General features: G+C 73.6%; 55 protein-coding genes (1 of these 55 only partly in view). 19 read left to right on the top strand and 36 right to left on the bottom strand.

Annotation, left to right across the window (positions count from 1 at the left end):
- The 3 genes from WBQ80_RS13525 to WBQ80_RS13515 all read left to right on the top strand — a co-directional run.
- Positions 1 to 118: the 3' portion of a hypothetical protein gene (locus WBQ80_RS13525; protein WP_336572858.1), read on the top strand. Its footprint begins 761 nt before the window's first position; the window shows 118 of its 879 coding nt (coding positions 762-879); its start codon lies off the left edge, out of view; it ends in the stop codon at positions 116 to 118.
- Between the two features lie 151 nt (positions 119 to 269).
- Complete coding sequence (locus tag WBQ80_RS13520) at positions 270 to 635, top strand: DUF488 domain-containing protein (protein WP_337282580.1); 366 nt, start codon at positions 270 to 272, stop codon at positions 633 to 635.
- Positions 632 to 1177, top strand: a complete 546-nt coding sequence (locus WBQ80_RS13515; RefSeq protein WP_336572860.1) for a hypothetical protein — start codon at positions 632 to 634, stop codon at positions 1175 to 1177. Before WBQ80_RS13520 ends, WBQ80_RS13515 begins: the two co-directional genes overlap by 4 nt.
- A 25-nt stretch (positions 1178 to 1202) precedes the next feature.
- On the opposite strand, the gene WBQ80_RS13510 is transcribed toward WBQ80_RS13515, so the two are convergent.
- Positions 1203 to 2057, bottom strand: coding sequence for a CPBP family glutamic-type intramembrane protease (locus WBQ80_RS13510; protein ID WP_336572861.1), 855 nt, complete (start codon positions 2055 to 2057; stop codon positions 1203 to 1205).
- Between the two features lie 101 nt (positions 2058 to 2158).
- On the opposite strand from WBQ80_RS13510, the gene WBQ80_RS13505 reads away from it, so the two are divergent.
- Together WBQ80_RS13505 and WBQ80_RS13500 are read left to right on the top strand one after the other, a co-directional pair.
- Positions 2159 to 3271 carry a M4 family metallopeptidase gene (locus tag WBQ80_RS13505; protein ID WP_336572862.1) on the top strand — a complete coding sequence of 371 codons (1113 nt, stop codon included), beginning with the start codon at positions 2159 to 2161 and terminating at the stop codon, positions 3269 to 3271.
- Positions 3272 to 3310: 39 nt separating this feature from the next.
- Complete coding sequence (locus WBQ80_RS13500; protein ID WP_336572863.1) at positions 3311 to 3607, top strand: protealysin inhibitor emfourin; 297 nt, start codon at positions 3311 to 3313, stop codon at positions 3605 to 3607.
- Between the two features lie 41 nt (positions 3608 to 3648).
- On the opposite strand, the gene WBQ80_RS13495 is transcribed toward WBQ80_RS13500, so the two are convergent.
- The 10 genes from WBQ80_RS13495 to WBQ80_RS13450 form a co-directional block, all read right to left on the bottom strand.
- Entirely contained in the window at positions 3649 to 4488 is an 840-nt protein-coding gene (locus WBQ80_RS13495) for an anti-sigma factor (RefSeq protein WP_336572864.1), read from the bottom strand.
- A complete protein-coding gene (locus tag WBQ80_RS13490; RefSeq protein ID WP_336572865.1) occupies positions 4469 to 5131 on the bottom strand; it encodes an RNA polymerase sigma factor in 663 nt (220 codons plus the stop codon). Before WBQ80_RS13490 ends, WBQ80_RS13495 begins: the two co-directional genes overlap by 20 nt.
- A 45-nt stretch (positions 5132 to 5176) precedes the next feature.
- Entirely contained in the window at positions 5177 to 5857 is a 681-nt protein-coding gene (locus WBQ80_RS13485; RefSeq protein ID WP_336572866.1) for a class F sortase, read from the bottom strand.
- A 5-nt stretch (positions 5858 to 5862) separates the two neighbouring features.
- The gene (locus WBQ80_RS13480) at positions 5863 to 6693 is read right to left on the bottom strand and encodes a DUF4397 domain-containing protein (protein WP_336572867.1); all 831 of its coding nucleotides are present in this window, start codon (positions 6691 to 6693) and stop codon (positions 5863 to 5865) included.
- 168 nt (positions 6694 to 6861) lie between these two features.
- Positions 6862 to 7233 carry an FKBP-type peptidyl-prolyl cis-trans isomerase gene (locus tag WBQ80_RS13475; protein ID WP_336572868.1) on the bottom strand — a complete coding sequence of 124 codons (372 nt, stop codon included), beginning with the start codon at positions 7231 to 7233 and terminating at the stop codon, positions 6862 to 6864.
- Positions 7234 to 7399: 166 nt separating this feature from the next.
- Positions 7400 to 7804 carry a DUF779 domain-containing protein gene (locus tag WBQ80_RS13470; protein ID WP_336572869.1) on the bottom strand — a complete coding sequence of 135 codons (405 nt, stop codon included), beginning with the start codon at positions 7802 to 7804 and terminating at the stop codon, positions 7400 to 7402.
- Between the two features lie 17 nt (positions 7805 to 7821).
- Positions 7822 to 9345: an acetaldehyde dehydrogenase ExaC gene (gene exaC, locus WBQ80_RS13465; protein WP_337282579.1), complete on the bottom strand. Its 1524-nt coding sequence runs from the start codon at positions 9343 to 9345 to the stop codon at positions 7822 to 7824.
- A 155-nt stretch (positions 9346 to 9500) separates the two neighbouring features.
- Positions 9501 to 10796: a GAF domain-containing protein gene (locus WBQ80_RS13460; RefSeq protein ID WP_336573314.1), complete on the bottom strand. Its 1296-nt coding sequence runs from the start codon at positions 10794 to 10796 to the stop codon at positions 9501 to 9503.
- Positions 10797 to 10882: 86 nt separating this feature from the next.
- A complete protein-coding gene (locus WBQ80_RS13455; protein WP_336573313.1) occupies positions 10883 to 12040 on the bottom strand; it encodes a PrsW family intramembrane metalloprotease in 1158 nt (385 codons plus the stop codon).
- Positions 12041 to 12049: 9 nt separating this feature from the next.
- The gene (locus WBQ80_RS13450; RefSeq protein WP_336573312.1) at positions 12050 to 13456 is read right to left on the bottom strand and encodes an FAD-binding oxidoreductase; all 1407 of its coding nucleotides are present in this window, start codon (positions 13454 to 13456) and stop codon (positions 12050 to 12052) included.
- Positions 13457 to 13533: 77 nt separating this feature from the next.
- On the opposite strand from WBQ80_RS13450, the gene WBQ80_RS13445 reads away from it, so the two are divergent.
- Positions 13534 to 15081, top strand: coding sequence for a DNA-3-methyladenine glycosylase 2 family protein (locus tag WBQ80_RS13445; RefSeq protein ID WP_336573317.1), 1548 nt, complete (start codon positions 13534 to 13536; stop codon positions 15079 to 15081).
- Between the two features lie 86 nt (positions 15082 to 15167).
- Positions 15168 to 16043 (top strand): fumarylacetoacetate hydrolase family protein, encoded by an 876-nt coding sequence (locus WBQ80_RS13440; RefSeq protein ID WP_336573311.1) that lies wholly within the window; start codon positions 15168 to 15170, stop codon positions 16041 to 16043.
- Between the two features lie 69 nt (positions 16044 to 16112).
- Here the strand turns inward: WBQ80_RS13440 and WBQ80_RS13435 are convergent, their stop codons facing one another.
- Both WBQ80_RS13435 and WBQ80_RS13430 read right to left on the bottom strand, forming a co-directional pair.
- Positions 16113 to 17573 carry an aspartate ammonia-lyase gene (locus tag WBQ80_RS13435; protein WP_336573316.1) on the bottom strand — a complete coding sequence of 487 codons (1461 nt, stop codon included), beginning with the start codon at positions 17571 to 17573 and terminating at the stop codon, positions 16113 to 16115.
- A 321-nt stretch (positions 17574 to 17894) separates the two neighbouring features.
- The gene (locus tag WBQ80_RS13430) at positions 17895 to 19490 is read right to left on the bottom strand and encodes an amino acid permease (RefSeq protein ID WP_336573310.1); all 1596 of its coding nucleotides are present in this window, start codon (positions 19488 to 19490) and stop codon (positions 17895 to 17897) included.
- 224 nt (positions 19491 to 19714) lie between these two features.
- Between WBQ80_RS13430 and WBQ80_RS13425 the strand changes: the two genes are divergently transcribed.
- From WBQ80_RS13425 to WBQ80_RS13405, 5 genes are read left to right on the top strand one after another with little or no spacing between them, the layout of a single operon-like run.
- Entirely contained in the window at positions 19715 to 21082 is a 1368-nt protein-coding gene (locus WBQ80_RS13425; RefSeq protein WP_336573309.1) for a glutamine synthetase family protein, read from the top strand.
- Positions 21063 to 21860, top strand: a complete 798-nt coding sequence (locus WBQ80_RS13420) for a gamma-glutamyl-gamma-aminobutyrate hydrolase family protein (RefSeq protein ID WP_336573308.1) — start codon at positions 21063 to 21065, stop codon at positions 21858 to 21860. Before WBQ80_RS13425 ends, WBQ80_RS13420 begins: the two co-directional genes overlap by 20 nt.
- Entirely contained in the window at positions 21857 to 23227 is a 1371-nt protein-coding gene (locus WBQ80_RS13415) for an aldehyde dehydrogenase family protein (protein ID WP_336573307.1), read from the top strand. The genes WBQ80_RS13420 and WBQ80_RS13415 overlap by 4 nt, the downstream gene beginning before the upstream one ends.
- A gap of 38 nt (positions 23228 to 23265) precedes the next feature.
- Positions 23266 to 24057 carry a 3-oxoacyl-ACP reductase gene (locus WBQ80_RS13410; protein WP_336573306.1) on the top strand — a complete coding sequence of 264 codons (792 nt, stop codon included), beginning with the start codon at positions 23266 to 23268 and terminating at the stop codon, positions 24055 to 24057.
- Between the two features lie 9 nt (positions 24058 to 24066).
- Entirely contained in the window at positions 24067 to 24864 is a 798-nt protein-coding gene (locus WBQ80_RS13405; RefSeq protein WP_336573305.1) for a FadR/GntR family transcriptional regulator, read from the top strand.
- Between the two features lie 2 nt (positions 24865 to 24866).
- Here the strand turns inward: WBQ80_RS13405 and WBQ80_RS13400 are convergent, their stop codons facing one another.
- The 8 genes from WBQ80_RS13400 to WBQ80_RS13365 all read right to left on the bottom strand — a co-directional run bounded on the left by WBQ80_RS13400 (position 24867) and on the right by WBQ80_RS13365 (position 33973).
- On the bottom strand, positions 24867 to 26240 hold the full coding sequence (locus tag WBQ80_RS13400; RefSeq protein ID WP_336573304.1) for an adenylate/guanylate cyclase domain-containing protein: 1374 nt from the start codon (positions 26238 to 26240) through the stop codon (positions 24867 to 24869).
- 108 nt (positions 26241 to 26348) lie between these two features.
- A complete protein-coding gene (locus tag WBQ80_RS13395) occupies positions 26349 to 26741 on the bottom strand; it encodes a hypothetical protein (RefSeq protein WP_336573303.1) in 393 nt (130 codons plus the stop codon).
- Between the two features lie 260 nt (positions 26742 to 27001).
- Complete coding sequence (locus tag WBQ80_RS13390; RefSeq protein WP_336573302.1) at positions 27002 to 28474, bottom strand: NCS2 family permease; 1473 nt, start codon at positions 28472 to 28474, stop codon at positions 27002 to 27004.
- Between the two features lie 107 nt (positions 28475 to 28581).
- On the bottom strand, positions 28582 to 28923 hold the full coding sequence (locus WBQ80_RS13385; RefSeq protein ID WP_336573301.1) for a peptidase: 342 nt from the start codon (positions 28921 to 28923) through the stop codon (positions 28582 to 28584).
- Positions 28920 to 30095: an inorganic phosphate transporter gene (locus WBQ80_RS13380; protein ID WP_336573300.1), complete on the bottom strand. Its 1176-nt coding sequence runs from the start codon at positions 30093 to 30095 to the stop codon at positions 28920 to 28922. Before WBQ80_RS13380 ends, WBQ80_RS13385 begins: the two co-directional genes overlap by 4 nt.
- 91 nt (positions 30096 to 30186) lie before the next feature.
- Entirely contained in the window at positions 30187 to 30684 is a 498-nt protein-coding gene (locus WBQ80_RS13375) for an 8-oxo-dGTP diphosphatase (protein WP_336573299.1), read from the bottom strand.
- A 4-nt stretch (positions 30685 to 30688) separates the two neighbouring features.
- The gene (locus WBQ80_RS13370) at positions 30689 to 31720 is read right to left on the bottom strand and encodes a 6-phosphofructokinase (RefSeq protein ID WP_336573298.1); all 1032 of its coding nucleotides are present in this window, start codon (positions 31718 to 31720) and stop codon (positions 30689 to 30691) included.
- A 129-nt stretch (positions 31721 to 31849) separates the two neighbouring features.
- A complete protein-coding gene (locus WBQ80_RS13365; RefSeq protein ID WP_336570705.1) occupies positions 31850 to 33973 on the bottom strand; it encodes a DEAD/DEAH box helicase in 2124 nt (707 codons plus the stop codon).
- A gap of 387 nt (positions 33974 to 34360) precedes the next feature.
- On the opposite strand from WBQ80_RS13365, the gene WBQ80_RS13360 reads away from it, so the two are divergent.
- A complete protein-coding gene (locus tag WBQ80_RS13360) occupies positions 34361 to 34588 on the top strand; it encodes a hypothetical protein (protein ID WP_336570704.1) in 228 nt (75 codons plus the stop codon).
- A gap of 18 nt (positions 34589 to 34606) precedes the next feature.
- On the opposite strand, the gene WBQ80_RS13355 is transcribed toward WBQ80_RS13360, so the two are convergent.
- The gene (locus WBQ80_RS13355; RefSeq protein ID WP_336570703.1) at positions 34607 to 36529 is read right to left on the bottom strand and encodes a DUF2207 family protein; all 1923 of its coding nucleotides are present in this window, start codon (positions 36527 to 36529) and stop codon (positions 34607 to 34609) included.
- Positions 36530 to 36637: 108 nt separating this feature from the next.
- Here WBQ80_RS13355 and WBQ80_RS13350 point away from each other — a divergent pair, with 108 nt between their 5' ends.
- Together WBQ80_RS13350 and WBQ80_RS13345 are read left to right on the top strand one after the other, a co-directional pair.
- Positions 36638 to 36916, top strand: a complete 279-nt coding sequence (locus tag WBQ80_RS13350) for a metal-sensitive transcriptional regulator (protein ID WP_336570702.1) — start codon at positions 36638 to 36640, stop codon at positions 36914 to 36916.
- Between the two features lie 3 nt (positions 36917 to 36919).
- The gene (locus WBQ80_RS13345) at positions 36920 to 37480 is read left to right on the top strand and encodes an O-acetyl-ADP-ribose deacetylase (RefSeq protein WP_336570701.1); all 561 of its coding nucleotides are present in this window, start codon (positions 36920 to 36922) and stop codon (positions 37478 to 37480) included.
- 21 nt (positions 37481 to 37501) lie between these two features.
- On the opposite strand, the gene WBQ80_RS13340 is transcribed toward WBQ80_RS13345, so the two are convergent.
- The 6 genes from WBQ80_RS13340 to WBQ80_RS13315 all read right to left on the bottom strand — a co-directional run bounded on the left by WBQ80_RS13340 (position 37502) and on the right by WBQ80_RS13315 (position 44603).
- On the bottom strand, positions 37502 to 38359 hold the full coding sequence (locus WBQ80_RS13340; RefSeq protein WP_336570700.1) for a glycerophosphodiester phosphodiesterase: 858 nt from the start codon (positions 38357 to 38359) through the stop codon (positions 37502 to 37504).
- Between the two features lie 210 nt (positions 38360 to 38569).
- On the bottom strand, positions 38570 to 40081 hold the full coding sequence (locus tag WBQ80_RS13335) for an SDR family oxidoreductase (RefSeq protein WP_336570699.1): 1512 nt from the start codon (positions 40079 to 40081) through the stop codon (positions 38570 to 38572).
- An 83-nt stretch (positions 40082 to 40164) separates the two neighbouring features.
- On the bottom strand, positions 40165 to 41025 hold the full coding sequence (locus WBQ80_RS13330; protein ID WP_337282578.1) for an aldehyde dehydrogenase family protein: 861 nt from the start codon (positions 41023 to 41025) through the stop codon (positions 40165 to 40167).
- Positions 41022 to 42593 (bottom strand): aldehyde dehydrogenase family protein, encoded by a 1572-nt coding sequence (locus WBQ80_RS13325; protein ID WP_336570695.1) that lies wholly within the window; start codon positions 42591 to 42593, stop codon positions 41022 to 41024. Before WBQ80_RS13325 ends, WBQ80_RS13330 begins: the two co-directional genes overlap by 4 nt.
- A 17-nt stretch (positions 42594 to 42610) precedes the next feature.
- Positions 42611 to 43618 (bottom strand): deoxyribose-phosphate aldolase, encoded by a 1008-nt coding sequence (gene deoC, locus WBQ80_RS13320; RefSeq protein ID WP_336570694.1) that lies wholly within the window; start codon positions 43616 to 43618, stop codon positions 42611 to 42613.
- A 40-nt stretch (positions 43619 to 43658) separates the two neighbouring features.
- Complete coding sequence (locus WBQ80_RS13315; protein WP_336570693.1) at positions 43659 to 44603, bottom strand: sugar-binding transcriptional regulator; 945 nt, start codon at positions 44601 to 44603, stop codon at positions 43659 to 43661.
- A gap of 116 nt (positions 44604 to 44719) precedes the next feature.
- On the opposite strand from WBQ80_RS13315, the gene WBQ80_RS13310 reads away from it, so the two are divergent.
- Positions 44720 to 45652, top strand: coding sequence for an ROK family protein (locus WBQ80_RS13310; protein ID WP_336570692.1), 933 nt, complete (start codon positions 44720 to 44722; stop codon positions 45650 to 45652).
- 62 nt (positions 45653 to 45714) lie between these two features.
- Here the strand turns inward: WBQ80_RS13310 and WBQ80_RS13305 are convergent, their stop codons facing one another.
- On the bottom strand, positions 45715 to 46926 hold the full coding sequence (locus WBQ80_RS13305) for an MFS transporter (RefSeq protein WP_336570691.1): 1212 nt from the start codon (positions 46924 to 46926) through the stop codon (positions 45715 to 45717).
- Between the two features lie 22 nt (positions 46927 to 46948).
- On the opposite strand from WBQ80_RS13305, the gene WBQ80_RS13300 reads away from it, so the two are divergent.
- Positions 46949 to 47632, top strand: a complete 684-nt coding sequence (locus WBQ80_RS13300; RefSeq protein ID WP_336570690.1) for a hypothetical protein — start codon at positions 46949 to 46951, stop codon at positions 47630 to 47632.
- Positions 47633 to 47666: 34 nt separating this feature from the next.
- Here the strand turns inward: WBQ80_RS13300 and WBQ80_RS13295 are convergent, their stop codons facing one another.
- The 4 genes from WBQ80_RS13295 to truB are packed head-to-tail and all read right to left on the bottom strand — an operon-like array spanning position 47667 to position 50381.
- The gene (locus tag WBQ80_RS13295) at positions 47667 to 48596 is read right to left on the bottom strand and encodes a bifunctional riboflavin kinase/FAD synthetase (RefSeq protein WP_336570689.1); all 930 of its coding nucleotides are present in this window, start codon (positions 48594 to 48596) and stop codon (positions 47667 to 47669) included.
- Entirely contained in the window at positions 48593 to 49087 is a 495-nt protein-coding gene (locus tag WBQ80_RS13290) for a hypothetical protein (protein WP_336570688.1), read from the bottom strand. The genes WBQ80_RS13295 and WBQ80_RS13290 overlap by 4 nt, the downstream gene beginning before the upstream one ends.
- 26 nt (positions 49088 to 49113) lie before the next feature.
- Positions 49114 to 49482, bottom strand: coding sequence for a hypothetical protein (locus WBQ80_RS13285; RefSeq protein ID WP_336570687.1), 369 nt, complete (start codon positions 49480 to 49482; stop codon positions 49114 to 49116).
- Positions 49479 to 50381 (bottom strand): tRNA pseudouridine(55) synthase TruB, encoded by a 903-nt coding sequence (gene truB, locus WBQ80_RS13280; RefSeq protein WP_336570712.1) that lies wholly within the window; start codon positions 50379 to 50381, stop codon positions 49479 to 49481. Before truB ends, WBQ80_RS13285 begins: the two co-directional genes overlap by 4 nt.
- A 49-nt stretch (positions 50382 to 50430) precedes the next feature.
- On the opposite strand from truB, the gene WBQ80_RS13275 reads away from it, so the two are divergent.
- On the top strand, positions 50431 to 51474 hold the full coding sequence (locus WBQ80_RS13275; RefSeq protein WP_336570686.1) for a ketopantoate reductase family protein: 1044 nt from the start codon (positions 50431 to 50433) through the stop codon (positions 51472 to 51474).
- On the opposite strand, the gene WBQ80_RS13270 is transcribed toward WBQ80_RS13275, so the two are convergent.
- Positions 51422 to 52030 (bottom strand): hypothetical protein, encoded by a 609-nt coding sequence (locus WBQ80_RS13270; protein WP_336570685.1) that lies wholly within the window; start codon positions 52028 to 52030, stop codon positions 51422 to 51424. The two genes, WBQ80_RS13275 and WBQ80_RS13270, sit on opposite strands and share 53 nt — an antisense overlap.
- A 48-nt stretch (positions 52031 to 52078) precedes the next feature.
- Here WBQ80_RS13270 and WBQ80_RS13265 point away from each other — a divergent pair, with 48 nt between their 5' ends.
- Entirely contained in the window at positions 52079 to 52993 is a 915-nt protein-coding gene (locus WBQ80_RS13265) for an A/G-specific adenine glycosylase (RefSeq protein WP_336570684.1), read from the top strand.
- Between the two features lie 29 nt (positions 52994 to 53022).
- Here WBQ80_RS13265 and WBQ80_RS13260 read toward each other — a convergent pair whose 3' ends face one another.
- Both WBQ80_RS13260 and WBQ80_RS13255 read right to left on the bottom strand, forming a co-directional pair.
- Positions 53023 to 54426, bottom strand: a complete 1404-nt coding sequence (locus WBQ80_RS13260; protein WP_336570683.1) for an adenylate/guanylate cyclase domain-containing protein — start codon at positions 54424 to 54426, stop codon at positions 53023 to 53025.
- Positions 54423 to 56141, bottom strand: coding sequence for an FAD-dependent oxidoreductase (locus WBQ80_RS13255; protein WP_336570682.1), 1719 nt, complete (start codon positions 56139 to 56141; stop codon positions 54423 to 54425). The genes WBQ80_RS13260 and WBQ80_RS13255 overlap by 4 nt, the downstream gene beginning before the upstream one ends.
- Between the last annotated feature and the right edge of the window lie 151 nt (positions 56142 to 56292).

Genomic DNA, 56292 nt, shown 5'->3' with positions numbered 1-56292 from the left:
CGGATCGGGTCGCGATCCGGACGGCGACGGCGTGGCGGGGGACGCGACCCGGACGGACCTGCTGGAGGTGCGGTGGCGCACGGACGGCACCTTCCTCGTCGTGCGCAATCCGGATTGACCGCATCGCTCCTTGCCGACCCGCAGCTCCGGGCGTAGCGTGCGCGGTATCGGCGAGGAAGCGAGCACGACCATGACACGGCCGGATCCCGTACCGGATCGAGGCGGCGAGCTCCGGAGCCGGCTCGAGGAGTGCGCTTCGTGAGGGCGTCGTGGCGTTCGCGATGAAGCGCGTGTACGACGCGCCCGAGCCGGCCGACGGCGTCCGCGTGCTGGTCGACCGGCTGTGGCCGCGCGGCGTCTCGAAGGAGCGCGCCGAGCTCGACGAGTGGGCGAAGGACGTCGCGCCATCGCCGGGACTGCGCACCGAATGGCACCGCCATCGCGACCGGTTCGACGAGTTCGCGGCGCGCTACCGCGAGGAGCTCGACGCGAACCCGGCGACGGAGGCACTGCTCGAGACCGGCCGCGCGCACGAGCGCGTCACCCTCGTGTACGGCGCGCGCGACGAGCAGGTGAACCACGTCGCGGTGCTGCTCGAGTGGCTCGCTGCGCACGGGGCGTCGGTCGCGCGGTGAGCGCAGGAGCGGCCGACGACCGGGACGGCGTGGCGCGAGGCCACGGCCGGAATCCCGGAGCCGGCTCAGCCCGACGAGCGGTCGACGGCGACGGCGGTCCGCCTCGGGCCCTCACCGCCGCGGTCCTCGCGCTCCTCGCGGTCGTGCTCGCGGGATGGGCGGTCGTCGTGATCGGCGAGACCACCGCCCGCGCCCTCGCATCGGCCGAACCGGTCCGGGTCGCGGTGGTCGACGAGCGCGTCGAGGAGCGCCTCGTCGCCGACCGCCGCGGCAGCACGCGCGCGCCGTTCCGCGTCGTGACGGTCGAACTCCCGGAGGGCGGCCGAGCGGAACTGCGCAGCGAAGGACTCGCGGTCGGTTCCACCGTCACCGTCTACCGCAGCGACGGAGGCGCGTTGTCCGAGTTCCCGCCGGCACGGCCCGGGCTGCTCGAGTGGGGCCTCTCGGCGGCCGTCGCCGCCGCCGCCGTCGTGGTCGGGATCGGCGCGGTGCGGTCCGCGTCGCGTCGCCGCGCCCCGCCCCGACCGGGCGCCCCGGCGTGACGTCGCTGGCGACATCCGGCCGCGGTCAGCCGGCGACCCCGCCCGGCACGAACGGGAAGATCGCGGGCCACCCGTTGTGCGCGTACACGATCACCATGAACACGACCGCGTCGAAGATGAGGTGCACGACGAGCACGTAGGTGAGGGACTTGGTGAGCTTGAACGTGTAGCCCTGGATGAGCGCGAACGGGATGGTGAGCAGCGGTCCCCACGCCTGGTAGCCGAGCTCCCACAGGAACGACACGAACACGATCGCCTGCAGGATGTTCGCCTGCCACGTCGTGAAGTGCCGGCGAAGCAGCGCGAACACGGTGCAGATGAAGAACAGCTCGTCCCACGTGCCGACCGCGTTCACTCCGACGAAGAGGCGGGCGATGGCGTCCGGCTCGACGACCGTCGGCCAGTTCGCGTAGACGCCCGAGGTGATGAAGTAGAACGGCAGGATGAGCCATCCGGCGAACGTCACGCCGATGAGGTAGAGCCACTGGGTGCGGGTCCACCTGCGGCCGGTGCGCCAGGGGAACCGGATGACGCGATCGCCGTAGACGTACCGCGAGACGACGTACGGCACCGCGACGGCGCCGCCCAGGACGACGGCGAAGCGCACCATGTTCCAGTACGAGATGTCGGCCTCGAGCGGCATCGTCGAGATGATCACCTGGCCGATGGCGATGAGCAGCAGGTCGGCCGCGAGCCGCTCGGTCCGGCCCGAGCGGTCGACGAGCCACGCGATCACGAGCCCGGCCGCGAGGAGCGCGTAGCCCGGCAGCTTCAGCTGGAAGCCGAACAGGCTGATCGCCGCGGCGCACACCAGGAACGCGGGCACCAACCCGATCGGGTGCGTGCGCACGTCGGCGATGGCGGGGGCGGTCGCGGTCACGTGACCAGCCTGCCATGCCGCGGCACGGGCGCCCGGGACTCGCAGGCGACTCGCGGCCCGGCGGGCGCGATGCTGTCGGCGGCGCATGCGAGCATCGAGCCATGACCCGGATGCCGCCGACCCCCGTCCCGCGCGATGCCGGCTCCCGCGCGGGCATCGTGCCGCCGTGGCTCCTGCTGCGCGTCGCCGAGGCGACCGATCGCTTCGACATCGCCGCCGAGGCCGCACGACGCTCGCTGCGCCACGACGCGCCCCTGCGCGAGCTGCGTGCCGAGGGCGGGCATCCGCCGTTCGCGATGCCGCCCGCGCACGACCAGCGGCCGTCGCTCCGTCCCGGCGCCGAGCCGCAGCCCGACCGGCGCATCTCCGACGCGGGTGGCGCCCAGACCCTGCCCGGCCGGCTCGTGCGCCGCGAGGGCGACCCCGGCACGGGCGACGTGGCGGTCGACCAGGCCTACGACGGCCTCGGCGAGACGTACCGGCTGTTCCAGCGCGTGTTCGGTCGTGACGCGATCGACGGCGCGGGGTCGCCGCTCGAGGCGACCGTGCACTTCGGCGATCGCTACGACAACGCCTTCTGGGACGGCGAGCGGATGGTGTTCGGCGACGGCGACGGCGAGGTGTTCCGCGGGTTCACCCAGTCGCTCAGCGTGATCGGGCACGAGCTGGCCCACGGCGTCACCGAGGCGACCGCGCGCCTGCGCTACCGCGACCAGTCCGGCGCCCTCAACGAGCACGTGTCCGACGTGTTCGGCGCGCTCGTCGAGCAGTACGCCATGGGCCAGGATGCGGGCGCTGCGAGCTGGCTGATCGGCGAGGGCGTCTTCACCGACCTCGTCGAGGGGCGGGCGCTGCGCTCGATGATCGAACCGGGCACCGCCTACGACGACGACGTGCTCGGCCGCGACCCGCAGCCGTCGCACCTCCGCGACTACATCGAGACCACCGACGACAACGGCGGGGTGCACCTGAACTCCGGCATCCCGAACCGCGCGTTCGCCCTCGCCGCGGTCGAGCTCGGCGGCTTCGCGTGGGAGCACGCGGGGCGCGTCTGGTACGACACGCTCACCGGCGGGTCGCTCCGTCCCGACGACGGCTTCGCGGTGTTCGCGGGCGCCACGAACGCGGCGGCGCGCGCCCGGTTCGGCGTCGGCTCGCGCGAGGCGCGGGCCGTGGCGGGCGGATGGCGCGCCGTGGGGCTCGATCCCGAGTAGGCCGCGACGTCCCGCGAGCCGCGGAGTACCATCGGCCACATGGAGGTCGAGGTCATCCGCAGCGGGGGCATCGCCGGGCTGCGCCTCACGTGGACCGTGCACGTCGAGGACCAGCCGGACCCCGAGGAATGGGAGCTGCTGCTCGAGCGCCTCCCTTGGGGCGAGACCCCGCCCGCGCCGCCCGAACCCGACCGGTACCAGTACCGGATCCGGTGCGAGCCGCATGAGGCCACGCTCGCCGAGCGCCAGGTGACGGGGCCGTGGCGCGACCTCGTCGAGCGCGTGCGCGATCGCGCGGAGCCGCAGCGGGGCAGGCCCCCCACGCGCGACGCCTGACGGCCGTGGCGTCGGGGCGCCGCCGTCAGGTGCGCGCCGGATCAGGTCGAGCGGAGCTCGCCGCGAACGATCGAGTCCCCGGAGTGCGCCGGATCGCCGTCGACCGGTTCGGCCGACACGTCGACGAGCGTGAACTCGTCGAGGTCGATGCCCTCGGGCACCGTGAATCGTCCGTTCGCGCCTTCGAGCAGGCCGAGGCTCACGAGCCCGGAGGCGTCGGACCGGATGAGCCAGACCTCGCGCACCTCACCCGCGGGAACCGTCGCATCGAGGTCGACGACGACCGTCCGCGTGCCGTCGACCTCCTCGACCGTGGCCGAGCCGACCGCGTCGTCCCAGCCGGGGAACGAGTCGAGTTCGGCGCTCGCGAGCACGACCGCCGGGTCGGGCTCGGCCGGACCGGAGCCGGCGGCGCCGAGCAGCCAGCCGAGGCCCACGCCGGCGAGGATGCCGCCCGCGGCCGCGGCGACCGTGATCGGCAGCCACGCGCTGCGGCGCCGCGTGCCGTCCGGACCGTCCGAGGCGAGCGACGGCCGGCGGGACCGGCGGCGTCGCGGGACGTGGTCGGAGCGTTCCGCCGGCGCGGCGGACGTGGAGCGCGCGGGCGCCTCCGCCACGGCGACGCGGGTGCGGCCCGCGGTCGGGTCGGCGGCGAGCTCGGGCGCGAGCCCCAGCTCGGAGTGGATCGCCGCCCAGACCGATGACGGCGGCGCTTCGAACGCGTCGTCGGGCGTCCCCCGCCCGAAGGCGACGGTCCGGACGAGCGTGTCGTATTCCGCGAGGCAGTCCGGGCAGCCGTCGAGGTGGGCTCGGACGGCTGCGTCGGGCTCGCGCCCGTCGAGGGCGAGCACGGCGAGCTCCTCAGGCTCGATGTGGTCCATCATCCACCTCCCATCGCTTGCGCAGCCGGGCGAGGCTGCGTCGGACATGGCTCTTCACGGTTCCGATCGGCAGGCCGAGGGTCTCGGCGATCTGCGAGTGGCTGAGCTCGTCGTAGAACGCGAGCTGCATCACGCGGCGCGGCACGGGCTCGAGGCGCTCGAGTTCCTCGGCCACCATGACGCGTTCGGCGAGGTCGTCGTCGACCGCGCGGGGGGCGGTCGACGCCTCGGCGACGAGGGACTCCTCCAGGCGTCGGGAGCGGGCCCTCGCCTCGTGGGCGTCGGCGATGCGGTGCTTGGCGATGCCGACGATCCACGCGCTCAGCGTGGACCGGGAGGCGTCGAAGGTGCGGCGTCCGCGCCACGCCGAGATGTAGACCTGCTGCGTGACGTCCTCGGCGTCGGTCCGGTCGCCCAGCGAGCGGAGCGCCAGCCGGAACACCAGCGGCGACCAGCGTGCGTACGCCTCACGGAGGGCGCGCTCGTCGCCGGCCGCGAACTCGTCGGCGAGCGCCCGGTCGTCGAGCGTGTCGAAGGCGGTCGCGCTCACGATGCGGCGTTCACCCCTTCTGCGGATCGGGAGGAGCCGGGCGTCGGCGGCGGCGCGCGGCGGCGCCGCGATGGTGGGGTGCGGCGTCGACATCAGCATATCCATCCTCCCTTCCACCTCGGCGGGTTGCGTCCGACCTCAGCGGGGCGTGGCGGTCACCACGAGGTTGCTGCGATAGGTACGGGTCTCGTAGTCGAACTCCCCGCCGCACGTCACGAGCGTCAGCCGCGGCGCGCCCGAGCGGTCGAACGCCGCGTCCCAGTCGACGACGCCCTTCTCGATGACCTCCAGCGAATCGACCCCGAACGAGTGGCGCGTGCCCGCGGCATCCGTCACGATCACGAGCGTGCCCGGCTGCGCGTCGCGCAGCTTCGCGAACGGCAGCACCCGGTACTCGAGCGAGTCCACGTGCGCGGCGATCACGGTCGACCCGGCCTCGCTCGCCGGTGCCGGGCCCCACTGGTACCAGGCGGCGATCGCCGGGTCGTCGAACAGGCCCATGTTGCCCTGCGCGTCGAGCCCGACCGGCTCGATCGCCATGTCGATCCCGAGGGCGGGGACCTCGATCCGCGTGGGCGCCGGCGGCGTCGCGCGACGCTGGTCCTCGAGCGAGGCGGACTGCCGCGGCACCTCGGGGACGCTCGCGGGCGGCGCGGCCGCCGCGGGCGACGACGCGGCCGTGTCCTCGCTCGGCGCCGCCGTGCCCGGCGCGGCGCCGCCCTCCGACGGCGCCGCGACGCACCCGGCCAGCAGGCCGACCACGGCGGAGGCCGCGACCAGGGACCCGAACACCCCGGTCGCGACCTCCTTCCCCGTCATGCGGATCAGCGCTCCGCCTTCACGAGGGCCTTGCGGGCCACGCCCGCGGCGAGCGCGACCGCCGCGAGGAGCGCGAGGCCGGCGGCGGCCCAGATGCCGAACTGCTGCTCGGGCGAGTTGGTCGCCACGAGGCCGGCGGACCCGGCCGGGACGCCGTCGGGGCTCGAGTGCATGCCCGTGATGGTCTGCACGGCGAGGTCGAGGTTCTCGTCCTCGAGGCTGCCCCAGGCGTAGACGATCGTCAGCGTGCCCTCGGCGACGTCGACGGGCGCCGGCCCGATGACCGGGTCGGTCGTGCCGGCGGCGGCGACGGAGGCCTCCACGGTGCCGGCCGGCAGGTCGAGCGTCTGCTCGCGCGGGTTCTCGAGGCCCGAGATGACGGCCGAGCCGCCGGCGAGGACGTCGACGGCCGGTGCCGCGGCGACGTGGCGGACCGTGAGACGGCCCTCGCCCGCGGCGATGTCGGAGACGTCGTTCGTGAACAGGTTGGCGGCCGGCGCGCCCTCGGCGTCGAGGTGGGCCACGGCGGTGTAGTTGCCGCCGGCCTCGAGCGGCAGGTCGATCGGGCCGAGCACCGGCTCGGACGCATCGGTCGAGTCGGGCGCGGCGAGGACCACCGAGTAGGTGCCGGCCGGGAGCTCCAGCGGCCCGGCGAGGTCGCCCGGCTGGAAGTCGTCGAGCGTGAGCTCGTCGTTGACGTACACGTCCACCGGCGTGTCGGGGATGCCGTGGAGCACCGACAGCATCGCGTTGTCCTCGGCAGCGGTGGCCGGTGCGACGGCGCCGAACGCGACGAGCGCTCCGGCACCGATGCCGGCGATGAGGATCTTCTTCATGATTCCCTCCAGATCAGCCCCGCGGGGCGGAGCGGCAAGTTTGCCTTCACCACCTACTTCCGGCCCGCACCCGGGATCGGATGCACCTGCATGGAGATTTCCCGCGTCGACATGACGAAGGCCGGCGGACCCGAGGGTCCGCCGGCCTGTGGGGTCGTCCGGAACGGCTCAGCTCACGCCGAGCAGGTCGATCACGAAGATCAGGGTCTTGCCCGAGAGCTGGTGGCCGCCGCCCGCGGGGCCGTACGCCTTCTGCGGGGGCACGATGAGCTTGCGACGACCGCCGACCTTCATGCCGGGGATGCCCTCCTGCCATCCGGCGATGAGCGCCTGCAGCGGGAAGTTGATGGACTGCCCACGGCTCCACGAGGAGTCGAACTCCTCGCCCGAGTCGTACTCGACGCCGAGGTAGTGCACGTCGACCGTCGAGCCGGGCGCGGCCTCGGGGCCGTCGCCCACGACGATGTCCTCGATCACCAGGTCGTCGGGGGCCGGGCCCTGCGGGGCGTCGACCTCGGGCTTGCTGTTCGTATCAGTCATCCCCCCATCCAAACGGATGCCGCGGGCCGGTTCAATCCGGGACGCGCGTCCACACGGGTCTTGTGCTGACGGCGAACATCTTGCAGTCTGAAGCCCTCAAGGACTCGTCGCCCCGTCGAGATGTCGGCATTGCCACATCCACGGGGTGACGAGTTCTTCCGTTCCGCTACCCCTCCATGAGGCGCGAGCGGATCAGGAAGCGGACGCCCTCGGGCGCCTCGAGCGAGAAGCCGCTCCCCCGTCCGGGAACGACGTCGACCGTCAGGTGCGTGTGCCGCCAGTACGCGAACTGCTCCACCGACATCCAGAACGGCACGATCCGACCCGAGCCGAGGTCGAGCTCGCCGAGCAGCACGTCGGCCGCGCTGGTGGCGAACTCGCCTGCGGGGTAGCACATGGGCGCGCTGCCGTCGCAGCATCCGCCCGACTGGTGGAACATCAGCGGGCCGTGCTCCGCCCACAGCGTCGCGAGCAGGACGCTCGCCGCGGGCGTGAGCTCCACCCGCGGCGAGACGTCGCCCTCGATCGTGATGGACGCGACCACGCGGCCGGCCAGCTCGTCGATCGACATGGCGTGCACCGTCCGGATCAGAAGAACCCGAGCGGGTTCTCGCTGTAGCTGACGAGGAGGTTCTTCGTCTGCTGGTAGTGGTCGAGCGCCTGCTTGTTGTTCTCGCGGCCGATGCCCGAGGACTTGTAACCGCCGAAGGCCGCCCCCGCCGGGTAGGCGTGGTAGTTGTTCACCCACACCCGGCCGGCCTGGATGTCGCGGCCTGCACGGTACGCCTCGTTGCCGTTGCGGCTCCAGACGCCCGCGCCGAGGCCGTAGAGCGTGTCGTTGGCGATGCGGATGGCGTCGTCGTAGTCCTCGAAGCTCGTGACGGCGACGACCGGGCCGAAGATCTCCTCCTGGAAGAGGCGCATCCGGTTCTCGCCCTCGAAGATCGTCGGCGCGACGTAGTAGCCCTCGCTGAGGTCGCCGCCGAGGTCGACGCGCTCGCCGCCGAGCAGGAGCTTCGCGCCCTCCTTCTTGCCGATGTCGATGTAGCTCAGGATCTTCTCGAGCTGGTCGTTCGACGCCTGCGCGCCGACCTGCGTCTCGGTGTCGAGCGGGTTGCCCTGACGCGCCAGCCTGGTGCGCTCGATCGCGTCGTCGAGGAACGTGTCGTAGATCGACTTCTGGATGAGGGACCGGCTCGGGCAGGTGCACACCTCGCCCTGGTTGAACGCGAACAGGCTGAAGCCCTCGAGCGCCTTGTCGTAGAACGGGTCGCGGCGGTCGGCGACGGACTCGAACACGATGTTGGGGCTCTTGCCGCCGAGCTCCACGGTCGACGGGATGATGTTCGCCGACGCGTACTGCAGGATGAGGCGCCCCGTCGTGGTCTCGCCCGTGAACGCGATCTTGCGGATCCGGTTCGAGGAGGCGAGCGGCTTGCCGGCCTCGACGCCGAAGCCGTTCACCACGTTGAGCACGCCGGGGGGCAGCAGGTCGGCGATGAGTTCGACGAGCACGAGGATCGACACGGGCGTCTGCTCGGCGGGCTTCAGCACGACGGCGTTGCCCGCGGCGAGCGCCGGCGCGAGCTTCCACGTGGCCATGAGCAGCGGGAAGTTCCACGGGATGATCTGCCCGACCACGCCGAGCGGCTCGTCGAAGTGGTACGCGACCGTGTCCTCGTCGAGCTGGGTGAAGCTGCCCTCCTGCGCGCGGATCAGGCTCGCGAAGTACCGGAAGTGGTCGCTCGCGAGCGGGAGATCCGCGTTGAGCGGCTCGCGGATCGACTTGCCGTTGTCCCATGTCTCGGCGACGGCGAGCAGCTCGCGGTTGGCGTCGATGCGGTCGGCGATGGCGTTCAGGATGCCGGCGCGGTGCGCGGCGCTCGTGCGGCCCCAGGCGGGTGCGGCCCGGTGCGCGGCGTCGAGCGCCGCCTCGATGTCGGCGGCCGTGCCGCGGGCGACCTCGGTGAACGGCCTTCCGTTCACCGGCGAGATGTCCTCGAAGTAGGCGCCGCCGGCGGGCCTCACCCACTCGCCGCCGATGAAGTGCTCGTAGCGCGGCTTGAACTCGATCAGTGCGCCGGCGGTGCCGGGCGCGGCGTACACGGTCATCGTGTCTCCTCGTGACGTCGTCGTCATGCCCTCGGAGTGGGGCGGTCGCCACGGTAGGCGCGTCCGCGTTGCGCCCCGGTTGCCCCGGGGTTGCAACCGCGTTGCATCGCCCGTGCCGGTCGAGGCGCCGCCCCCGGGCGTCTGGGGAAAGGTGGTCAGCGCATGGCGACGTCGATGCGCTCGAGGTGCGCCACGACCGTGGCACGCCGCGGCGAGCGCGGCGGGAGGAGTTCGAGGCACGCGCGCCAGAGCTCGACGTCGTACCGGTGCTCGTCGCGTTCGGCGAGTTCGAGCAGCAGCTCGGGCGGGGCGTCGGCGAGCATCGACTCGCGCAGCCGGCCCGCGAGCTCCTCGCGCAGCTCGACGATGCCCGGGGCGGACGACGACGGCAGGACGGGACCCGGGTACCGCTCGAGGGCCTTGCGCAGGGCGCCCTGCCCGACGAGCTTCGCCACGCGCGCGGCGTCGAGGTCGAGCTCGCGGCCGAGCCGGTACGGGCGGGACTCGAGGGGCGGCTCGCCCGCCGCCTCGAGCACGCGCCGGAGCCTCGCGATCTCGGCGCGGAGCGTCACCGGCGACGGGTCGCCCTCGTAGACGAGGGACGCGAGCCGTTCGGCGCCGAGGCCGCGGGGGTTCCAGGCGAGGAGCGCGAGGATCTCGGCGTGCCGCGGGCTGAGCTCGTGGTCGCCCAGGCGCGCACGCCGCTCGCCCAGCACGGTGAGCGGCGTGCGCACGGGCGCCGGCACCGCGCGCATGCGCGAGCGGCGGATCGTGGCGTGCACCGCGCTCTCGAGGCGCGCGATGCGCAGCTCGGCCTCGACGGCGGCGACCGTGGCGGAGACGAGCGAGAGCGTGTGCGGCGCGACGGCGAGGTCGGTGCCCGTGATGTCGATCACGCCGAGGAGCGCCCCCGTCGCGGGATCGTGGACGGGTGCCGCGGTGCAGCTCCACGGGTGGACGATGCGGTTGTAGTGCTCGGCGCCGCGGATCTGGACCGCCCGGTCCAGCTGCAGCGCGGTGCCCGGGGCGCTCGTTCCGATGCTCGATTCCGACCAGTCGGCGCCCGCGACGAAGAGCATGTCCTCCGCGCGCCGGCGCAGGTGCGGGTCGCCCTCGACCCACAGCAGTCGCCCCTGCGCGTCGCCGACCGCGACGACGAGCCCCGCGTCGTCGGCGCCCTCGACGAGCAGCCGGCGGATCACCGGCATGACCGGGGCGAGGGCGTGCGCGGCGCGGTACTCGCGGAACGCGTCGTCGTCGAGGTCGATCGTCGGCAGGGCACGGTCGGGGTCGATCGCACCGCGGATCGCGCGCTCCCACGAGGCCCGGACGACCGGTCGCAGGCTGAGCGGCACGACCCCCGTGGCGATCGCGTCCTCCTGCGCGCGCAGCAGCCGATCGCGAAGGTCGCGCGTCTCGCGCTCCTTCGGGTCGTGGCCTGGGCTGCGCACGCCGACTCCGATCGCCGTCGATTCCGGATGCGGACAGCATAGACCGCCGGGCCGCACGCTGACCCGACCGTCCGCAGCAGGCGACCTCAGGCGGAGATGGCGTTCCGATCACGGGTGACCGCGTCGAGCAGCACGCGCTCGTCCTCGAGACGGCGAACGTCGCCGCGTCCGGACACGAGCGCCTGGCGCGTGAACGCCAGCCGGGTGGCGTCCGCGATGAACCGCTGGACCTGCGCCGTGCGCGGCGGGCGCTGCGCGCGAGCCCACGCGAGGGCCGCCCGGCGTCCCGACGGCGTCGAGAGGCCGTCGACCTCGTCGGGACTGAACCACCCGGCGGCGGCGTACTCCGCGAGGCGCGAGCGGGTGATGCGCTGCTCCTCGCGGCGGAGCAGCAGCGTGACGATGATCGCGCCGACGAAGATCGGCACCTGCACCGTGAAGTAGAGCGCGAGCGCGTCGGCGAACGCGAGCGAGCCGTTCCAGAACGCGTGCAGCAGGACGGCGGCGACGAGTCCCAGGAGGAACCATCCGATGACGCCCCGCCCCCCGCGGCGCGCGGCGATGCCGATCGCGATGCCCGTGCAGGCCGTGAACAGCACGTGGGCGAACGGCGAGAAGATGCCGCGCACGACGAACGTCGCCCCGAGTTCGCCCGCGCCGCCCTCGATGAGCGCGGCGCCGAAGTAGAGGATGTTCTCGGTGAACGCGAAGCCCGCGGCCACCGTGGCCGCGTAGACCAGGCCGTCGACGGGTCCGTCGAAGTGCGACTTCGAGAACGCGTAGAGCAGGAGCACGCCCACGCCCTTCGCGAGCTCCTCGACGATCGGCGCCTGCACCACGGCCTGCATGGTCGCGTCGGCCGCGGCGCCTGCGGGGCTCGCGACGGCCACGAACAGCTGGACGCCGAGGTCGACGACCAGCGCGATCGCGACCGACACGGCCGCGCCCCACAGGAACGCGAACCACAGCGCCCAGCGGGGCTCCGGCTCCCAGCGGTCGACCCAGCGCACCGCGAGGAGCACGATCGCGAGCGGCACGAGCGCGACGAGCGTGCCGACGACGAGCACCGAGATGCCGAACGAGACCGCGAGGTACGCGAACACGAGCAGCCCGGCGAGCACGGCGATCGCGCTCAGCACGACGATCCCGGCGCCCGCGCCCGCGCCCCGGCGCGGCGGCGCCGCGGGCGGCCAGACGTGGAGGTGCGGTTGCGGTCCGGGCGCTGGCGTCGGCGTGAGGTTCACGCGGGCAGCCTACCGACCGGCGGTCGGCTCGGGCTCGAACATCACGGCGGGATTGAGGATGCCGGCCGGGTCGAAGACGTGCTTGATCCGGCGCTGGAGCTCGACCGAGGCGTCCCCGAGCTCCTCCGCGAGCCAGCGCCGCTTCAGCAGCCCCACCCCGTGCTCCCCCGTGAGCGTGCCGCCGAGGCGCACGGCCGCACGGAACATCTCGTCGGCGGCCGCCCAGACGTGGTCGGGCACGTCGTCGCCCTCGAAGACGAAGTTGGGGTGGAGGTTGCCGTCGCCCGCGTGCGCGAGCGTGGGGATCTCGACGCCGTACCGCTCCCCCACCTCCGCGATGGCACGGAACATCTCGGGCAGGCGCGAGCGCGGGACCGCGACGTCCTCGATCAGCACGCGCCCGCGCGATGCGAGCGCGGGGTGCATGGCGCGCCGGATGCCGAGGAGGCGCTCGCCGGTCGCGGCATCCGTCGATCGCGTCACGCGGCCGCCCGCCTCGGCGAACACGCGTGCGATGACGTCGGCCTCGGCCGCGGCGTCACCCGCGTCGGTCTGCGCGAGCAGGAACGCCTCCCCCGGCGCGAGGCCGGCGACCGGGGTGCCCGCGAGCGCGTCCGGGCCGAGGTGCTCGGCGACCCGCGCCAAGCCGACCGGGTCGATGAGCTCGAGGAGCGCGGGCCGGATGCGGGCCGCGCCGACACCCGCCGCGGCCGCGCCCGCCGCCTCGACGTCGGGGAACGCCGCCGCCACCGTGTGGGTCTCGCCCACGACGACCGGGCGGAGCCGCACGGTCGCCTCGACGATGACCCCCAGGGTGCCCTCCGAACCGGTGAGGAGTGCGGTGAGGTCGTATCCCGTCACGCCCTTCACGGTGCGGTGGCCCGTGCGCAGCAGCGTGCCGTCGGCCAGCACGACGGCGAGTCCGAGCACGCTCTCGCGGGTCACGCCGTACTTCGCGCACAGCAGCCCGCCCGCGTTCGTCGCGATGTTCCCGCCGATCGACGAGATCGCCCGGCTCGCCGGGTCGGGCGCGTACCAGAGCCCTCGCTCGCGCGCGGCCCGGTCGAGGTCGCCGTTCAGCACGCCCGCCTCGACGACCGCGAGCTCGTCGACGTCGTCGATCTCGAGGATCCGGTCCATGCCGGTGAGGTCGAGGACGATGGCGCCGCGGCTGGCGATCGCCCCGCCGGCGAGGCCGGTGCCCGCGCCGCGGGGCACGACCGGGGTGCCGGTCTCGGTCGCGAGGCGCATCACCGCCTGCACGTCCTCGACGGATGCCGCGCGCACGACCGCGAGCGCCCGGTGCTCGCTCACCCAGCCCGAGCGGTCCTCGCGGACGGCGTCGAGGGCGGGCCCGTCCACGAGGACGGCGTCGCCGAGCGCGGCGGTGAGGCGGGAGCGGACGTCGTCGTGCATGCCGCCAGCGTACCCACCGCCGTCATGTCCGATTCCCGCTACCCGAGGTCCCCGAGCCATGCGAGCCTTGAGGGGTGATGAGCCCGACCGCCGCTCCCGTCCGACCGCGCCGGACCGACCCGCTCGCCGATCCGGCCTTCGCCGAGCGCTACCGGGCGATGCTCGCGCGCGACGCGCGGTTCGACGGCCAGTTCATCACGGGCGTGCACTCGACCGGCATCTACTGCCGCCCGAGCTGCCCGGCCGTGCCGCCGAAGCCCGCGAACGTGACCTTCTACCGCACGGCGGCCGCGGCCCACGAGGCCGGCCTCCGCGCGTGCAAGCGGTGCCTGCCCGACGCCGTGCCCGGCTCGCCCGAGTGGGACCTCGACGACGACCTCGCGGCCCGCGCCATGCGGCTGATCGCCGACGGCGTCGTCGAGCGCGACGGCGTCCCGGGGCTCGCCGCTCGGCTCGGCTACACGCCGCGGCACCTCACGCGCGTCCTGTCCGCCGAGCTCGGGGCCGGGCCGCTCGCGCTCGCCCGAGCGCACCGCGCGCAGACCGCGCGCGCGCTGCTCGTCTCGACCTCGATGCCGGTCGCCGACGTGGCGTTCGCGTCGGGATTCGGCAGCATCCGCCAGTTCAACGACACCGTCCGCGCGGTCTACGAGCGCAGCCCGCTCGAGCTCCGGGCGTCCGGCGCCCGGTCGGCGGATGCCGCGAGCGCGCCCGCCGCCGCCGACGCCGGCGTGGTGCGCCTCCACCTGCCCGCACGTCCGCCGTTCGACGCCGCGGGCGTCTTCGCCTGGCTCGCCGCGCGCGCGGTCGACGGCGTCGAGGTCGCGGGCGCCGACCGCTTCGAGCGCACCCTCGCGCTCCCGTGCGGCCCCGCCGTCATCCGGTTGGGGCCCGCCCGGAGCGGCGCCGGAATCGAGGTCGAGGCCCGGCTCGCCGCGCTCGCGGACCTCGCGCCGCTCGTGGCGCGCGTCCGCCGGCTCTTCGACCTCGACGCCGACGCCGTCGCGATCGACGAGGCCCTCTCGGCCGATCCCGTCCTCGCACCCTCGGTCGCCGCGGTGCCCGGCATCCGGATGCCCGGCGCGCTCGACGCGCACGAGCTCGTGGTGCGCGCCCTCATCGGGCAGCAGGTCTCGGTGGCGTCGGCCCGGACCGCGCTCGGCCGGCTCGCGGAGGCCCTCGGCGAGCCCGTGGACGCCGTGCTGCCCGGGTCCGCGGCGCCGACCGGCGACGGCCTGCGGCGCCTGTTCCCCGCGCCCGCCGCCATCGCCGCCGACGGCGCGTCGGTGCTGCGCGGGCCCGCGGCCCGCATCCGCACGATCGTCGACGTCTGCGCGCGCCTCGCCTCGGGCGACCTGGTCGTGGCGCCCGAGCGCGAACGGCACGAGCTCCGCGCCGACCTGCTAGCCGTCCCGGGCATCGGGCCGTGGACGGCGGGCTACCTCGCGATGCGCGTCACGCGCGAGCCCGACGAGCTGCTCGTGTCCGACCTGGCGCTCCGGAACGGCGCCGCCCGGTTGGGCCTGTCCGCCGACCCCCGCGCGCTCGCTGCGCACGGGGCGGCGTGGGCGCCGTGGCGCAGCTACGCCTCGATGCACCTCTGGCGCGCCGCGGCATCCGCCTGACGTTTGTCGACGTGGCGGAGCATCCGGCGCGGGTCGTTGTACATCCCGCACAGCCCCGGGGGCGGGCCGGTGGATAGTCTGGGGTGGTGAAGTTCGCGCACCTCCGAGTCGACGGCCAGCCCACCCCCCGACTCGCGACGGTGATCGCCGACCGCGCGCTCTTCCTCGACGACCTCCTGGCCGACGCGCCCCGCGACCTGCAGGACCTGATCGAGCGCGGTCCCGACGCGCTGGCCGAGGTGCGCGCCGCCGTCGACGCGGCGGTGGCCGGCGGCGCGCCGACGACGCCCGTGTCCGAGCTCCGCCATGCGTCCGCCGTGCTCCGTCCGGCACAGGTGCTCGCGATCGGCGCGAACTACGCCGCGCACGCCTCCGAGCTGAAGCTCCGCTCCGAGTCGGCGATGACGATCTTCTCCCTCTGGCCCAATTCGCTGAGCGGGCACGGCCAGACCACCGAATGGGCCGGCGACGTCGCGACGCAGGTCGACTACGAGGCCGAGCTCGGCGTCATCATCGGCTCGCCCGCGAAGGACGTCTCCCCCGTCGACGCGCTCGACCACGTCTGGGGCTACACGGTCGTGAACGACATCACGGCCCGCGACATCCAGTTCAGCGAGGCGCAGTGGTCGCGCTGCAAGTCGTTCGACGGCTTCACGCCCACGGGCCCGGTGGTCGTCACCGCCGACGAGATCGCCGACCCGCAGGACCTCTGGCTCACCACGAACCTCGACGGGCACATCCTCCAGGACGCGTCGACCAACGAGATGGTGCGCAGCGTCGCCGAGATCATCTCGTACCTGTCGCGGACCGCCACGCTGCCGCCCGGCACGCTCATCTCGACGGGCAGCCCCGGCGGAGCCGGCTACAGCCGCACTCCGCAGGTCTTCCTCAGGGACGGCTCGACCGTGACCGTGAGCATCGAGGGCATCGGGTCGCTCACCACGCACTGCCGCGTGGTCTGACGGCCCGCGCACCCCGCGACGAGGGCGGATGCCGCGGCATCCGCCCCGCTCGCCCGCCGCGCGGTCGGCTCAGTCGCTCGGCTCGCCCTTGCGGTCGACGGCCGGGATCACGTCGGTGATCGGGTGCACGCCCGAGAGCCGCGAGGGCGAGAGCTGGCGGGTGACGTCCTCGCGGGTCATGAGCCCCGACTCGACCACCAGGTCGGCGACCGGCCGCCCGGTCGCGAGCGCCTGCTTGGCGAGCTTCGCCGCCTCGGCGTATCCGATGAACGGGATGAGCGCGGTGATGACGCCCACGCTCGAGGCGACCTGCGCCTCGAGGCGCTCGGTGTTCGCGGTGATGCCGTCGACGCAGTTGACGCGCAGGGTCCAGCACGCCTGGCGCATCCAGGTGATGGACTGCAGCAGCGAGTGCGCGATGACCGGCTCGAACGCGTTGAGCTGCAGCTGGCCGTTCTCGGCGGCCATCATGACCGTGACGTCCGCACCCGCGACCGCGTACGCGACCTGGCTGACCGCCTCGGGGATGACGGGATTCACCTTGCCGGGCATGATGCTCGACCCGGCCTGCTTGGGCGGGAGGTTGATCTCGGCCAGGCCCGCCTGCGGGCCCGAGGAGAGCAGCCGCAGGTCGTTGCAGATCTTCGAGAGCTTGATGGCGCTGCGCTTGAGCGCGCTCGAGAACGTCATGAACACGCCCGTGTCGCTCGTCGCCTCGACCAGGTCGGGCGCCGTCTCGAGGTGCTGCCCGGTGATCTCGCTGAGGTGCCGCACGACGGATGCCGCGTAGCCGGGGTCGGCCGTGATGCCGGTCCCGATCGCGGTCGCGCCGAGGTTCACCTCGGAGAGCAGCTTGATCGTCTCGCGGAGCCGCGCGATGTCCTCGCCGAGGGTCGTGGCGAAGCTGTGGAACTCCTGCCCGAGGGTCATGGGCACCGCGTCCTGCAGCTGCGTCCGGCCGACCTTCAGCACGTCGTGGAACTCGCGCCCCTTGCGGCCGAAGGAGATGCGCAGCTGGTCGAGCTGGACGAGCATCGTCGTCAGCGAGGCCGTCATCGCGAGCTTGAGCGCCGTCGGGTAGGTGTCGTTGGTCGACTGGCTGCGGTTGACGTCGTCGATGGGGTGGAGCACGTCGTACCGGGCCTTGGCGTAGCCGGCGATCTCGAGCGCGACGTTGGCGATGACCTCGTTCGCGTTCATGTTCGTCGACGTGCCGGCGCCGCCCTGGATGACGCCCACGACGAACTGGTCGTGGAACTCGCCGTCGATGATGCGCTGGCAGGCCTCCTCGATCCAGGCCTGCTTCTGAGGGTCGAGCGCGCCGAGCTCCTTGTTGGCGCGTGCGGCCGCCTGCTTGACCTGGGCGAGCGCGACGATCAGTTCCGGGTACACCGAGATCGGGCGCTTCGAGATCGGGAAGTTCTCGAGCGCGCGCATCGTGTGCACGCCCCAGTACGCGTCGGCCGGCACCTCGACGGGGCCGAGCGAGTCGGTCTCGGTGCGGGTCGGGCCGAGGTGGTTCGCGGTGATCGCCGGGTCCTCGGCGGACTCGCTGACGGCGGTCGGGTGGGATGGTCGGATCGTCGACACGTGTGGCTCCATCGCCTCGTCGGGTGCGCGGGGTGACCGCGCCGGGTTCTGCGTCGAGCCTACCGGCGGGCCTCGCGGCGCCGTTCGCAGCCGCCCGATGCTTCCGTGCGTCCGCACGCGGGGCGCGCAGTTTTCCTGCGCGGGTGCACCGAACACGTCGACGCCCCGGCCGCCACCGGTGCGACGCGCGGCTCGTCACGCGCCGAGGCGGCGGGACGCCCCCACGTCCCGCCGCCTCGTCCGATCGCCGACGCCGGCCGGTCAGCCGTTCGGCTCCCGGGCCGATCCCTCGGCCTGCGCACGCGCGCCGTCGTCGACGCCGTCCATGGCGAGGATCTCCTCCTCGACGCGTCCGCCGTAGCCCTCCGCCTGCGGATCGCCGTGCAGGCCGCCCGACACCGCGTACTCCTCCTCGGGCGAGAGCACGAGGTGGTTGCGGCCGTAGACGCCGAACCCGATGAGCATGACCGCGTACACCACGGCGATGGCGATGATCGCGGGGACGAACGTCGGGTTCAGCAGGAAGCCGACGAAGATGAGCCCCGAGATCGCGGCCGCCGTGATCGCGCCCGGGACGCCCCACGGGCTGCGGTACGGGCGGTTGATGTTCGGGTGCTTGCGGCGGAGGATGACGAACGCGACCATCTGCAGGAGGTACGCGAGCACCGCGCCCCACACCGCGATGTTCAGCACGATCGCGCCGGCGACCGCCCCCGCGCCCTCGGCGTCGACCCGGGCGAGCAGGTCCAGCACCAGCAGCGCGACGAAGCCGATCACCGCGCCCGCGACGAGCGCGACCCACGGCGTCCGGCGCTTGCCGGTGAGCGACAGGAACTTGGGGTAGTACCCGGCGCGCGACAGCGAGTACATGTTGCGCCCGTAGGCGAACATGATCCCCTGCAGCGATGCGAGCAGGCCGATCAGCGCGAAGAGGGCGAGCACCGCCGCGAGGCCGTCGCCGACGATCGCGCGGAAGCCGTCGAGCAGCGGCTCGCCCGCCGTGCCGGTCGCCTCGGCGCCGACGACGCCGGTGTTGAGGAACAGCACCAGGAGACCGGTCACGATGAGCGTGGCGCGCGCGATGATCCCCGCGCGGGGGATGTCGCGGACCGGGTCGTGCGACTCCTCGGCCGCGAGGGGCAGTTCCTCGATGCCGAGGAAGAACCACATCGCGAACGGCAGCGCGAACAGGATCGGCAGGACGCCGTGCGGCAGGAACGCGCTCTGGCCCGGGTCGGGCTCGATGTCGAAGAGGTTGTCCCACGAGAACTGCCCGGAGAACAGCGCCATGACCGAGAAGACCAGCAGGATGCCGATCGAGATGATCGAGACCACGATCGCGAACTTGAACGAGATGTTCGCCCCGGCCGCGTTGATGCCGATGAACACGGCGTAGAGGATGATCCACCAGATCCATCCGGCCATCGAGAAGCCGAGCAGCTCGCTCGTGATCGCGTCGGCGTAGGACGCCGAGAAGAAGACGATCACCGCGGTGGTCGCGACGTACTCGATGGTCTCGGCCAGGCCCGTGACGAACCCGCCCCAGGGGCCCATCGCGGCGCGCGAGAAGGAGTAGGCGCCGCCCGTGTGCGGCATGGCCGACGCCATCTCGCCGATGGAGAAGATCAGGCCGTAGTACATGACCACGAGGATCGCGAACGCGATCAGCATCCCGCCGAAGCCGGCGAAGTCGATGCCGAAGTTCCATCCGGAGAAGTCGCCGGAGATGACCGCCGCGACCGCGAGGCCCCAGAGGCCCCACACTCCCGCGGCTCGGGTGAGTCGGCGTTTCTCGAAGTATCCCCGGTCGGCGGTCGTGTAGGTCACGCCCGAGACCTTGAGGGTGTCTTTCGCCATGTGGCGCTCTCCTGTCCGTCATCGCGCGGGCCTCTGGGGGCGGGCGCGGGGTGCGATGCTGTGCGCCACATGATAGGGCCGCAATGGTCGCCCGTACAGACCTTTTTCGGGCGGCATCGCCTTCACACTTCCGTCGCTATGGGCCAGGGCTGGCTAGGCACCGGTGACGCGGCGTGGTGTAATGGGCGACGAACCCGACCATTCCCACGCGAGGAGGCGCCGAAGTGGCGGCACCCACCGGATACCTCACGCTCGACGGGCTCCGCTCGGCGGTCGCCGACGGGCACGTCGACACCGTGATCGTCGCCTTCACCGACATGCAGGGCCGGCTCGTCGGCAAGCGCGCGTCGGCCCGGCTCTTCCTCGAGGAGGTCGCCCTGCACGGCGCCGAGGCGTGCAACTACCTCCTCGCCGTCGACGTCGAGATGAACACCGTCGACGGCTACGAGATGTCCAGCTGGGAGCGCGGCTACGGCGACATGGCGCTCGTGCCCGACCTCACGACCCTCCGCATGGCGCCGTGGCTCGAAGCCACCGCGCTCGTGACCGCCGACCTGCAGTGGCTCGACGGGCGGCCGGTCGAGGCGTCGCCCCGCCGCATCCTGCAGCGCCAGCTCGAGCGGCTCGCCGAGCGCGGCCTCACGGCCCACGTCGGCACCGAGCTCGAGTTCATCGTGTTCGACGACTCGTACCGGGACGCCTGGCGCAAGGGCTACCGCGACCTCACGCCCGCGAGCGACTACAACATCGACTACGCGCTGCTCGCGTCGACGCGCATGGAGCCCCTGCTCCGCGACATCCGCAACGCGATGGACGGCGCCGGCATGTACTGCGAGGGCGTCAAGGGCGAGTGCAATCTCGGCCAGCAGGAGATCGCGTTCCGCTACACCGACGCGCTCGGCACGTGCGACAACCACTCGATCTACAAGAACGGCGCCAAGGAGATCGCCGACCGCCACGGCAAGGCGCTGACGTTCATGGCGAAGTTCAACGAGCGCGAGGGCAACAGCTGCCACATCCACATCTCGCTGCGCAGCGACTCCGGCGAGGCGGTGTTCGCCGATCCGGCCGACGAGCGAGGCATGTCGACGATGTTCAAGCACTTCCTCGGCGGGCAGATCGCGGCGATGCGCGAGCTCACCCTGTTCTCGGCACCGAACATCAACTCGTACAAGCGCTACGTCGCCGGCAGCTTCGCCCCGACGGCGATCGCCTGGGGCCTCGACAACCGCACGTGCGCGCTGCGCGTCGTCGGCCACGGCCACGGCATGCGCGTCGAGAACCGCGTACCCGGCGGCGACGTCAACCAGTACCTCGCGGTCGCGGCGCTGATCGCCGCGGGCCTGCACGGCATGGACCACGGACTCGACCCCGGCGACGTGTTCGTCGGCAACGCCTACGAGAGCGACGTCGCGCGCGTGCCGGCGACCCTGCGCGAGTCGGCCGACCTGTTCGCCGGCTCGGCCATCGCCCGCGAGGCGTTCGGCGACGAGGTCGTCGAGCACTACCTCAACAACGCGCGCGTCGAGCTCGCCGCCTACGACGCCGCCGTCACCGACTGGGAGCGGGTCCGTGGGTTCGAGCGCTTCTGAGCCGCGCGACGGCGCGCCGCTGATCGGCGTCACCACCTACCTCGAGCGATCGCAGACCGGCGTCTGGGACCTGCCCGCCTCCTTCCTGCCGAAGGCGTACCTCGACGCGGTGACGGACGCGGGCGGGATCGCCGTGCTGCTGCCGCCGCAGCCGGTCACGCCCGAGATCGCCCGGCGCGTGCTCGGCGCCGTCGACGGCCTCATCGTGTCGGGCGGCGCCGACGTCGACCCCCACCGCTACGGACAGGCGCCGCACGAGCGCACCGGCGCGCCGCGGACGGACCGCGACGCGTGGGAGGACGCCCTGCTCACGGCCGCCGTCGAGGACGACGTGCCGTTCCTCGGCATCTGCCGCGGGGCCCAGATGCTCAACGTCGCCCTCGGCGGGACGCTCGTGCAGCACCTGCCCGACGTGGTGGGTCACGAGGAGTACCAGCCTGCCCCGGCCGTGTTCGGGGGCAAGCGCGTCACCGTCGAGCGCGGGAGCCGGCTGGACGCCATCCTCGGCGAGGTCGACGAGCCCCGCGGCGAGATCGACGTGCACGTCTACCACCACCAGGCGATCGACCGCGTGGCCGACGGGCTCACCGTGACCGCCCGCACCGACGAGGGCGTCATCGAGGCGGTCGAGGTCGACGGCGCCGCGTTCGCCGTCGCGGTGCAGTGGCATCCGGAGGAGAACGCCGCGGACCGGCGCCTGTTCGCCGGCCTGGTCGATGCGGCGCGCGCGCACCGAGCCGCCCGTGCGGCACCCGCCCCTCGGAAGGAGTCCGCATGACGCACACCATCGTCAACCCCGCCGACGAGACCGTCGTGACCACCGTCGAGGCGGCCACGGTCGACGAGGCGGATGCCGCGATCGCCGACGCCGCCCGCGCGCAGCGGGCGTGGGCCCGCGTCGCGCCCGCGGACCGCGCGCGCGTGCTGCGGCGATTCGCCGACGCGGTCGACGGCGCCGTCGAGGAGCTCGCCGACCTCGAGGTGCGCAACTCCGGCCATCCCGTGGGGCAGGCCCGGTGGGAGGCCGGCCACGTGCGCGACGTGCTCGAGTACTACGCCGCGGCGCCCGAGCGCATGTCGGGCCGCCAGATCCCCGTCGCGGGAGGCCTCGACGTCACGTTCCACGAGCCGCTCGGCGTCGTCGGGGTCATCACCCCGTGGAACTTCCCCATGACGATCGCCTCGTGGGGCTTCGCCCCCGCACTCGCGGCGGGCAACGCGGTCGTCCTGAAGCCCGCCGAGTGGACCCCGCTGACGAGCCTGCGGCTCGCCGAGCTCGCCCTCGAGGCGGGCCTGCCGGAGGGCCTGTTCCAGGTGGTCCCGGGCAAGGGCTCGGTCGTCGGCGAGCGCTTCGTCACGAACGAGACCGTGCGCAAGGTCGTCTTCACGGGCTCCACCGAGGTCGGCAAGCGCCTCATGGCCGGCTGCGCCGACCAGGTGAAGCGCGTGACGCTCGAGCTCGGCGGCAAGAGCGCGAACGTGGTCTTCGCCGACGCGGACCTCGAGCGGGCCGCCGCGACCGCGCCCTACGGGGTCTTCGAGAACGCCGGCCAGGACTGCTGCGCCCGCAGCCGCATCCTCGTCGAGCGCTCGGCCTACGACCGGTTCATGGAACTGCTCGAGCCCGCGGTCAGGGGCGTGAAGGTCGGCGATCCCGCCGACGAGTCCACCGAGATGGGACCCCTCGTCGCGCGCGCCCACCTCGATCGCGTGGCCTCGTTCGTGCCGGATGACGCGGACGTCGCCTTCCGCGGCGCGGCGCCCGGCGGTCCCGGGTTCTGGTTCGCCCCCACGGTGCTCACCCCGGCGCGCGACTCGCGCGCGGCGCGCGAGGAGATCTTCGGCCCGGTCGTCTCGGTCTTCCCCTTCGACGACGAGGCCGACGCGATCTCGTTCGCGAACGCGAGCGAGTACGGCCTGTCGGGGTCGATCTGGACCCGGGACCTCAGCCGCGGCATCCGCGTCGCGCGCGCGATCGAGTCGGGCAACCTGTCGGTCAACTCGCACTCGTCCGTGCGGTACGCCACCCCGTTCGGCGGGTTCAAGCAGTCCGGACTCGGCCGCGAGCTCGGTCCCGACGCGCCGCTGGCCTTCACCGAGACCAAGAACGTCTTCTTCGCCGTCGACCAGCCGGCGGTCGAGTAGCGCGCGCCGCGCACCGACCCACCAACCCAAGGAGCACCATGGCAGACCTCTCCCGCATCGACCTCACGCAGCGGCTCGCCGGCCGCGTCGCCGTGATCACGGGCGGCGCATCGGGCATCGGCCTCGCGACCGCGAAGCGGCTCGCCGCCGAGGGCGCGAAGGTCGTGGTCGGCGATCTCGACGCCGTGGCCGGCGAGGCCGCGGCATCCGCCGTCGACGGCCTGTTCGTACAGGTCGACGTCACCGACGAGCAGCAGGTCGACCACCTCTTCGACGAGGCGGCGCGCGCCTTCGGCTCCGTCGACATCGCGTTCAACAACGCGGGCATCTCGCCTCCCGACGACGACTCCATCGAGACCACCGAGCTGCCGGCCTGGCAGAAGGTGCAGGACGTGAACCTCAAGTCGGTCTACCTCTGCTCGCGCGCGGCGCTCCGGCACATGGTCGCGCAGGGCCGCGGGTCGATCATCAACACCGCGTCGTTCGTCGCCGTGCTCGGCTCGGCGACGTCCCAGATCTCGTACACCGCCTCGAAGGGCGGCGTGCTCGCGATGAGCCGCGAGCTCGGCGTGCAGTTCGCCCGCCAGGGCATCCGCGTGAACGCCCTCTGCCCGGGGCCCGTGAACACGCCGCTCCTGCGGGAGCTGTTCGCGAAGGACCCGGAGCGGGCCCAGCGCCGCCTCGTGCACGTGCCCGTCGGCCGCTTCGCCGAGCCCGAGGAGCTCGCCGCGGCCGTCGCGTTCCTCGCGAGCGACGACTCCTCGTTCATCACGGGTTCGACGTTCCTCGTCGACGGCGGCATCAGCTCCGCCTACGTCACGCCGCTCTAGGCTCGGATCATGACCACGGGTGCGGGCGAGCGGCGGGCGGCGGCGGATGCCGCGGCGAGCCCGCCCGCACCCGAGCCCGCCGAGCTCCTGAGCGCGGGCCTCCTGCTGACCCCGGCGCGCCCGGCGAACGCGTTCGAGGAGACGGTGCAGCGCCTGCTGCAGTCGATCCGGCTCGGGCTCATCGCACCGGGCGAGCGCCTCCCGCCCGAACGCGAGCTGGCCGGAACCCTCGAGGTCAGCCGCGACACGTTGCGCGAGGCGATCGGCTCGCTCTCCGACGCCGGGTGGGTGGTCTCGCGCCGCGGTCGCTACGGCGGCACGTTCGTCGCCGACCCGCTGCCGGCCCACACGACGCCGCACTCCCCCGCGCCGCCGAGCGAGCCCGACGCGCTCGCCGCCGAACTCGAGGACACGCTCGCCATGCGGGCCGTCATCGAGGTGGGCGCCGCCCGGCGCGCGGCGGAGCGCCCGCTCGCCGCCTCCGATCGCGAGCGGCTGTGGCAGGCGTACCAGGACTGCCACGACGCCGGCCCCGAGCACTACCGGGTGGCCGACTCCCGCTTCCACCTGCTGATCGCCGAGCTGCTCGGCGCGCCGAGCGTCATCCCGCTCATGGCCGACGTGCGCATGCGGGTCAACGCGTTCCTCGACGGCATCCCCCTGCTCACGCCCAACATCGCGCACTCCGACGAGCAGCATCGCACCATCGTCGAGGCGATCCTCCGCGGCTCGGGGGACGACGCGGCCCGCGCCATGGGCGAGCACCTCGACGGCACCGAGGCGCTCCTGCGGGGCTTCTACGGCTGACCTCAGGCCACCGCGGCGACCTCGAACAGCCGCCACCGGTCGGGCACGCCCTTGAGCGCGTGCTCGCCACGGTCCTCGAACCGGATGGGCGAACCGACGACGAGGTCCTTGACCGTCCCGGAGACGAGCACCCGGCCGGTCTCCGCCAGGGCCATCACGCGCGCCGCGATGTGCACGGCGATGCCCGCGACGTCGCCGTCGTGGAGCTCGACCTCGCCGCTGTGCAGCCCCGCGCGGATCTCGATGCCGAGCGTGCGCACCGCGGCGGCGATCTCGGCGGCGCAGCGGACCGCCCGGGCGGGACCGTCGAAGATCGCGAGGAACCCGTCTCCCGTGGTCGCGATCTCGCGGCCCCGGTACCGGTCCAGCTGGGCCCGGACGAGCGCGTCGTGCGCGCCCTTCAGGTCGAGCCAGCGCCGATCGCCCAGGCGGGCGGCCGCGTCGGTCGAGCCCACGATGTCGGTGAAGAGCACGGTGGCGAGCACGCGGTCGTCGGCCGGCTCGGCGCGGTCCCCGGTGAGGAACTCCTCGATGCGGTCGAGGACGGGGTCGGCGTCGACGAACGGGGGGTACCAGTCGGCTCCGGGGAGCTCGACGTAGGACGCCCCGGGGATGTGCTCGGCGAGGTAGCGGCCCATCGCCGCGCGGTAGTGGCGGTTGCCCGCGCGGTGCAGGACGAGCGTCGGGACGGTGATGCTCGTGAGCACCGAGCGCACGTCGAGGTGGAGCACCCAGCGGTAGATGCGCGTCGCGGTCGCCGGCGAGGCGGACAGGCGCATGTACCGGCCGGCCCAGCGCTGCATCTGTGGATCGTCGGCCACGCCGGGCGCCGAGAGCGGCAGCACGACGTCGCCGCGGCCCCATCCGCGGAGCCACTCGACGAGGAGCTTCTCGGAGGTGTCCTCGGGCATGCCGATCGGGTAGTCCTCGGCCCGGAGCATCCTCGCGAACGTGTTCACGAGCACCAGGGCCCTGGTCCGCCGGGGGTAGGTGGCCGCGAACATCATCGCCATGGGCCCGCCCTCGGCGTCGCCCAGCAGCGCCGCGCCCTCGGAGCCGACGGCGTCGAGCACGGCCCGCGCGTCGTCCATCCAGTGCTCGAGGGTCGGCAACGCGTTCAGGGGCACCGGGTCGGACAGGCCGGCCCCGCGCTTGTCGAAGCAGATGACCCGCGCGAAGCGCGACAGCCGGTCGAGGTACCGGGCCATGGACGGGTGCTCGGCGATCACCTCGATGTTGCTCGCCCAGTTGCCGATGACGAGGAGGTCCCGCGGGCCCTCGCCGAAGACGCGGTAGGCGACGTACCCGTCCTCGGTCGCCGCGTATCCGGGCTCGTCGGGCCGAGCCGCCCGGATCGGCCGCCCGCGCTCCGCCATGGCCACCCCTCCGACGGCCAGACTACGCCCGTGCCCTCGCGGGCGCCGTCCGCGGACGCCCCGACGCCCCGGTCGGGCGGACCGGGGCGTCGGCGGGCGCGGTGCGGATCAGACGAACGCGAGCGGGACGAACGGGAGGAGGAAGAGCCCGAAGGCCGCCGCGGCCAGACCGGCGACCAGGGCCCCGGCGAGCATCACGGCGTTGAGGGCGACGCCCCAGATCGCCATCGTGCGCGCCGAGGGCTCGCGCTTGAGGGCGAGGATGCCGAGGACGAGGCCCGCGACCGGGACGACGAACGTGAAGCCCGCCACGATCGACACGAGGCCGAGCACGAGGCTCGAGATCGCGAAGCCGCGCTGCTCCTCGGCGGAGCCGGACGGAGCGGGAACGGCGGCGGAGTCCGCCGAGGGCGGCGGAAGCTGCGCGGCCGGCACGGCGTACTGCGGGGCGGCCGCCTGCGGGACGGCGGGGTCGGTCATGGGATCGGTAGCGGTGGTCATCGCGGGGTTCTCCTGTTCGAGCGGATGCCTCCACGCTACGGACGCCGCCCGAGGCCCGGTATGGGGCGAACCCCCGTATCCACGGGGGTGCTGACGCGACGACGGCGCCACCGGGAGCCTCCATGCAGCGCCTCGCCACGACGATCGCCGGCTTCTTCGGCGGCTCGGGCACGACCACGCACGGCGAGAAGATCGGCGTCCTGGACGGCGGATGCCGCGGGTCGGACCCGCGGCATCCGCCGTGCTCGTCGATGCGTGCGCTACCCGGCGATGAGCGACTCGACCGGACCGCGCGCGAAGTAGACCACGAAGCCGAGGGCCACCACCCACAGCAGGGGGCTGATCTCGCGGGCCTTGCCCGACAGCGCGCGCACGACGACCCAGCTGATGAAGCCCGCCCCGATGCCGTTCGCGATCGAGTACGTCAGGGGCATGACCGTGACGGTGAGGAAGACCGGCAGCAGGACGCTGAAGTCCGACAGGTCGATCCCGCGGATCTGCGACATCATGAGCGCGCCCACGATGACCAGGGCGGCGGCGGCCACCTCGGACGGGACGACCGAGGTCAGCGGCGTCAGGAACATCGCGAGCAGGAACAGCACGCCGGTGACGAGGTTGGCCAGGCCCGTACGCGCGCCCTCGCCGATCCCGGACCCGGACTCGATGAAGACGGTGTTCGACGAGCTCGAGGTGTAGCCACCGGCGACGGCGCCGACTCCCTCGACGATGAGCGCCGACCGGAGCCGGGGGAAGTCGCCCTTCCCGTCCGCGAGGCCCGCCTCCTTCGACAGCCCCGTCATGGTGCCGAGCGCGTCGAAGAAGTTCGTGAACACGAGCGTGAAGACGAGCATGAGCGCGGCGAGCACGCCGATCCGCTCGAAGCTGCCGAAGCTCACCTGGCCGACGAGCGACAGGTCGGGCAGGCTCACCCACTGCGCGGGCAGCTCGGGCACCGACAGGCCCCAGCCCTGCGGGTTCACCTCGCCGTCGGCGCCGACCTTGGGGCCGAGGTCGAGGACGGCCTCGAGCACGAGCGCGAGCACCGTGCCCGAGAGCAGGCCGATGAGGATGCCGCCCTTCACCCGCCGTGCGACGAGCACGCCCGTCACGAGCAGCGTGAGCACGAACACGATCGTCGGGACGGTCGAGACGGAGCCGTCGACGCCCAGGCCCACGGGGGGCGAGGCGGCGCCCGTCGCCGTGACGAAGCCCGCGTCGACGAAGCCGATGAAGGCGATGAACAGGCCGATGCCGACCGTGATCGCGAGCTTCAGCTGCATGGGGACGGCGTCGAAGATGAGCCGGCGCAGCCCGGTCGCCGCGAGCAGCACGATCACCAGGCCGTTGATCAGCACGAGGCCCATGGCCTCGGGCCAGGTGACCTGCCCGACCACCGACACGGCGAGGAAGGAGTTGATGCCGAGCCCCGCGGCGAACGCGAACGGCAGCCGTGCCACCACGCCGAAGAGGATCGTCATGACGCCCGCGGTCAGGCCCGTGACGGCGGCCACCTGGGCGAAGCCGAGGGTGCCGCCGGAGACGTCGGTGCCGCTCGACAGGATGATCGGGTTGAGGATGACGATGTAGGCCATCGTGACGAACGTCACGATGCCGCCCCGCACCTCGGCGGAGATGCTCGAGCCGCGCTCGGTGATCTCGAAGTAGCGGTCCAGCAGGCCGCCGCGGGTCTTCGGATCGGGCTCGGGTCGCTGGTTCGTCTCGGTCGCGGTCATGTGGTCCCCGGGTCGGGAGGCGCGGCGTGCGGCGCCTCGGCTGCGGTCCGCTCGGGCGAGCGGGGGTCGGAGCGGGACGACGGCGGCCCGGACGTGGTGCGGCGGCCTCAGCCGCCCGTGCCGTGCAACGCCGGCACGATCAGGTAGATTCCGAACAGCACGGCGAAGCCGCTCAGCCCGAAGCATACCCACGCCGCGACCACGGCGGCGCGCTTCTGGGCCTCGGTGAGCGGGCTCTTGCGCGCCGCCTTCTCGGCGCGCTTCGCGGCCTTCGCCGCCTCCTCGGGCGTGATGACGGTGATGGCGTCGGTGAACGCCGCCGGCGCCACGACCGGGGTTCGGCCGCCCACGGTGAGCAGGCGCAGGCCGAGCGCGTACAGGCTGACGACCACGCCGGCGCCCACGAGCGAGGCGACGAGGACGATGACGAAGGCGATCCAGTCGATCACTTGGCCACCTTCTTGGGCTTGGGGTCGCGCTTGATCTTCACGGCACGACCCGAGTCGGCGACCTCGCTCAGCACGTTGCGGTGCGACACCTCGTCGCGGCGGGACCAGAGGAAGATGCCGCCGATCACCGCGGCGGCGCCGAAGGCCGCGATGAGCACGCCCCCGACGCCCGTCTGCGCGATGAGGGCCGCGAGCGCGCCCACACCGCCCGCAGCGGGGAGCGTCAGCAGCCAGCCGACTCCGATGCGGCCGGCCGTGCGCCAGCGCACCGTCGAGCCGCGGCGGCCGAGGCCCGAGCCGATCACCGAGCCCGACGCGACCTGGGTGGTCGACAGCGCGAAGCCGAGGTGGCTCGACGCGAGGATCGTCGCCGCCGTCGAGGTCTCGGCCGCGAAGCCCTGCGCGGGCTTGACGTCGGTGAGGCCGGTGCCGAGCGTCTTGATGATGCGCCATCCGCCCATGTAGGTGCCGAGGGCGATCGCGATGGCGCACGTGACCACGACCCAGGTCTCGGGACCCGAGCCGACCGGCTGCAGGCCCACGGAGATGAGGGTCAGCGTGATGACGCCCATCGTCTTCTGCGCGTCGTTCGTGCCGTGCGCGAGCGCGACGAGCGAGCTCGAGAAGACCTGGGCGTGACGGAACCCGTCGCGCCCGTCGGGCTTGCCGTCGTGCCGGCGCGTGATGGCATAGGCGAGCTTCGTGGCGGTGAAGGCGACCAGCCCTGCGGTGAGCGGGGCGAGCAGGGCGGGGAGGATGATCTTCGACATCACGACGCCGCCGTCGATGGCCTGGACGCCGAAGCCCACGAGCGCCGCACCGATGAGGCCGCCGAACAGCGCGTGGCTCGACGACGAGGGCAGGCCGAGCAGCCAGGTGATCATGTTCCACGTGATCGCGCCGATGAGCCCCGCGAAGATGAGCTCGGGCGTGATGAAGACGCCGTCCTCGCCCTCCCGGATGAGGCCGCCGGAGATGGTCTTCGCCACCTCGGTCGACAGGAACGCGCCGATGAGGTTCAGCACCGCGGCGAGCGCGACCGCGACCTTGGGGCGAAGCGCGCCCGTGGCGATGGGCGTGGCCATCGCGTTCGCGGTGTCGTGGAACCCGTTCGTGAAGTCGAAGAAGAGCGCCAGTGCGATGACCAGCACGACGATGAGAGTGAGATCCACCGGCGTCTTTCCGTGAGATCGGGTGAGGGATTCTCCTGCTGTTCATGCAGGCCGGGTTGCGGATGTCGGCGAGCGCCGAGCCCCGATGATCCTACGCGACGTGATCGCGCTGATCCACCACGCTCGCGAGGTCCTCCCCGAACACGAACGTGCGACGCACCCGGCCGCCCGCGAGCACGCCGGGCAGCCAGTGCCTCGCGTCGTCCCACATCTCGTCGAGCGGCACCCGATCGAGGTCGAACCACTCCGGATCGAGTTCGTCGGATGCCGCGGGGACGCCCGTGAACGAGCGCGCGACGAACACGCTCGACTCCTGGCTCCACGCCTCGCGGTGCGGGAACAGGTAGGTCAGGAGCCCGCGGGCGTCGAGGTCGCCGGCTCGGACGGTGACGCCGGACTCCTCGTGGACCTCGCGCACGGCGGCCTCGACGGCGGACTCGCCCGGCTCCAGCTTGCCGCCGAGCCCGACGAAGTAGCCGCGTCCGAGCCCGTGCTTCTTGCGCCCGAGCAGCACCTGCGTGCGCCCGTCCGACTCGCGCAGCAGGTAGCACACGCAGACCTGCGGCAGCGGCATCCGGGGCTCGGGCATCGCGTCAGCCGAAGAGGATCCGAGCCTCGTCGTAGCGCGACTGCGGCACGAGGTTGAGCCCGCCCGTCGCCTCGGCGATCGTGACGCGCGCGATGTCGGTGCCGCGCAGGGTGACCATGCTGCCCCACGCGCGGTCGACGGCCGCGTCGACGGCGGCCATGCCGAGCCGGGTCGCGAGCACGCGGTCGTACGCCGACGGGGCCCCGCCGCGCTGGATGTGGCCGAGGACCGTGTGGCGCGACTCGATGCCCGTGCGCTCCTCGATCATCGGCGCGAGCTTCTCGGCGATCCCGCCGAGCCGCGGCCGGTTGAACGCGTCGAGCCCGAGGTGGGAGTGCGCCTCGTCCATGGTGTCGAGCTTGAAGCCCTCGGCCACCACGATGAGCGGTGCGCGCCCGCGCTCGCGGACCGAGTCGACGTAGTGGCAGATCTCGTCGATGCCCATGGGCTGCTCGGGGATGAGGATCGCGTGGGCGCCGCCGGCCATGCCCGAGTGCAGGGCGATCCAGCCCACGTGCCGCCCCATGACCTCGAGGACCATGCAGCGGTTGTGCGATTCGGCCGTGGTGCGCAGCCGGTCGATCGCCTCGGTGGCGATCTCGACGGCCGTGTCGAAGCCGAACGAGTAGTCGGTCGCGGCCAGGTCGTTGTCGATGGTCTTCGGCACCCCGATGACGGGAAGGCCGCCCTCGTCGACGAGCCGGCGCGCGGCCGTCAGCGTGCCCTCGCCGCCGATCGCGACGATGGCGTCGATGCCCTCCTCGTCGAGCATGCGGCGGATGTTCTCGGGGCCGCCCTGCTCGCCCTCGAAGGGGTTGGTGCGGCTCGAGCCGAGGATCGTGCCGCCCTGCTTCGAGAGGCCGCGCACGTCGTGACGCGTGATGGGGATGATGTCGCGCTCGACGACGCCCTTCCATCCCCAGCGGAAGCCCACGAACTCGGCGTCGTGCGAGATGACGCCCTTCAACACGGCTCCGCGGATGACCGCGTTGAGGCCGGGGCAGTCGCCGCCGCTCGTGAGAATGCCGATCTTCATGCCTGGTTGACTCCTCGTGAGGTGGACGTTCGCGGGGGGCCGCATCATCGAGGCGCGAACGACGAGGAGTCTAGTCCGGCGCGCGGCGTCCGTCCGTCCCGATGAGCGGACGCACGCCGCGACGCCGGCCTAGAGGGCGCCGTCCAGCGCCTGGCGGAGCAGGTGCTGGAGCGCGTCGAGCTGCACCGAGTCCGCCGAGCCGGGCTCCACGTCGAGGCCGTCGAGGGCGCGGAGTGCGAGCCCCTGCTTCTGGTCGATCAGCTCGGCGATGCGCGCGTCGACGGTGTGCGCCGCGATGATGCGCCATGCCGTGACCGGCTCGTCCTGGCCGATGCGGTGCACGCGGTCGATCGCCTGCGTCTGCTCGGCCGCGGTCCAGCTGAGCTCGGCGAGCACGACGTTCGATGCCGACTGCAGGTTGACGCCGACGCCGGCGGCCGTGAGCGAGCACACCGCGACCGACACGCCGGGGTCGGAGTTGAACGCGTCGATCGCCTGCTGGCGGGCGATCGCGGACTGGTCGCCGCGGATCGACACCGTGCGCAGCTCGCGGGCCGCGAACGCCGCCTCGGCCTGGTCCATGACGTCGATGTGCTTGGCGAAGAACACGACCTTGCCGGCGGAGCGGGCCAGCTGCGCCGCGTAGTCGGCCGCGAGGCCCGCCTTGGCCTGGCCGATGCGACGCACCATCGTGAAGACGTTCTCGCCGGACTTGGCCGACTTCGACTCCTCGAGCTCGGACAGCGCGACCGCGCGGATGAACTGGTCGCGCTCGAGCTCGTCGAGGTCGCCCACGCGGAGCTTGCGGGACTCGACGAGGGCGCGGAACCGGGTGGCGAGCCGGTGCCCGAGCTCGCGCTCGGCGGCGCGGATCGACCGGCCGATCTCGTCGTCGAGCTCGACGGGGAGGTCGGCGATGCGCTTCTCGGGGAGGTCGGCGGCCACGTCGACCTTGCGGCGGCGCACGATGCCGAGGTCGATGACGATGCGACGCGCCTCGGCGTAGAAGCCCTGGTCGGCGGGGGTGAGCCCGGTCTCCTCGAGCTTGCCGAGGAGCTCCGGCGACGGCCGGTCGCCCTCGATCCAGCCGAGGAACTGCCAGATCGCCCGGAAGTCGTCGACGTCGTTGATGAGCGGGGTGCCCGTCAGCGCGAGGAGCAGCGGGTCGCCGCCCGGGGTGTTGCGGCGGATGCGCTCGGCGAGCGCGAGCACGTTCCGCGAGCGCTGCGACTGCAGGTTCTTGATGAAGTGCGCCTCGTCGACGACCATGCCGCGGAAGCCGAGGGTCGAGAGCCAGGCCATGTGCCGGTCGAGCACGTCGTAGTTCACGACGATGACGTCGGCGAAGGCGTCGACCCCGTCGCCGTCGCCGTGGATGACGGTCGCCCGGCGGTGCGGGGTCCACCGCTCGACCTCGCGGGCCCAGTTCATCTTCACGACGTTCGGCACGACGGCCAGCAGCGGGTAGGCGCCGGCGACCGATGCCGCGAGGACCGACTGCGCGGTCTTGCCGAGTCCGGGCTCGTCGGCGAGCAGGAACCGCCGGTGGCCCCGCCGGGCCCCCTCGATGAAGCGCGCCTGGTGGGGCATGAGCTCGAGGCCGCGCGGCGCGAGCCGGTCGATGCGCGGCGGCTCGGGGAGGTCCATGGATGCCGCCTGGCCTCCGGACCCCGACTCGAACGACTTGAACAGGGGGCCGAGCAGCTCCCAGTTCGCGAGGCGCCGCACCGGCACGACCGGCCGCGGCGGGGGCGCGAGATCGGGGGCGAGGAACGGGCTCGCCAGCTGTCGGGCCTTGACGGAACGCGGGATGACCTGGTTCTCGGCGAGCTCCGGCCGCGGCTCGGGCTCGCGGACGATGATCAGCTCGTCCTCGCTGAGCTCGGCGCCCGACTCGAGCAGCCAGTCGCGGCGGAACCGCTGCGCGACCGTCGAGATCGAGGCATCCGGTTCGAGGAGCGTGATGAGGCTCGTGTCGCGCGCCGCGGTCTTCGCGAGGATCTGCGCGATGCCGTCGAGTCGCTTCAGGAGCTCGGCCCGCGCGGCGTCGCCGAGCTCGGCGTCGCCCTTCACCCGGGCCCGCTCCTCGCGCATGAGGAGCGCGATCACCTGGAACTTGGTCCGGTTGGTGGGGCCCAGCTTGTTCTTCTGGGCCTTCTGCTCGACCTCGCGCACCTTGCGCGCGAGGATCGGGATGATGGGCGCGTCGTCGTCACGCGAACGCGTGCGCTGCCGCTGCCTCGTCTGGGCCAATGGTCCTCCCCTGTCTGGGCCCGATGCGAACGGGCTCCCCCACCACCGGGCGCGGTGGCCGGCACCGCCGGACGGGCTCGATCGTCGAGGCCGTCGTCGCGGTGCGCCGAATCCGGGAGCCGAGCATGGCGGGGCGAGTTCCCCCAGCCGTCGGACCGAAGAACGGATTCGTCGGGCGCCTCGCACATTCTACGCGCCGTTGCGGGCTTCGCGCCAATGGCGCCCGTCAGGCCCCTCGCCGCGCCCTCGCGGATTCCGCTGGTCGGCGAGCCCGGCGAGCGCCGCCCGACCCCGGTCCGGCATGGCCGCAGCCGACGACGCGGCGCCGCGCCTCCGGAGCGGCGCCCGGCCCTGTCGCGGTCGGCATGCGGAGGCTAGGCTCGCAGCATGGACGAGTCGACCCGGTTCGGCGAGGGCATCGCCGACGATCACGAATTCGAGGTCGCACAGGACGGCGAGATCCCGGCCGAGGCCGAGCTCGAGTCCGGGGTCGCCGCCGCCGACGCCGACGAGCGCCCGGTCGGCGACGACGCGGACGACGACCTCGTCGGCATCGACGAGGAACGCCGCGTGCCGTTGCCCGACGAGCCGGGCACCGCCGACGACGAGGACTGAGTCGCCGGCGCGGCGCGCTCAGACCCCGCCGCCGCCTCCGCCGCCGCCGCCTCCGCCGCTCGAGCCGCCGCCCCCCGAACCGCTCGAGGACGAACTCGACGACGAACCCGACCAGCTCGAGCTGGACGCGCTCGAGAACGAGCTCACGCTCGCCGCGAACACCGCGGGGTTGAATCCGCTTCGGCCCGAGTACCACCCGGGCTCCCGGCCCCGCTCCGCGTAGAGCGCCGCGAGCTCGTCGCTCCACTCGCGCTCCTGGCCGAAGAGCACCGCATAGGGCAGGAGCCGCTCGGTGATCCGCAGCACCGCGTCCGGGTCGGGGTCGACGGATGCCGCCCCCGCCGGCCCGCCGAGCGCCACGCGCTCCGCCCCGGTCGGGCTCTGCAGCATCCGCAGCCGGTCGGCCTCGGCGAGCCGGATGTACAGCCGGAGCCCCTCGAGGTGGTCGTGCAGCTCGCGGCCGCGCTCGGTGAGCGGACGCACGGTCGCGACGATCCACACCGTCGCCAGCGCGGCGAGGGACGCGCCGACGATGGGCAGCCACGGCCACGCCCCGCCCATGCTCGCGTCGAGCGCGACGATCCCGAGGACCACCGCGAGCGTCGCCGCGACGATCGCGAGGAGCGCCAGGAGCACGCGCAGGCCCCCGTCCGGCCGGCGACGCAGCCCCTCCCGGGCGACGCGGGAGTGCACCTGCCGGCGCAGGTTCATGAGCTTCGTGCCCAGGGCGGTGTCGCTGGACTTCAGGTCGCGGCGGGCGCCGGGACGGGCTCCCCCGCCGAAGAGGGCCGACAGGACGCGTCCGGCGTCGCGGTCGGCGCCGTCGACGGGACCGATGAGCTCGACGGCGTACTTCTTCCGGGCCGTCTCGACGACCCTGACCCGACCGTCGACGGCCTCCGCGAGGATCGTCGCGGTGATGCCCTTGCCCGGCGCGCCCACGAGGTCGGCGGACTCCATGAGCGAGGCGCCCGCGGGCGGCTCGTACTGGGCGACGACGATGCCGCGGCCGGGGTGGTCGCGCCAGCGCGTGGCCCGGAAGATCCCGGCGAGGATGGCGACCGTGAGCGCGGTGAGCGCCGAGGCGGCGGAGCCCATCGCCGCCGGCGACGACGTGAACCGCTCGTCGCGCGGCTCGAAGGTGCCGGGCTCGAAGCCGACGGCGATGGTCAGGTTCTGGTAGGGGTCCAGCGCGGACGCCTGCGCCCTCACGACCCCGTCCTCCGCGCGCAGGTCGTCGCAGGGCGTCGACGAGCCCTCGTACCCGCGGTAGCACGCGGCGTCGCCCGTGACCGCGTCGACGAGCCCGGATCCGAGGCGGAGCTCGGCACGGACGATCCCGAACGGCTGCGCCCACCCGGTGCCGTTGACGTCCCAGTAGAACTCCTGGACCTCGACGTCGTCGGGCTCGAAGGTGACGTTGCGCTGGTGGTAGGCGATGACGTACGTCTGCTCGCCGTGCACGAAGTCGTCGGCGGCGATGGTGACGAGCTCGAAGGCGCCGTCCTCGCTGCGCTCCGTCTCGAACCCGCGCGGCTCGCCGTCGCCGTCGGTCACCGAGACCACGCGGACGTCGGTCGGGTGCCCGTCGTACGTGCGCGGGATGGCACGGCGGATGCCGCGGTTCTGGTCGTACTCGGGGAACACCGCCACGAGGGTCTCGGTCGTGAGCAGCTCGGATCTCCGCTCGGCGTCGCGACCGAGCTCGTACACGGCGTCGAACCTCGCGAACGTGAAGTCGTCGACGTCGGCGGGGACGGCCTGCACGGGCGGCACGGGGACGGGCGCAGCGAGCGCGCCCGCGGCGAGCGCGCCGGACGCGGCGGGCAGTGCCGACGCCGTCGCGGCGACCGCCGAGCCCGAGGCCGCGAGCGCTCCGGCGAGCGCCGCGACGCCGATGAGGCGACGAAGCCCGCGGGTGCCGGAGCCCATGGCGACCATGCCCTCACGCTAGCGAACCGGCCCGCCCCGCGTCATCCGCCCGCGCCGACCGCGCCGCCGTGCCCGGATACGGACGGGGGTATCCCGGGCGGGGCGTATCCTGTGAGCGTGATCGACGACATCAAGAAGCGCGCCCTCCACCGCACGAAGATCATCGAGGGCCAGCTGCGCGGCATCGAGAAGATGATCGAGAACGAGGACTACTGCGTCGACATCATCACGCTGTCGCTCGCGGTGCAGAAGTCGCTCGGATCGCTGAACAAGCTCCTGGTCGAGAACCACCTCCGCACGCATGTCTCGCACATGTACGAGGAGGGCGGCGACCGGCGCGAGGAGGCCGTGGCCGAGCTCGTGCGCATCTTCGAGCTCTCCAACAACCGGGCCTGACCCATGGCGCGGATCGAGCTGGTCGTCGGCGACCTGACGCTCGAGCGCGTCGACGCGATCGTGAACGCGGCGAACTCGTCGCTGCTGGGCGGCGGCGGGGTCGACGGGGCGATCCATCGTGCCGGAGGCCCGGAGATCCTCGCCGAGTGCCGAGCGCTGCGCGCCTCGACCCTTCCCGACGGCCTGCCGGTCGGTGAGGCGGTCGCCACGACCGCCGGCCGGCTCGCGGCGACGTGGGTCGTGCACACGGTGGGCCCGGTCTGGCCCGGTCCAGGCGCGGAGGCGGGGCGGCGCCGGCGCCGGCTCGAGGCCTCCTTCCGCAACTCGCTCGGCCTCGCGGCACGGCTCGGCGCGGCATCCGTCGCACTGCCCGCGGTGTCGGCGGGCGTGTACGGCTGGCCGGCCCACGACGTCGCCGAGGTCGCGCTCGCCACCGCCGACGCGGCCGGCGCGTCGCGGGAGGCTCCGGGGCTCGTGCGGTTCGTGCTGTTCTCGCCGGCGATGCATGCCGAGTTCGCCGCGGCCGCCGACCGTCTCGGCGTCGCGGCGATCGCCGCCGACTGACGACGGCGGCGGTGCGTCCGGTCATGTGCCCGGTGCCGTCGCGGCGATCCACTCGTCCAGGTCGCTCGGCTGGTCGGTGATGATGCCGTCGACGCCGAGCGCGCGCACCTGCGCCCACGTGTCCTGCGTGTTCAGCGTGTAGCAGAGCACCGCGATGCCCGCGGAATGGGCCGCGTCGACGGCCTCGGGCGCCGCGGTGACGGATGCCGCGGTGGTGCCGAAGCCGATGACGCCGAGCCGCTCGGCGAGCGGGACGGGATCGGCCGGCAGCTCGCGGATGAGCATGATCCGGGGCGTCGTCGGCGAGATCCGCTGGATGGACTGCAGCGTCTCGATGCTGAAGCTCTGGAGGACCACGCGGTCCCGCAGCCGGTGCCGTTCGACGAGGTCGATGACGCGACGGACCTCGTCCGGCGACCACGCCGCCTTGAGCTCGACGAGTGCCCTCGCGCCGTCGCGTTCGGCGAGCGCGACGAGGAACGCGTCGAGGGTCGGGATCCGCTCGCCGGCGAAGTCGTCGCCGTACCACCGGCCCACGTCGATCCGGCGCAGTTCGGCGAGCGTGCGGTCCTCGACCCGGCCGTCCCGTCCGGCGACGCGCTCGAGGTCGGTGTCGTGGAAGAGCACCGGGACGCCGTCGCGCGTGAGGCGGACGTCGGTCTCGACGTACGCGAGCTCGTCCATCGCGAGCTCGAGCGCGGGCATGGTGTTCTCGGGCGCGAGCGAGCGGTCGCCGCGGTGGCCGATGATCGCCGCGGCCTCGCCCGGCTGGCGCAGCGCGCCGAACACGTCGATGGCGTAGACGTCGGCGGGGATCGCGGCCGTCCACAGGAGCGAGGCGGTCGCGGCGACGCCGGCTGCCGCGAGGGCGATCCGCACGGCCGGTCGGGGCGGCCGGAGTGCGCGGCGCGGCCGGCCTCGGCGGGCGCGGCCGGCCGCCGGTCGAGGGTCATCAGGGGTGCGGGGGGCGGGTACGGCCTCGTCGGGGGCCGTGCGGGGGGCGTGGGGCACGGGATTCGGACCTTCCTCGGCCTCGCGCCTCCTTGCGCGCGCCGTGCAGGTCACTCTAGCAACGCCGTTACCGTTTCGTTATCTTTCGCCCGCTCGAACGCGGTGGGTCGCCACGACGGCGCGCGGCCGGGTGCGCGCCGCCGACGCCGCCTCGAGGGCGATGCGGTTCGCCATGCCGGCGAACACCACGCCGTGGATCGGCACGATCGACCACCAGTAGAGGCGTCCCGCGAGCCCCTTCGGAAAGAACACCGCACGCTGGCGGTAGACCGAGCCGCGACCGTCCGGCTCAGCCGACATCTCGAGCCAGGCCCGGCCCGGAACCCGCATCTCCGCGCGGAGCCGGAGGAACCGCGGCCGCTCGATCGCCTCGACCCGCCAGAAGTCGACCGCGTCGCCCGGGTAGAGGGTGTCCGGGTCGCGCCGGCCGCGACGGAGCCCCACGCCGCCGAACAGCTTGTCGATCCATCCGCGGATCGCCCAGGCCAGGGGGAAGGAGTACCACCCGTTCTCACCGCCGACGCCCTCGATGACCGACCACAGCGCCTCGACCGGCGCGTCGGCGCGACGCTCGCGGCGATCGACGTAGACGGTGTAGCCGGCCCAGTCCGGGTCGCTCGGCAGCGGGTCGCTCGGCGCGCCCTCGACCTCGGCGTTGCGCCAGCTCGTCTCGACCTCGCCCGAGCGCTCCTTCTCGAGCGCGAGGCGGACCGAGCGCCGGTAGCCGACGAGGCCCTCCGGCGGGGGCGGGATGACGGCGTCGATGTCGTGCTCGCGCATGACGCAGTCGAACTGCAGCGACTCGATGATCGGCACCGCGAGGCGCCTGGGGATCGGCGTCACGAGGTTCACCCACTGGCCGGCGAGCCACGGGGTCAGCACGGGCAGCGCCGCGATCGGGCGCTGCCGCAGCCCGGCCTCGACCGCGTACCCGTTCATGAGCTGCCCGTAGCGCAGCACGTCGGGCCCGCCGATGTCGAAGGCGCGGTTCACGTCCGGCGCCAGCTCGGCGGCCCGGATCAGGTAGTGCAGCACGTCGCGGACCGCGATGGGTTGGATGAAGTTGCGCACCCAGCGGGGCGCGGGCATGTACGGCAGCACCTCGGTGAGGTGACGGATCATCTCGAACGACGTCGAGCCCGAGCCGATGATGACGCCGGCCTGCAGCACGACGGTCGGCACGCCGGACTCGAGCAGGATCTCCCCCACCCGGACGCGCGAGCGCAGGTGACGCGAGAGCTTCCCCCCGACGGGATGCAGTCCGCCGAGGTACACGATCCGGCGCACGCCGGCCGCCCGTGCCGCGTTCGCGACGTTCCGCGCGATGCCCAGCTCGGTCGCCTCGAAATCGCCGCGGCCGCCCATCGAGTGCACGAGGTAGTAGACGACGTCGATGTCGCGCACCGCGCGGTCGACGGCCGCGGCGTCCGTCAGGTCGCCGTCGACGAGGTCGACGTCGGCGGCCCAGGGCACGTCGCGGAGCCGCTCGGGCCGCCGCACGACGGCGCGAACCTCGTGCCCCGCCTCGATGAGCCTCGGCACGAGTCGGCCGCCGATGTAGCCGGTCGCCCCGGTCACCAGGATGCGCATGGCCCGACCCTAGCCCGCGAGGTGCGGGCGGGGGCCGGGCCGCCGCTGTGAATCCCCCGAGGGCACCGGACGGGCGCCCGGCGCTACCGCAGGCTCTTGGTGTGCCAGACCGTCTTCGTCTCGGTGAACGCGGCGATGCGGTCGAGCGTCGGCGCCGCGGCATCCGGGCCCTGCTCGGGTCGGAGCACGCGCTTCAGCGTGTCGGCGGCGGCGATCTCGAGGTCGATCCAGTCGAGGTCGCCCGCCCCCACGAGGTCGATCGCGTTGACGTCGGCGTGGCTCGCGAGCCACGGCGCGATCTCGGCGGGCGATCCCGTGAGGACGTTCACGACGCCCTTCGGCACGTCGCTCGTCGCGAGCACCTCGGCGAGCGTGATCGCCGAGAGCGGGAACCGCTCGCTGGCCACCACGACCACCGCGTTGCCGGCGACGAGCGCCGGCGCCACCGCGGAGACGAGGCCGACGAGCGAGGAGTCCTGCGGTGCCACGATCGCCACGACGCCGGTCGGCTCGGGCACCGAGATGTTGAAGTACGGGCCCGCCACCGGGTTGGCGTTGCCCGCGACCTGCGCGAACTTGTCGGCCCAGCCGGCGTACCACACCCAGCGGTCGATGGCCTCGTCGACCTGCGCGGCCGCCTGGGCGCGCGTCGCGCCCTCGGCGTCCTCGATCTCGGCGACGAACTGCGCACGACGGCCCTCGAGGAGCTCGGCGATGCGGTAGAGCACCTGGCCGCGGTTGTACGCGGTGGCGCCCGCCCAGCCGCCCACGGCGCCGCGCGCGGCGACGACCGCGTCGCGGGCGTCCTTGCGCGAGGCCTTCGCGGCGTTGGCGAGGAACGCGCCATCGGCCCTCGCGACCTCGTAGGTGCGGCCGGACTCGCTGCGCGGGAACCCGCCGCCGATGAACAGCTTGTAGGTCTTGGGCACGGCGAGGCGGCTCACTTCGCGGCTCCCTTCTTCTTGGCGCGTGCTGATCGAGGAGCCCGCTTCGCGGGCGTCTCGAGATCGGGCGTCGACGATGATCCGGCGGCCTCGAGACGACGCTGCGCAGCGCCGCGGCCGACCGAGGTCGCCGTCGCAGGCGAGAGGTACGCCCCGAGCCCGTGCCGGCCGCCCTCTCGGCCGTAGCCCGACTCCTTGTAGCCGCCGAACGGGCTGGCCGGGTCGAAGCGGTTGAAGGTGTTGGCCCACACCACGCCGGCGCGCAGCTGGTCGGCGACGGCGAGGATGCGGCTGCCCTTGTCGGTCCAGATGCCGGCCGACAGTCCGTAGGGCGTGTTGTTCGCCTTGGCGATGGCCTCCTGCGGCGTGCGGAACGTGAGCACCGACAGCACCGGCCCGAAGACCTCCTCGCGCGCGATGCGGTTCGACGTCTGCACGTTGGTGAAGATCGTCGGCGCGTACCAGAACCCGTTCTCGGGGATCTCGCACGGGGCGCTCCAGCGCTCGGCGCCCTCGTCGACGCCCGCGTCCGACAGCTCCGTGATGCGCGCGAGCTGCTCGGCCGAGTTGACGGCGCCGATGTCGGTGTTCTTGTCGAGCGGGTCCCCGAGGCGCAGCGTCGACAGGCGGCTCTTCAGGCGCTCGACGACCTCGTCGTGGATGGATTCCTGCACGAGCAGTCGCGACCCGGCGCAGCACACGTGCCCCTGGTTGAAGAAGATGCCGTTGACGATGCCCTCGATGGCCTGGTCGATGGGCGCGTCGTCGAAGACGATGTTCGCGGCCTTGCCGCCGAGCTCGAGCGTGACCTTCTTCGACGTGCCCGCGACCTGCTTCGCGATCGCGCGGCCGACGGCGGTCGAACCGGTGAAGGCGACCTTGTCGACGCCGTCGTGCGCGACGAGCGCGGCGCCGGTGTCGCCCGCGCCCGTCACGATGTTGACGACGCCCGGCGGCAGGTCGGCCTGCTGGACGATCTCGGCGAAGAGCAGCGCGGTGAGCGGCGTCGTCTCGGCGGGCTTCAGCACGACGGTGTTGCCGGCGGCGAGCGCCGGGGCGATCTTCCACGCGAGCATGAGCAGCGGGAAGTTCCACGGGATCACCTGCGCGGCGACGCCGAGGGCGCGGGGGTTCGCGCCGAGTCCGGCGTGGTCGAGCTTGTCGGCCCAGCCGGCGTAGTAGAAGAACCATGCCGCCACGAGCGGCACGTCGACGTCGCGCGACTCCTTGATCGGCTTGCCGTTGTCGAGCGACTCGGCCACGGCGAGCTCGCGAGCCCGTTCCTGCACGAGCCGGGCGATGCGGAAGAGGTACTTGCCGCGGTCGCGGCCCGACATGCGCGACCAGGTGCGGTCGTAGGCCCGCCGGGCGGCGGCCACCGCGTCGTCGACGTCGGCGGCGTTCGCGTTCGCGATCGTCGCGATCCGCTCCTCGCTCGCGGGCGAGATGGTCTGGAACGGCGTGCCGCGGCCGTCGACGAACTCGCCGTCGATGAAGAGGCCGTACTGGTCCCGGAGCGAGAGGATCGCCCGTGACTCGGGTGCGGGGGCGTATTCGAGGAAGCTCATGATGCGGTGCTCTCGTCTCAGTCGATGGTCACGTAGTCGGGGCCGGAGTAGTGACCGGTCGCCAGCTTCTGGCGCTGCAGGAGCACGTCGTTGAGCAGGCTCGACGCGCCGAAGCGGAACAGGTGCGGCTGCAGCCATTCCTCGCCGACCGTCTCGGCGACGGTCACGAGGTACTTGATCGCGTCCTTCGACGCGCGGATGCCGCCCGCGGGCTTCACGCCGATGCGCTGCCCGGTCATGAGGTGCCAGTCGCGCACGACCTCGAGCATGAGGAGCGTCACCGGCAGCGTCGCGGCCGGCTGCACCTTGCCCGTGGAGGTCTTGATGAAGTCGCCGCCCGCGAGGATCGACAGCCACGACGCGCGGCGCACGTTGTCGTACGTCACGAGCTCGCCGGTCTCGAGGATGACCTTGAGCGAGGCGCTCGTGCCGTCGGGGCGGCGGCAGGCCTCCTTGGCGGCCGCGATCTGGTCGAAGACGAGCCCGTAGCGGCCCGCGAGGAACGCCCCGCGGTCGATGACCATGTCGATCTCGTCGGCGCCGTGCGCGACGGCCTCCGCGGTGTCGGCGAGCTTGATCTCGAGCGACGACCGGCCGGACGGGAAGGCGGTCGCGACCGCCGCGACCGCGATGCGGCCGTCGTCGGGGTCGCCGTGCAGGGGGCCCAGCGCATCGACGGCGTACGGGACCATGTCGCCGTACACGCACACCGCCGCGACGCGCGGGGTCGTGGCATCCGCCGGGTCGGGGTTGACGGCCTTCGCGACGAGCGAGCGGACCTTGCCCGGCGTGTCGGCGCCCTCGAGGGTCGTGAGGTCGACCAGCGAGATGATGCGATCGAGCGCCCACTGCTTCGACGTGGTCTTGATGGAGCGCGTGCCGAGGGCGGCGGCGCGCTGCTCGAGGCCGACGGCGTCGACGCCCGCGATGCCGTGGAGGTACCGGCGGAGAGTGGCGTCGTCGGGCTCGCCGCCGAGCACGGCGAGCGCGCGCTCCCGGGCGGTGACCAGTGAGGTGCCTGACATGTGTTCCTGGCTTTCGATCGTGACGGATGCCGCGGGCGGCTCAGCCGTCGAGGAGGTGGAGGGCGGTCGCCTCGTCGGTGACGAGCACCGAGCAGAGGCCTGAGCGGACGACCGCGTCGGCGACCGGGTGCTTCGAGCGCCCGGCGATGACGGCGATGCGGAGCCGGCCCTCGCGGAGCTCGTCGAGCGTGAGGCCGACGGTCCGCGCGTCGAGCGCGGGGTCGACGATGTTGCCGTCGGCGTCGATGTAGCGGCCGACGACGTCGCCGACGGCGCCCTTCTGCACGAGCAGGTCGACGTCGGCGTCGGTGAGGTAGCCGCTCTCGATGTGCACCGACGTGTGGTCGGCCGGGCCGGCGCTGAACAGGTACGCGTCGGCGGAGCGGGCGAGTTCGATGACCCCGGCGACGACGCGGTCGGACTCGATGGCCTGCTTGGTCGCGAGGTGCTCGAGGATGGCGGGACTCGGCAGCAGCGTGGCGTTGCCGCCGCCCTTCTGCGCGATCGCCACGGCGGTGGCCGCGGCGGTGCCCGCGCGGCGGTTGAGGCTCACGCCGCCGTTGATCTGCACGACGTTGACCCCCGTCGCCCAGCCGTTGCGGAGGTGCTGCGAGACCTCGAACAGCGTGCGGCCCCAGCTGACCCCGAGCGTGCGCGGCACCGGGCGGAGGGCGGTGAGGTAGTCGGCGGCGGCCTGGGCGGTGCGCGACTGCAGCTCGTCCGGGGAGTTGACGCCCGCGGAGGAGACCACGATCGCGTCGTCGAGGCCGCGTTCCTCGCGGAGCCGGCGCTCGATCGGGAGGCGGCGAGCGCGCGGGTGGAGGATCTCGATGCGGATGAACCCGCGCTGCTTGGCCTGGGCGAGCAGTCGCCCCACCTTCCAGCGCGTGAGCCGGAGCGCCTGACCGATCTCGTCCTGCGTCTTGTTCTCTTCGTAGTAGAGCTCCGCCGCGCGGATCGAGAGGAGTTCGTCGGTCTCGTCCATTCGTCTCCTTCCGCCGCCATCCAGCGTAGGCTCGGCCTGCGCGGACGGCAACATGCGCGGGTGGTTCTGCTCATATGAGCAGGTGCCCTCGGATGGGGCGCCCGTATGCTGGCCGTATGACGGCACCGGTGGCGCTCGCGGTCGACTTCGGCGGCACCAAGGTCGAGGCCGCGCTCGTCGATGGCTCGGGTGCGCTGCTGCCGGCATCCCGCGCGCGCCGTCCGACCGGTGCCGACGCGACGTCCGACGCGCTCGACCGGGCCGTCGCCTCGGCGGTCCGCCACGCCCTCGCGGCGCTCCCCGACGGAGCCCCCCTCACCGGCGCCGGCGTCGGCTGCGCGGGGCCCGTCGACCTCGCGGCGGGCACCGTCTCGCCGCTCAACGTCCCCGCCTGGCGGCGGCATCCGCTCGTCGACCGCGTCTCGGCCCTCGTGCCGGGCGTCCCGGTCACGCTCGGGATCGACGGGCTCTGCATCGCCGTGGCCGAGCACTGGGTGGGCGCCGGACGCGGGACCCGCAACCTGCTCGGCATGGTCGTCTCGACGGGCGTCGGCGGCGGGCTGGTCCTCGACGGACGACCCGCGCCGGGCCCGACGGGCAACGCCGGGCACATCGGCCACGTCGAGGTCGGCGGCGCCGACGACGCGTGCGCATGCGGCGGGCGTGGCTGCCTCGAGGCCGTGGCCTCCGGCCCGAGCACCGTGCGGTGGGCTCGCGCCCACGGCTTCGCCGGGGCCACGGGCGAGGACCTGGCCCGGGCCCACGCCGCGGGCGATCGCGTCGCCGCCGCCGCCGTGGAGCGCGCCGGGACGGCGATCGGCCGGGCCATCGCGTCCGCCGCCAACCTCGCCGACCTCGACATGGCGGCCGTCGGAGGCGGGTTCTCGCGGGTCTCGCCGGCCCTGCTCGACGCGGCGCGCACGGCGCTCTCGGCGCGGACCGAGTTCGACTTCGTCCGCCGGACCCGGATCGTGCCCTCGGCGCTGTCGGACGAGGGACCGCTGATCGGCGCCGCCGCCCTGGTGCATCGGCCGGGAGCGCACGCCTGACGGCGGACCCGGCGGGGACCGGGATGGTCCGCGGACCTCGGGCGAACCCCGCGGGCTGGGGCTCAGACCCGCTCGTCCTCGAAGTACCGGGGCCGCGCGACCACCGCACCGCCGATCACCGCCGGCAGGGCCGAGGCGAGCAGGACGACGAGCGGAACCGTCCATCCCCCCGTCGCGTCATGGAGGAGGCCGACGGCGAGCGGTCCGATCGCGACGGCGACGTAGCCCACCGACTGCACGAATCCGCTCAGTGCGACCGAGCCGGCGTGGGTGCGCGTGCGCAGGTTGATCAGCACGAGGGCGAGGGGGAAGAACAGGGGCCCGATCCCAACGAGGGCGACCCAGAGCCACGTGGCCGTCGCCGGCGCCGCGATGAGTCCGACGTACCCCAGCACGATGCCCCCGGCGCCGATCGCGACGAGGATCCGCACCGCGCCCTTCCGGGCGGCGAGGACGGGAACGGCGAGCGCCGCGGGGAGGCCCATCGCCGCGAAGAGCGACAGCAGCGCGCCCGCCTCGAGCGGCGAGGACCCCGCCGTCTCCTGCAGGATGAGCGGCAGCCAGGCGAACAGGGCGTAGGCGTTGAACCCCGACACCGCGAACACGGCCGCCAGCGCCCACGCGAGCGGCGAGCGGAACGCGTGCCGGAGCAGGCCGGGCTCCGCCTCCTCCGGGAGCTCCGCGGGGATCTCGCGGCGCGGGTGGACGAGCAGCGCCACCCACGGCACGAGCGAGGCCAGCGCGAGCACCGCCCAGAGGCCGAGCGAGACGCGCCAGCCCGCGGCATCCGCCACGGGCACGGCGACCAGCGGCGGCAGGAACGTGCTCACCGACATCGCCGTCACGTAGACGGTCGTGACCAGGCCGATGCGGTCCGGGAAGTAGCGCTTCACGAGCGGGGGCAGCAGGACGTTGCCGACGCCGATCGCGGCGAACGTCGCCGTGCTCGCCGCGAGCAGCAGGCCGGCGGACGGCGCAAGCCCCCGACCGGCGAGGCCGAGCGCGAGCGCGCCGAGCGAGACGACCAGCGTCGCCTCGAGGCCGAACCGTCGCGCGAGCACCGGCGTGACGATGCCGAACAGCGCGTAGCAGAGGGGCGGGAGCATGCCGAGGAAGCCGACGGCGAGGGCCGTCAACGGGATCTCGCGCTCGATCTGGACGAGGACGGGCGAGAGCGAGGCGACCGCGGTGCGGAGGTTGAACGCGACCGCGACGATGCCGACGAGCGCCAGGGTGCGCCCCGCCCACAGCGGTCGAGGGGCGGCGTTCGTCACCCGCCGAGTCTAGGCTGGACGCGTGGCCGACTTCTCGCGCTACCTCCCGCTGAGCCGGCGTCCCGACGTCGACGAGTCCGGCGTGACCGCCGATCGTCGCAGCGAGACCGCCGAGGTGCTGACCGCCCTCGCCGAGGTGTTGCGCGCGGCCGGCGGCGACGCGTGGGCGGCGACCACGGGCCGGCCGGGCTGGCAGGTCGCCGACGTGGCGTCCGAGCTCGTCGAGGACTTCGGGCGCTCGCGCACCCGGCGGGCGCTCGACGCCGCGGGCCGGATCGCGCGGGGCGCCGAGGCGCGTCGACTCGCCGAGCTCACGCGCCTGCCCGGCCCCGCCGCGGCGGCGGACCGCATCGCGCTGCGGGCGGGGGCCGTCCTCGAGCGGCCGAAGCCCACGAGCATCGTCGAGCTCGACGACGCCGTGGTCGCGGCGCTCCTCATCGGCGACGCGATCGGCGCGGTGGTGCCGCTCTCACCGCGTGCCTCGGGCGCCGTCGCCCTCCGTCGCGCCGCCGCCGCTCCCACCGAGATCCGCGCGGTCATCGCCGGGCACCGGTTGCGCGCGACGGACGCCGGCTGGGAGTTCGGCCACGGCGCGCCGCTCGTCGACACGGCGGCGGGCCTGCTCCGCTTCCTCACCGGCATCGGCGCCGTCGCTCCGCACCCGCCGCGGGCCGACGAGGCGCCGCCGGCCGACGCCCGGGACTGACCGCGGCACCCCGCGTCGTCGCCCCGGCGATCCCTCAGGCCACGAGCTCCCGCACGCGCGCGACGTCGCGGCCCATCTGCGCGATGAGGGCGTCGATGCCGTCGAACTTCTCCATGCCGCGGACGCGGTGCGCGAACTCGACGCCCACGACGTGATCGTAGAGGTCGAGGTCGCGGTCGAGCACGTACGCCTCGACCTGCTTCTGCGGCACCCCCTCGAACGTCGGGTTGTTGCCGACCGAGATCGCCGCCGGATAGCGCACTCCCCCGTCGACGAGCCAGCCGGCGTACACGCCGTCGCCCGGGATGAACCCCTCGGCGTCGGGCGCGAGGTTCGCGGTCGGGTAGCCGAGTTCGCGTCCGCGCTTGAAGCCGTGCACGACGAGGCCGCTCATCGTCGGCACGTGGCCGAGCAGCTCGGCAGCATGCTCGACCTCGCCGGCCTCGAGCAGCTCGCGGATCCAGGTCGAGGAGACGCGGCGTCCGCCCTCGGGCACCACGTCGTCGACGACGACCACGTCGAAGCCGAGTTCCTCGCCCTGGCGGCGGAGCATCCCGACGTCGCCCTCGTTGCCGCGCCCGTAGCGGAAGTCGTGGCCCACGAGCAGGACGCGCGCGCCGAGCGCCTCGACGAGGTAGCGGCGCACGAACTCGTCGGCGGAGTTGCCGGCGAGCTCGGCGTCGTAGTGCAGCAGCAGCGTCGCATCGAGGCCCGTGGTGGCCAGCAGCTGCAGCTTCTGCCGCGTGCTGATGAGCTGCGGCGGGCAGCGGTCGGGCGCGTGGAACGCCGCGGGGTGGCGGTCGAACGTGATCGCGACGGCCTCGAGGCGACGCTCCCCGGCGATCTCGCGGAGCTTCGCGATGACCGCACGGTGGCCCTGGTGCACGCCGTCGAACTTGCCGATCGTCACGGCCGAGGGCCCGAATCCGTGCGGGATGGCGTCGAGCCCGTCGAACGTCCTCACGAGCGGTCCTCGGCCGCGCTCCGGGGGGCCGCCGATCCCGCGGAGGCGGCCTGCTCCGCGGGATCCCGCTGCGGCGGATGCGTGGCGAGCCACCACATGCCGAGGGGCGGGAGCACGAGCGGGACGAACAGGTACCCCATGCCGAAGTTCGACCACACGGTCGCGTCGGGGAAGAGCTCCGGCCGGATCACGCTGAGCGCCCCGACCACGATCACGCCGGTGAACTCGAATACGATCGTCGCCCACGCCACCCGGTACCACGCCGGCGTGGGACGCACGAGGGCGATGGTCGCGACGATGTAGACCACGGCCGCGAGCGCGGACAGCGCGTACGCGAGCGGGGCCTCGTCGAACCGCTGGACGATCTGCGTGAAGCTGCGTCCCGTCGCGGCGAGCGCGAGCACGGCGTAGACGGCCACGAGAACGCGGCCGATGCCGCTCATGCGGCCCGGCGTCGCGGCGGGCTCGGGTTCGATGCGTGCGTCGCTCATGTCCGACGATTCTCCCAGACCGCGCATCACGCCTGCTGCACGGTCCAGATCTGCAGCATCCGGTACACCATGACGGCGACGGCGAGCGCGGCCACGCCGCACACGACGGTCGCCCAGCGGCCGCGCTCGAGCAGCGCCCAGAACGCCGCCGCGGGCGGCAGCAGCAGCGCGCTCACGAGGTAGACCCAGAACTCGAGCAGGCTGCCGGTCGGCGGGTTGCCCGCGCCCGGCGCGACGACGGCGACGACGACCTGCACGACGAGGAGCAGCTCGACGAGTGCGAGCACGCCGAGGACGAGGTCGTTCGGCACGCGCTTCGCGAGCCCCAGCACGACGCACAGCAGACCGCCGACCACGGCGACGGCGACCTGGACGTAGGCGAACCACTCGATCATGCGCCCTCCTCGGCGGGGAACCCGGTGACGACCTTGAGCTGGGGGCCGCGGCGCTCGACGATGGCGACGAGCACGTCGCCGGGTCCGATCGCGGCGGCGGGGCCCGCGGCCACCTCGGCCGGCGCGTCGATGCGCTTGCCGTGGCGGAGGTCGCGGACGTCGTCGGCGTCGACGGTCACGACGGGGAGCACGCGCCGGGCGGCGTCGGCGGGCGAGAGGCGCCGGGCGGCGACGTCGAAGCCCTCGAGCGGGCCGGCCTCGACGACGTCGAACCGGCCGATCCGGGTGCGGCGCAGCGCCGTGAGGTGCCCGCCGATCCCGAGCGCGGTCCCGAGGTCGCGCGCGAGGGCGCGCACGTACGTGCCCGACGAGCACGCCACGCGCACGTCGAGGTCGAGGCATCCCTCGCCCCTGCGGAGGTCGAGCAGCTCGAACGCCGAGACGGTCACCGTCCGGGCCTTCAGCTCGACCTGCTCGCCGTCGCGCACGCGCTGGTAGGCGCGCCGGCCGTCGACCTTCACGGCGCTGACGGCGCTCGGCACCTGCTCGATCACGCCCGTCTGCGCGGCCATGGCCTCGGCGACGGCCTCGGCGGTGACGGCCGCGACGGCCGCGTCGGATGCCGCGTCGAGTGCGTCGCCCTCGGCGTCGTCGGTGGTCGTGCCCCATCCGAGCCGCACGGTCGCGCGGTACTCCTTGTCGAGTCCGACGAGGTGGTGCAGGAGGCGCGTGGCGGAATCGACGCCGAGGACGAGCAGCCCGGTGGCCATGGGGTCGAGGGTCCCGGCGTGGCCGACCTTGCGCGTGCCGGCGAGCCGGCGGATGCGGGCGACCACGTCGTGGCTGGTCATCCCCTGCGGCTTGTCGACGAGGAGGATGCCGCTGTTCACGCGGTACAGGCTAACAGCGCGGGCGGATGCCGCCGGCCGTGCGTCCTACGCTGGACCGGTGAGGATCGGGATCATCGGCGCGGGCGCGCTCGGCGGGACGTTCGCGGCGCTGCTCGCACGCGCCGGACACGACGTCGAGGTCGCCGCGCGGGGCGCGGGCCTGGAGGCGATCCGCGCGGGCGGCATCCGCCTGTCGGGCGGCTACGGCGAGGTGCACGCGCACCCCGCCGCGGGCGAGCGGCTGACGACGCGGCCCGACCTCGTGCTCGTCTGCACGAAGGCGCAGGACGCCGAGGCGGCCCTCGTCGCGAACGCCAGGACGATCGACGGGGTCAGGGTCGTCGTCGTGCAGAACGGACTCGACGGCGTCACGACTGCCGAGCGGGTCCTGCCCCGCTCGACGTGCCTCGGCATGCTCTCGATCATCGCCGCCAACTACACCGAGCCGGGCGCGGTCCGGGTGACCACGACGGCGGCGAGCTACCTCGGCCGCGGCGACGGCGAGCCCGACGCCGAGGCGCGGCGCGCGGCGGCCGTCCTCTCCGAGGCGGCGCCGGTCGTGGCGATCGGGAACTTCCGCGGCGCCCAGTGGACCAAGCTCGTCGTCAACATGCTGAACGCCGTGCCCGCGATCGTCGGCCGGAGCGTGCAGGACGTGGTCGACGACCCGGCGCTGCGCCGCGTGGTCGCCGCATCGATGCGCGAGACCGTGCGGGTCGGGATGGCCCGTGGCATCCGCTTCGGGTCGCTGCAGGGGCTGGGCGACCGCCGGCTGAGGGCCTTCGCGCGGCTGCCGCTCCGCGTGGGGCAGCTGCTGCCGTGGTCGATGCGCGTGCGCATGGGCGACGTGCCCAACCTCGGCTCGACCCAGCAGAGCCTGCGTCGGGGCCAGCCCACCGAGATCGACTTCCTGAACGGCGCGGTCGTGCGCGAGGCCACGGCCGCGGGCCTCGATGCGCCCGTGAACCGGGCGCTCGTCGAGCTCGTGCACGAGGTCGAGCGGCAGGGCGCCCCGCTGCCGGCTGCGCGGGTGACCGCCGTGCTCGCCGCTACGCGCCGGACCCGCCGGACCCGCCGAGGCGGGGCCGCGCGGGGTCGCTGAGGTCGACCACGAACTGCGCGTGCTCGCGGGGGTCGGACTCGGCGTAGGCGATCGCGTCGGCCGGGTCGACCGGGTCGCCGTCGACCGCGATCCGCACGTCCCACAGGTCGCGGAGGCGGCGGCGGAGCAGGAACCGCCCGTCGAGCACGAGGAACGCGTCGGCGGGCCCCGTCCGCCACTTCGGCTCGACCCACGCGTCGCGCACGAGGTCGAAGTTGCTCGTGACGAAGGCGGTCGAGCCGGCCAGGCGGAACGGGTCGACGAGCGTGCGCCGCAGCGCCGACTCGTCGACGCCGTAGCCGAAGTAGCGCTCGGGCGTATCGGGGCCGTACTCGGCCTGCGCCTCGCGCGACCGGTGGAAGTCCTCGACGCTCGCGCGGAACACCGCGAGGTCGCGCTCGCGCAGCACGTCGGCGAGGTCGTCGCCGAGGGCGGTCTTGCCGCTGCGCACGGGGCCGTCGATCGCGACGATGACGCGCCCGCGGCCCGTGTGCGCGAGGAACCCGTCGGCGACCCGGCGGAGGAACGCGACGCGCGGGGTCGTGACGAGCTCCATGCTCCGAGCGTAGCCCGGCGCGTCGCACGGCCCGAATAGGCTGGGCGGATGCCGCACCCCGCCGTCACCGACGTCGACGACCGCGACGGCGGCCGTCTCGCGGCCGCGGTGATCGAGTGGTTCGCGCACGCCGCCCGACCGTTGCCGTGGCGCGCGGCCGACGTGTCGCCCTGGGCCGTGCTCGTGAGCGAGTTCATGCTGCAGCAGACGCAGGTCGGCCGCGTGCAGCCCCGCTGGGAGGCGTGGGTCGCGCGGTGGCCGACGCCCGCCGCGCTCGCCGCGGAACCGCCCGCGGAGGCGGTTCGCGCCTGGGACCGCCTCGGCTACCCGCGACGTGCGCTGTGGCTGCACCGCGCCGCGACCGAGATCGTCGAGCGGCACGGCGGCGAGGTGCCCCGCGACCTCGACGCCCTGCTGGCGCTGCAGGGCATCGGCCCCTACACGGCGCGCGCGATCGCGGCCTTCGCGTTCGGCGACCGGCACCCGGTCGTCGACACCAACACGCGGCGGGTCATCGCACGCGCCGTCGAGGGTCGGGCCGAGGCGGGTCCCCCGGCGACCGCGCGCGACCTGGCGGCCATGGAGCGGCTGCTGCCCGTCGACCGCGAGGCGGCCCACCGGTTCAACGCGGGCGCCATGGAACTCGGCGCGACGGTGTGCACGGCGCGTGCGCCGCAGTGCGACGCGTGCCCGATCGTCGACCGGTGCGCCTGGCGGGCCGCCGGGTATCCCGCCTACGACGGACCGCGCCGCACCCGGCAGGCGCGGTTCGAGGGCAGCGATCGCGAGGCACGGGGCCTCGTGATGCGCGAGCTCCGGGCCGCGCACCGCCCGGTCCCCGCCGACGACCTGGCCCGGGTGCTCCCCGACGATCCCGAACGGTTCCGCCGCGCGCTCGGCGGCCTCGTCGCCGACGGACTCGCCGTCGCCTCGCCCGACGGGTATGCGCTCCCGCACGCCTGATCCGGCGGGCCGCCCGCTGCGGCATCCGCTCAGTCGCCGAGCCGGACCAGCCGGTGCGCCTCGACGGGCGCATCGCGCCCCGCCACCTGCAGCGCGCCGAGCGGCTCGGTGACCGCGGCATCGCCCAGGCGCTCCCGCGTCGCCGCGGCGATCGCCACGCCGCCCACCGGCGCGCGGTGCTCGATGCGCGAGGCGACGTTCACGGTGTCGCCGATGACCGTGTAGGTGCGCCCGCCACCCGTGCCGAGGATGCCGACGTTCGCCGTGCCGGAGTTGACGCCCACCCGGAACCGCGGCCAGTCCGGGTGCGCGGCCGCCACCGCGCCCGTCGCCTCCTGCAGCGCGAGTGCGGCGCCCGCCGCCCGGTGCGCGTGCGAGGCGGATTCGTCGGGATCCGCCTCGAACACCGCCATGACGGCGTCGCCGATGAGCCGGTCCACTCGTCCGCCGAAGCGCTCGACGAGCGGTGGGATCGCGTCGGAGAAGTACGTGTTGAGCATCGCGGTGACCTCGGCGGGTTCATGCGACTCGGAGAAGTGCGTGAACCCAGCGAGGTCGGCGAAGAGCACCGACACGTCGCGCTCGCCCGCGGCCGTGTCGTGCGTGTAGAGGCCCGCCCACCGCTCCTCGCGCCACGATCGCTGCGCGGCGACCGCGATGATCACGAACGCGGCGAGCATGAGCACGTGCCACTCCCACCACGAGAGATGCCAGTTGCGGCCGAGCGCGACGGCGATCTCGGCCTCGGCGAGCAGCGTGAACGCCGCCGCGAATGCGAGGGGCAGCGGCGAGGCGGCGTGCCGTGGCATCCGGAGGTAGCGGATCACCGCGAAGCCGTAGAGCACGAGTCCGACCACGGCGAGCACGGCGAACGGGACGGCCATGCGCTCGGGCGGCGCGGCGGCGTCGAGGGGCCCGAGTCGCAGCAGCGACACGGCCGCCCACGCAAGCATGAGCGCGACGAGCCCGCCGACGAGCCACGGTGCGAGGCGCACGACCCTGGCGCCGTGCGCACCGTCGAGGTCGAGGCTCGACCACGCCGCGAAGACCGAGGCCACCGTGAGCCCGACCGGCGTCGCGAGCGCGAACCCCGTGTTCGAGCCCTCCAGCAGCACTCCCGGCGTGGCGAGCGCGTGAAGGGCGAGGAAGCCCGCCGCGGCGAGGAAGGACAGCGACACCAGGACGAGCCGGGCGTCCCGTCGGAGCCGCGCCGCCGATCCCACCGCCCACGCGAGCGCGGCGTTGATGGACCCTGCGGCGAGCACCAGCCAGAAGTGCGCGGGCTGGTGCTCCCACTGCAGGTCGAGCGCGGGACGCGCGACGAGCAGCCAGAGCCCGAGGAGCGGCACGGCGAGGATCGCCGCGATGAGCGCGACCCGGCCCGGGGACGGCGGCGAGGCCACCGGCCCGGTGCCGGGAGCGATGCGCGTCATCCGGCCGCGCTCTGCTCCTCGCGGGCGCGGATCTCCGCGAGGTGCTTGTGCACCGACGAGACCACGACCGAACCCTCTCCGACCGCCGAGGCGACCCGCTTCACGGAGCCGCGGCGGGCGTCGCCCACCGCGAAGACGCCCGGCAGGCTGGTCTCGTGGGCCGCCGGCTCCCGCTCGAGCGGCCACGCTCGAGGTCCGCCCTGCGCGACCAGGTCCGCCCCCGTGAGCACGTACCCCCAGCGGTCGCGCAGCACCTCGGGTGGCAGCCACCCCGTGCGGGGAGCGGCCCCGATGAGCACGAACAGCCCGCCGCACGCCTCCTCGGTCTCGGCGCCCGTGTCGCGATCGCGCACGATGATGTGCTCGAGTCCGCCGTCGCGGCCCCCGCCGCCGACGACCTCGGCGCGCGTACGCACGGTGACCCCCTGCGCGGTCAGCTGGTCGATGAGGTATTGCGACATGCTGTCGGCGAGCGACGAGCCCCGCACGAGCAGCGTGACGGAGACGGCGTATCGCGCCAGGTGCAGCGCCGCCTGGCCGGCCGAGTTGCCGCCCCCCACCACGAAGACGGGCTTCCCGGCCATGCCCTGGGCCTCGACCGCGGAGGCGCCGTAGTAGACGCCGGCGCCGACCAGGTCCCCCTCGAGCTCGGGCACCCCCAGGCGCCGATAGGACACTCCGGTCGCGAGCACGACGCTGCGGCTGCGGACCGCGAGGTCGGGTGCGATGTGGACGACGTACTCGTCGCCCTCCTGTCCGAGTCCCACCACCTCGCGCGCGTGCGCGAAGCGCGCCCCGAACACCCAGGCCTGCTGGTAGGCGCGCTGCGCGAGCTCGGAGCCCGAGATGCCCCGCGAGAAGCCGAGGTAGTTGCGGATGAGCGAACTCGATCCCGCCTGTCCGCCGATCGACTCGCGTTCCACGACGAGCACGTCGAGCCCCTCGGACGCGGCGTAGACGGCGGCGGCGAGACCGGCGGGCCCGGCGCCCACCACGACGACGTCGGCCGTCCGGTCGACGTCGACCGACGTGTCGAGGCCGTACGCGGCGGCCAGCTCGGCGTTGCCGGGATCGACGAACGCGCGGCCGTCGAGCATGACCACCACGGGCACCTCGGGCACGTCGTGGATCCCGGCGACCTCGAGTCGCTCCCGCGCGAGCGGATCGGAGGGCCGGAGCCAGTCGTGCGGCACGCCGCCGCGTGCGAGCAGGCTCCGCAGCTCGTGCGTGCGCGCGAGCCCGGCGCGGCCGATGACGGTGACCTCGCGGGGTCGCAGTCCGATCGAGCGCTCCCACTCGAGCAGGAACTCCGTGATGGTCCGATGGAAGTACTCGTCGGGCGTGTGCCACGGCCGGATCACGTAGTACTCGAGCTCCCCCGCGGCCATGAGCCGCAGGATCTCCTCGCGCACGACCGGGTCGCCCCACTGGCCCCATTCGATGAGGCGTCCGCGCCGGACGTCGGGGAACCAGGACCTCGCGACGGCGAACACGCTCCGTCCGCCCACGTCGCCCGCGCGATCGGCGAGGATCAGCGCGAGCTGGCTGCCGGCCGCCACGAGCTGGCCGATGCGCACCGCCGCCACCTCGTCGTCGGGCGCCTCGTCGATGCGGTAGTCGGCCGCGTATCGACGGCGCAGCTCGGCCACGATCGCCTCACGCACGACGGCGTCGGACGCGACGACGAGGATGACGGGCGATGCCGCAGCCGACATGCGTGCCTCCTCGCTCCTCGGACAGCTGATCGGGGGCAGTGTATCGCCGAGGCCTGCGCGACCGACAGAGGCGAGGGGGGGGGGGGGGGGGGGGGGAGGGGGGGGGGGGGGGAGGGGGGGGGGGGGGGGGGGGGGGGGGGGGGGGGGGGGG

Origin of the sequence: Agromyces sp. CCNWLW213 (assembly GCF_037199545.1) — a bacterium.
GTDB lineage: Bacteria > Actinomycetota > Actinomycetes > Actinomycetales > Microbacteriaceae > Agromyces.
Note: the sequence above shows the minus strand (reverse complement) of the source record. Positions and strands in the feature narration are given on the sequence as shown.

Coding starts and splice junctions, on each gene's coding strand:
- WBQ80_RS13325 (WP_336570695.1), bottom strand. CDS start 42,593: ATGAGCTTCCTCGAATACGCCCCCGCACCCGAGTCACGGGCGATCCTC.
- WBQ80_RS13255 (WP_336570682.1), bottom strand. CDS start 56,141: ATGTCGGCTGCGGCATCGCCCGTCATCCTCGTCGTCGCGTCCGACGCC.
- WBQ80_RS13285 (WP_336570687.1), bottom strand. CDS start 49,482: ATGATCGAGTGGTTCGCCTACGTCCAGGTCGCCGTCGCCGTGGTCGGC.
- WBQ80_RS13405 (WP_336573305.1), top strand. CDS start 24,067: ATGACCACGGGTGCGGGCGAGCGGCGGGCGGCGGCGGATGCCGCGGCG.
- WBQ80_RS13495 (WP_336572864.1), bottom strand. CDS start 4,488: ATGGACCACATCGAGCCTGAGGAGCTCGCCGTGCTCGCCCTCGACGGG.
- WBQ80_RS13310 (WP_336570692.1), top strand. CDS start 44,720: ATGACGGCACCGGTGGCGCTCGCGGTCGACTTCGGCGGCACCAAGGTC.
- WBQ80_RS13290 (WP_336570688.1), bottom strand. CDS start 49,087: ATGAGCGACGCACGCATCGAACCCGAGCCCGCCGCGACGCCGGGCCGC.
- WBQ80_RS13400 (WP_336573304.1), bottom strand. CDS start 26,240: ATGGCGGAGCGCGGGCGGCCGATCCGGGCGGCTCGGCCCGACGAGCCC.
- WBQ80_RS13315 (WP_336570693.1), bottom strand. CDS start 44,603: ATGGACGAGACCGACGAACTCCTCTCGATCCGCGCGGCGGAGCTCTAC.
- WBQ80_RS13445 (WP_336573317.1), top strand. CDS start 13,534: ATGAGCCCGACCGCCGCTCCCGTCCGACCGCGCCGGACCGACCCGCTC.
- WBQ80_RS13450 (WP_336573312.1), bottom strand. CDS start 13,456: ATGCACGACGACGTCCGCTCCCGCCTCACCGCCGCGCTCGGCGACGCC.
- deoC (WP_336570694.1), bottom strand. CDS start 43,618: ATGTCAGGCACCTCACTGGTCACCGCCCGGGAGCGCGCGCTCGCCGTG.
- WBQ80_RS13345 (WP_336570701.1), top strand. CDS start 36,920: ATGGCGCGGATCGAGCTGGTCGTCGGCGACCTGACGCTCGAGCGCGTC.
- WBQ80_RS13265 (WP_336570684.1), top strand. CDS start 52,079: ATGCCGCACCCCGCCGTCACCGACGTCGACGACCGCGACGGCGGCCGT.
- WBQ80_RS13410 (WP_336573306.1), top strand. CDS start 23,266: ATGGCAGACCTCTCCCGCATCGACCTCACGCAGCGGCTCGCCGGCCGC.
- WBQ80_RS13490 (WP_336572865.1), bottom strand. CDS start 5,131: ATGTCGACGCCGCACCCCACCATCGCGGCGCCGCCGCGCGCCGCCGCC.
- exaC (WP_337282579.1), bottom strand. CDS start 9,345: ATGACCGTGTACGCCGCGCCCGGCACCGCCGGCGCACTGATCGAGTTC.
- WBQ80_RS13370 (WP_336573298.1), bottom strand. CDS start 31,720: ATGAAGATCGGCATTCTCACGAGCGGCGGCGACTGCCCCGGCCTCAAC.
- WBQ80_RS13260 (WP_336570683.1), bottom strand. CDS start 54,426: ATGACGCGCATCGCTCCCGGCACCGGGCCGGTGGCCTCGCCGCCGTCC.
- WBQ80_RS13430 (WP_336573310.1), bottom strand. CDS start 19,490: ATGGCGAAAGACACCCTCAAGGTCTCGGGCGTGACCTACACGACCGCC.
- WBQ80_RS13375 (WP_336573299.1), bottom strand. CDS start 30,684: ATGCCCGAGCCCCGGATGCCGCTGCCGCAGGTCTGCGTGTGCTACCTG.
- WBQ80_RS13480 (WP_336572867.1), bottom strand. CDS start 6,693: ATGAAGAAGATCCTCATCGCCGGCATCGGTGCCGGAGCGCTCGTCGCG.
- WBQ80_RS13500 (WP_336572863.1), top strand. CDS start 3,311: ATGGAGGTCGAGGTCATCCGCAGCGGGGGCATCGCCGGGCTGCGCCTC.
- WBQ80_RS13470 (WP_336572869.1), bottom strand. CDS start 7,804: ATGTCGATCGACGAGCTGGCCGGCCGCGTGGTCGCGTCCATCACGATC.
- WBQ80_RS13355 (WP_336570703.1), bottom strand. CDS start 36,529: ATGGTCGCCATGGGCTCCGGCACCCGCGGGCTTCGTCGCCTCATCGGC.
- WBQ80_RS13415 (WP_336573307.1), top strand. CDS start 21,857: ATGACGCACACCATCGTCAACCCCGCCGACGAGACCGTCGTGACCACC.
- WBQ80_RS13485 (WP_336572866.1), bottom strand. CDS start 5,857: ATGACGGGGAAGGAGGTCGCGACCGGGGTGTTCGGGTCCCTGGTCGCG.
- WBQ80_RS13390 (WP_336573302.1), bottom strand. CDS start 28,474: ATGACCGCGACCGAGACGAACCAGCGACCCGAGCCCGATCCGAAGACC.
- WBQ80_RS13270 (WP_336570685.1), bottom strand. CDS start 52,030: ATGGAGCTCGTCACGACCCCGCGCGTCGCGTTCCTCCGCCGGGTCGCC.
- WBQ80_RS13475 (WP_336572868.1), bottom strand. CDS start 7,233: ATGACTGATACGAACAGCAAGCCCGAGGTCGACGCCCCGCAGGGCCCG.
- WBQ80_RS13505 (WP_336572862.1), top strand. CDS start 2,159: ATGACCCGGATGCCGCCGACCCCCGTCCCGCGCGATGCCGGCTCCCGC.
- WBQ80_RS13360 (WP_336570704.1), top strand. CDS start 34,361: ATGGACGAGTCGACCCGGTTCGGCGAGGGCATCGCCGACGATCACGAA.
- WBQ80_RS13335 (WP_336570699.1), bottom strand. CDS start 40,081: ATGCGCATCCTGGTGACCGGGGCGACCGGCTACATCGGCGGCCGACTC.
- WBQ80_RS13395 (WP_336573303.1), bottom strand. CDS start 26,741: ATGACCACCGCTACCGATCCCATGACCGACCCCGCCGTCCCGCAGGCG.